Raw genomic sequence first — 55,486 nt, 5'->3', positions numbered from 1 at the left:
CATGTACGGCGAGGGGTTGATCGAGCGCAGGGCGCGGTAGACATCGAGCGAATCGCCCTCGTGGCCCACCTCGAATCGCTGGGACAGCACGGTCTGGATGATGTCGCCCGCCCGGATATACTCCTTCGCCTTTTCCACCGCCTGCTCGTACTGCTCCCGGGTCATATTCGACGACGGTTCCGGCGGATCGACCGGCTCGTGTCCGTCCACCAGCATCCGTTCGACGGGACGGCGGAGCGCGTCGGCCAGGAAGTCGATCTCCCGGACCGCCGCATCGTAGGCGGATTCGGGATCGCCGTCGATGAACGCGTTGGCGACGATCTTCAGCCTGTGCTGCACCCGGTCGAACACGACGATCGCATCGGTGACGAGGAAGACCATATCAGGGGCGTGCAGCGGGTCCCGGTCGCAGACGGGCACGCGGGGCTCGAACTGGTGCACGCAGTCGTACCCGAGAAAGCCCACCGCGCCTCCGATGAACGGCGGCAGGTCGGCGTCCGCCTCGACCGGCCGGAAGCGCTCCATGTAGCTGCGCAGGGCCTCGAGCGGCTCCACGCCCTCCGCGACCTTCGTCTCCCCCCCGCGCTCCTCGATTTCGACCCGGTCGCCCCGGGCGCGGACGATCGCGCGCGGACGTCCGCCGATAAACGAATAGCGTCCGATCCGTTCGCCGCCCTCCACGCTCTCGAGCAGGAACGTGTGGGTGGCGCGGCCGGATTCGCGCAGCGCCGTCCGCACGCGGGCGTACGCGGAGACCGGGGTTTCGGGATCGGGGAGATACTCCCGCCAGACGGGGATCAGGTTCCCGTCCGCAGCCCGTTCCATAAAGCTCGCCTTGTCCGGCATGACCGTCATGGACCCTCCTCAGGGATCGAGGTTCTCGAGCGCGCCGGCCCCGAAGTCGATACGGCGGTAATAGCAGTTGCGGGGCTCGCCCTGCGCATTCTTCGTGTGGCAGATGCCGCCTTTACGCGGACGGACGAGGTACAGCAGCGAATTCTGCTCGCAGTTCACCCGCACCTCGAGCAGGTCGAACACCGCTCCGCTGGTCTCGCCCTTGACCCACAACTCCTGCCGGGAGGTGCTCCAGAACACCGCCACGCCGCGGCGCATGGATTCCCGCAGGGCCTGTTTATTCACGTAGGCGACGAGGATGACCTCCTTCGTATCGACGTTCTGCACCGCGCAGGGAATCACGCCGGGCGCCTGCGCCGCCACTTTTTCCAGTTTCGTCCAGTCGAGCTGCAGGTCCTGTCCCTCTTCAAGCTCTTTGCTCATACCCCGTTCCCTTCCTCTTTCGCTTCCGGTCTTCATGGTTAAAAAGGTTCATATCCTGACTTCAACCCCTTCCCCGCGCATATACTCCTTCACCTCTTTTATCGTGAACGTCCCGAAGTGGAAGATCGAGGCCGCGAGCACGGCATCGGCCGCGCCGTACGTGACGGCGTCGACCATATGCTGCAGGGTGCCCGCACCGCCGGATGCGATGACGGGAGCATCGACGGCTTCGGCCACGGCCCGGGTCAGGTCCAGGTCGTACCCGTCCTTCGTCCCGTCGGCGTCCATGCTGGTCAGCAGAATTTCCCCTGCGCCCCGCTCCACGCCTTCGCGGGCCCACGCCACGGCCTCGCGTTCCGCGGGGGTACGCCCGCCGTGGGTATAGACCGTCCACCCGCCCTCGCCGTCACGGCGGGCGTCGATGGCGAGCACGGTACACTGCGAGCCGAACCTCTCCGCCGCGCGGTCGATCAGCGCCGGCGATTCTACCGCCGCGGTGTTGAACGAGACCTTATCCGCTCCGGCGTGCAGCATCCGGCGCACATCGTCCTCCGAACGCATGCCGCCTCCGACGGTCAGCGGCATGAAGACCTCGCGCGCCACGCGGCGCACGACCTCCTCCATGATTTCGCGGTGATCGCTCGACGCCGTGATGTCCAGGAACGTCAGCTCGTCCGCGCCCTGCTGCTCGTAGGCACGCGCGCATTCCACCGGATCGCCCGCATCGCGGAGGTCCACGAACCGGACCCCTTTCACGACCCGCCCGCCCGTCACATCCAGACATGGTATGATACGCTTCGCCAGCACGACAACTTCTCCCCGGATTCAAAGCGTTCTTTGTACCCTTTACGGGCCCGCTCGTCCACCCCGCATCCTCTGCTCAGGAGTTCAGGGGGGTGGGTGGGGTGAACGGCTGGCGGGAAATCCCGCGCGAAATTCCGGGGGGCATGGCGAGGTCGAGTTCGGCGGCGATTTCTTATCCCGCAAACCCTTTGCCCCTCTTCCGGTTGGTTCCGGGATCCAGGCTTCTCATCCCTGCCGGTCTCCCACTCTCTCCGGTTCCCTTGGGCGGTCGCAAACGGTAGGATGGGATCGAATCAAAACGGGAGCGGGAATGTGAAGGCGGCGCCGGTTGAATTTAAAAGCGTACTCATTACCGGATGCTCGAGCGGGATCGGTCGCGCGGCGGCACGGATGCTGAAGACCCGCGGATGGGAGGTTCTGCCGACGGCACGGAAGGAAGAAGATCTCGCGTCGCTTCGCGAGGAGGGATTCTCACCGCGGAAGATTGAACTGGCGGACGAAGATTCCGTTTCGGGGCTTCTCAATCAGCTTCAGCACGACGGCAGGCTGCCGGGGGCGCTGGTCAACAACGCCGGCTACGGCCAGCCGGGCGCGATTGAGGACCTCAATCGCGAACTCCTCCGGCGACAGTTCGAGGTGAATGTCTTCGGCCTGCAGCAGCTCGCCAACGGGTTTGTTCCCTCGTTCCGCAAACGGGGCTGCGGGCGTATTGTACACGTAAGCTCTATGCTGGGACGCCTTTCGATGCCGCTCAACGGCGCGTATTCGGCGTCAAAATTCGCGCTCGAATCCCTCGCGGACGCACAACGTGTGGAACTCCACGACTCGGGCGTCGCAGTCTCGTTGATCGAGCCGGGTCCGATCTACACGGAATTTCACGCCTCCGCCCGCCGCCGCGGTTCCGCGACCCTGCGGACTCCGCACTCACCGTTTCTGCCTCTGTACGAGAAGTTCGAGCACGCCGACCGCGCGCCGCGCACCGCGGCCCGCTTCGCCCTCCCGCCGGAGGCCGTCGCGCGGAAGATCGTCCACGCCCTCGAATCACCGCACCCCCGCATCCGCTACCGGGTGACGATCCCCGCGCTCCTCGGCGAAGCCGCCCAGCGCCTGCTGCCGGCGTGCTGGATCGACGCCGCCTTCCGCGCCGGACTGCGCAGGTTCAGCGCGGCGCCTGCCACTTCTGACGAACCTGTCCAGAATTGATTTAAACCACCCCCGCCAGCCAGTAGCCAGTGTTACACTGGCCACTGGCCGGCGGGATCTGGTCATACCCGACAGCCAGTAGCCAACGCAACAGCAGGGGCTGGTCAACGCACAAGGCGTCTTCGTGTTGCTGATTGAGGAGGAGATTGCCGTGCTGGGAGGCGGAGGGCAAGCTGAACCGGAGCATAGGGGCACAGTTCCGCCGTGGGGCGCGGTTCTGCCCGGCCCCGTAGGGGTGCCCCGAAGGGGCAAGGGCAGAACCGCGCCCCACGGCGGAAGAGTTTTGATCAAGCCCCGCTCTTCACGGGGCGGAAGCAAGGAAGGCGGCCATCTTCTCCCTTGGCGTCATCCATCCCAGACACTTTCGAGGACGGTCGTTGAGGAATGTGTCGATGCGCTTCAGTGCCGCTGTACCGATTCCCCGGAAAGAGACCTTCTTGGGGTGCAGCCTGCGAATCAGGCCGTTGGTGTTCTCATTGGTTCCTCGTTCCCAGGAGTGATAGGGATGTGCGAAGAAGATGTCCATGCCGGTCTTCGTCGCCATGCGTTCATGCATCGGCATCCGCGTTCGTCGTGACCACTTTAAGCGGATCCAATCCCAGGTCCCATGCAAAGTAGTCAAATAATCCGTCGGCGTTGCTGTCCGCATTGGTGGGGCACGAACCCCACGCGTACTCCTGCCGGGCACTCATAAAATCAACGTCGCTATCTGATTCCCCTGTGACGCTCGCTACGCCCCCGTAGTACACCCGCTCCCAGTAATCGGGCAAATCATCAAAATCGGTGTCGGCGAGAAAGAGTGCGAGCACGGGGCTTGATAGGATATCGGCCTCCGAGTCGGCGCAGAGAAGCCCTCCCGAGTTCGCGCCCCAGGCCCACAGCGTCCCGTCGTTTTGAAGCGCCAGGGCGTGGCGCGTTCCCGCGGCCACGGAAACGATATTGGTCAGCCCGGGAATCAGGGTCGCCGACGAGCGGTCACTGACATTGGTCCCGAGTCCCAGTCGGCCCTCGTCCCCCCGGCCCCACGCATACACCGTCCCGTTCGATCTAACCGCAAAACTCTGATCGCGGCAGGCCGCGATCGCGATCACGTCCGTCAGATTGCTGACCGCCACCGGGGTGTTGGTCGCGGAAATGAGGGGCTGAACATCAGCATGGATGGAAAAGGGCGCTGGGTGGACAACGCGTTCATCGAGCGGCTGTGGTGGAGCCTGAAGTATGAGGATATTTATCTGAAAAGCTATGAAACGCCCCGGGAAACCGGGCGCGGCGTGGGGGCGTGGCTGGAGCGCTACAATGCCGAACGTCCGCACTCATCGATCGGGGATCGAACGCCCGATGAGGCGTACTTCGGGATGGAGACGGAGTCAAAATGCAGAGCGGCATGAAGAGGCGAGTTGCCCACAGCCATGCGACCGTCTCCGACGAGTTCAATGACCCATTCTCGACGGTCGCAGACTATGGACTACTCGCCGGAGTTGTGGCAGAACACTCGCAGGAAGCGGGAGCCCTGATGCTGACTTAAAGTTCGAAAACACTGGCTCCGCTATCGGGACCACCGCTTATTGTTTCATTGCTGTGCTCGTAGTCCATCCCGAAGCTTTTCCGCGATCCGAGCCCGCAGGCTCTTCGGGGCGAGCACTTTCACGTCGGGCATCCAGGACAGGACCCAGCGTACCAGTTCCTTGCGTCCTGTCGTCTCCAGCCGCATCTCGACACGGCCGTCCCGGCGCGTTCGGAACTCCTGGGTGGGGTGCCACTGCCGTTCGGTGATGTACACGGCCAGTTTCGGCTCGAAAAGCAGCCGGACCTTGATCGGCTTCTCGCCGCCCACGATGCCGAACGCCTGCCGGGCGTATGTCTCGGGGCTGAACTCGGCCGCTCGCGTGTAACCCTGTCCCGTCGCCGCGATCCGCCGGAACCGCGACAGGGCGAACGTCGCCACACGCCCCTTCTCCGCGTTCCACGCCATCAGGTACCAGTTCCCATGGTAGGCGAGCAGGTGGTAGGGGTGCAGTTCGTACTCGGATACGCGCCCGTCGAAGGTCTGGTACGTCGCCCGGACCGCCTCGCAGCGTTCCACGCATCCAGCCAACTTCGCCCATACATCGGGATCGATCCGCACCCGGTCCTCGGGCAGGACGCCGACGTGCTCACTGAGCCAGTCGGGTTCGATGGTCACATCGCCCTCCAGCGACTCGGCAATTTTATCCAGCACCGAGCGCATGTCCAGGTGGAGTGGTGTGTCCTCGTAATGGGCCAGGAGCTTGCGGGCAAGCGCGAAGCTGAACGCCTCCCGGCGGCTGATCCGCACCGGTGGCAACATGTAGGTTTCGTCCGTGAGCCGGAAACCATGCCGGGCCTCGTCGTAGGCCAGCGGGGCGTTCTCCTCGTCGCGCAGGAAGTCCAGATCCCGCGCCACGGTCCGGCGCGACACCTCGAACTCCTTCATGAAGTCGCTGCTGTTCGGCAGATAGCCGGTCTCTGCGCCCTCGCGCACCATCTGGACCATGCGCCGGATGCGGTAATACTGGGGTCTGGAGCCTGCCTTCATTTTTCTCAAACTTTCTTCAGGGGTATGCCGTTAGATGACACACCCTCTTTTATACATTGGGCGGCATGGTGGATCAAGTCTATCGTCCGCGCCGGCCCAAGGCATCGCCCCTGTGGCAATGCCTTTCCGGGCATTTCGACGCGTTTCTGGAGCTATACGAGGAACAATACCAGCCCCGGTACGGCTTCCTGCGCCCCATCATCCCGGAGGTCGTCAACAAGTTCCTCGACTGCGGCGACCTGGAGCGCGGCTTCGCCCGCGTGCGCTGCGACGACTGCAAGCATGAATACCTGCTCGCCTTCTCCTGCAAAGGGCGCTGGTTCTGCCCCTCGTGCCACCTGCCTGCGCCGAAGCGGCTTCGGCAGGCAGGCCAGAAGAAAGTCCAGCTCTTCGGCGCGCTTGTCACCGAGACCATCCTGTTCCCAGTACCCCACCGGCACTTCACCTTCGCCCTGCCCAAGATGTTGCGCATCTACTTCCGCCACGACCGCGATCTGCTCAAAGACCTGTGCCGGATCGCCCACGAGTGCCTGCTCGAATACCTGCGCACCACGCTCAATCTAACCGAGGGCCTGCCCGGCATCGTCATGGCGATCCACACCTTCGGCGAATACCTGGACTTCCACCCGCACCTGCACGCACTCGTTGCCGACGGCCTGTTCGTGCGCTCGGGCCTGTTCTATGTCCTGCCCGATGTCAGCCTCAAGCCGCTGGAGGAATTGTTCCGGGCTCGGGTCATCACGTTTCTGGTGGACAAGGGGCTTCTGCCGCCCGAGCGGGCGAACATGCTGCGCGGCTGGGTACATTCCGGGTTCAACGTGCATCGCAGCCGACGCGTGCAGCCGGACGAGCGAGAGGATCTGGAGCGCCTCGCCCAGTACATCATCCGCAACCCTTTCGCCGTCGAAAAGATGCAGGTTGCCGAGCCCAACCCATCCAACCCAGACCTGTCTGCGTGCGGACACGCACAGGCAGACGGCTCGATCATCTACCGCTCCGGGCTCAACCCGAAGATACAGCGCAACTTCGAGGTCTTCAGCCCGTGCGACTTCATAGCGGCCATCACACAACACATCCCCGACAAGAGTTTCCAGCTTGTCCGCTACTACGGCTGGTACAGCAACAAGATGCGCGGCCAACGCAACAAACAGGCCGCCGAAGAGGCAAAGGCGCCAGGCCAGGCCGTGCAGATCATCGATGTATCCGACCACAAGCCGCGACGCATCCCGTCACCGAAATGGCGCGAACTCATCAAGAAAGTCTGGGAAGCCGATCCGCTGCTGTGTCCGAAATGCCAGAAAGAGATGCGTATCGTTTCTCTGATCGACGACCGGGCGGTGATCGAGCGCATCCTCCGCCACCTGGGCCTCTGGGAACAGGGTGTGCGCGTCCTACCGGCGAGGGCGCCGCCTGAAGTTGCCGACCGGGTCATCGAGCCCTGTTTCGATGACCCATTCCCGGATTACGACACCGAACCGGTGATGATGTACGCGAACGGCTGAGTCATCGCGACAGGTGCGGTGCGTCCCCGAACACCGCCGTATGCGTTTCATCGGGCCGTTTTGCCGTCACGAGGCTGTTCCATCCACGGCTTGATCGCGTTCGCAGCCCGTTTTTGCACCGACTGCACCGACTTGACCGATCCTGGCTCGGTTTGCTATCTTTCCCGACACGAAAACGCTCCTTCAGACCGGTTCCAGCGGGCGGGTGACCGCGCCGCCTGAAAAGCGATTTCTTATCAATTCTTATCAGTAATGCATTGCACCGCACTTCCCGCGTCCCGGGGCCCGCCGTGACTTTCGACCCCCGTCCGTCCCGTGCCCGAAAGAGGGTCTTTCCGTAACACGGGCACCCTGTTTATCGGCCGGGAACCCCGCCGCATTGAAAGGCTCCCCGCTCGGCAAAACCTGATCGAAAAGCCTTGGACCTCCGGTTTTTTTATTGTAAAAAATCGGCTCACATTCGCGGGGCAATATGACCGAATTTCGCTTCAAACAGGGCATGCGGCTACCCATCGAAGGGGTGCCCGCCTCCGGCATTACGGAATGGGCGGCCTCCTCTTTCGCGCTCTGCCCGCTGGGTCTGAAGCCCTTCAAGGGCAAACCCGCCGTCCGCGAGGGCGATACGGTCGCCCGCGGCGCGCCTCTGCTCTACAATAAGCGAATGGAGAGCCTCGTCCTGCGCGCCCCCGTCGGCGGTCGGATCACGTCCATTGCGTACGGAGAGCGGCGCGCGATCCGCCGGATCGAGATCCGGCCGGAGGAGGCCGGCGACCCGGTCACGTTCAAGTCATGGGATCCGGGGTCCATCGCGTCGCTGGATCGCGACACGCTCGCCTCGCACCTGCTGGACGCGGGCCTGTGGGCCCTGATCCGCCAGCGCCCTTTCGCGCGCATCGCCGATCCGGCGTCTGCCCCGAAAGCGGTTTTCGTGAACGCCTGTGCCACCGCGCCGTTCCGGCCCGACCCGTCGGTCGTGGTCGAGGACGGCGAGGACGCCTTTCGCGCGGGGTTGACCGCGATGGCCGCGCTCACGGACGGGGCGGTGCACGTCTGCTCAGGCCCGAATTTCGTGCCACCCCTCCCCGAAGAAGCCGGGGGACGCATCCGCCATGACGTCTTTCGCGGCCCTCATCCGTCGGGAAACACCAGTGTACACATCCACCACCTGGCCCCGATCCGGGCCGGTGAAACGGTGTATACGATCGAGGCGGGCGACGTAGTCCAGATCGGCCGGCTGCTGCTCGGCGGCGAACTCCCGAAGTCGAAGGTCATCGCCCTCGGTGGACCGGCGGCGGGCGACCGGAACCGCACCCACTACCGCATCGCCCCCGGTGCGGTGCTCGACGAACTGGTTCGGGACGCGGTCGGGAATACGGAGACCCGGGCGATCAGCGGCGATATCTTCTCGGGCCTGGCGATGGAGGACTCCGTCGTCGACCGCCCCGGCATTCACGCCCTCAGTCTGCTACCCGAGGACCGCAGCCGCACCTTCCTCGGCTGGACCGCACCGGGCTGGAACGCGTTCAGCGTCCATCGCCTCTACCCTTCGGCGCTGCGGAAAGGCCATCGCTGGCGGCTCGGCACCAGCACGCACGGCCGCCCGCGCGCGATGGTCCTCACGGGGTGGTACGACCGCTACCTGCCGATGAAGATCAACATCGATTACCTCGTCCGAGCGGTCATCGCCCACGATGTGGAAGAGGCGATCGAACTGGGCATTCTGGAAACCGACCCGGAGGATTTCGCGCCGGCGGCGTTCGCCTGCCCGTCGAAAATGGAACTCAGCGAAATCATCCGCCGCGGCCTTGAGGAGATCGAAGAAGAAGGGCTATGAAGTTTGATCCCGCATCGATGATGGAACGCATGCGGCCGCTCTTTGAAAAGGGCGGCACCCTGCACAGGATTCATCCGCTTTTTGAAGCGGGCGACACCTTCATGCGCACGCCGCCCGACGTGACCTCGAAGCCGCCGCATGTGCGCGACGCGGTCGATCTGAAGCGCGTGATGATCTTCGTGCTCTACGCGCTGATGCCCTGCTTCCTGTTCGGCGCGTTCAACGCCGGCTACCAGGCCAACGCGGCGAGCGGCGCCGAGGCCGGCTTCGTCGGCCACCTCGTGCGCGGACTGATCATCGTACTCCCGATTGTGATCACCTCCTACGCCGTGGGAGGGCTGTGGGAAGTGCTCTTCGCCTGCGTGCGGCGACACGAGATCAACGAGGGCTTCCTCGTCACGGGCATGCTGTTCCCGCTGACGCTGCCGCCGACGATTCCGCTCTGGCAGGTGGCCGCGGGCATCTCGTTCGGGGTGGTGATCGGCAAAGAGATCTTCGGCGGCACGGGGTACAACATACTCAATCCCGCGCTCACCGCGCGCGCGTTCCTGTTCTTCGCCTACCCGGTCGAGATCACCGGCGACCGGGTCTGGGTGGCGGCGGACGCGGTGACCAGACCGACGCCGCTCTCTGTCGCCGAATCCGCGTCCTCGGCCCCCGCACAGGCGCTGCAGGAGGCGGGGTACGATTTCATGACGATGTTCGGCGGCCTCGAGCCCGGAAGCATCGGATCGACCTCCGTGATCGCCGTTCTGCTGGGGCTGGGGCTGCTGCTGCTGGTCGGCGTGGCGTCGTGGCGGATCATCCTCTCCGGCGTGATCGGACTCTCGCTGACCTCGCTGCTGTTCAACTTCGTGCCGGCCGGGGAGTTCGGAACCTATGCGCAGCTTCCGTTCTACTACCACCTGATTATGGGCGGATTCGCGTTCGGGATCGTCTTCATGGCGACGGACCCCGTCTCGGCGGCGACGACGACGGCGGGCAAATGGATCTACGGTTTCATGATCGGGTTCCTCACGGCGGTCATCCGCGTGTTCAATCCCGCGTTCCCCGAAGGCGTGATGCTGGCGATCCTGTTCATGAACGTGATGGCGCCGCTGATCGATCACGGGGTGCTGCGCGCCCACATACGCGATCGACAGCGCTATCTCGGGAGGATGAATCATGCGTGACGACGTACGCACGATCCTCTTCGCGCTGGCGGTCTGCCTGGTCTGCAGTCTCGTGCTCTCCGGCACGGCGGCGGCGCTGCGCGAGCGGCAGCGCACCAATATCCTTCTCGACCGTCAGAAAAACATCCTCAAGGCGCTCGGGGTCCCGTTGAAGCGGGAGGACGGCGCGAAGCTGGGTGCCGGGGACGTACAGCGGCTGTTCGCGGAACACATGAAAACGGTCTGGCTGGATGCCGACACCGCCGAGCCCGTCGGACCCGAACGCCGCCCGGCGCCGGAAGAGGACGGCATCCCGCCGGGGCTGCGGCCGGTGTACATCTGGGAACGCGCTGCGGCGCCCCGTTACGTGGTTCCGATCCGGGGGCGCGGTCTGTGGGGGATGATGTACGGGTATCTGGCGCTCGATTCCGGTCTCTCGACGATCGGGGGCCTCACGTTTTATAAACACAATGAAACGCCGGGCCTCGGCGCGGAGATCGAGAAGAGCTGGTTCCAGGAGCAGTTCGAGGGCAAGCGCCTCTACCGCGACGGAGACCCGGTCGATTTCGAGGTCGTGAAGGGCGGGGTCGAGCGGAAGTTCCCCGACGGTAGTCCGCGCGCGGTCGACGCGATCAGCGGGGCGACCAAGACGAGTGTCGGGGTCGAGGAAACGCTGCGGAGCGCGGCGAAGAACTACGACGCGTATTTTGACCGGTTGAGAGACCGGGGTTGAACAGGGAAGTGTTATGGCCGCAAGACTGGTAACCGATCCGCTGTCGGAGAATAATCCGATCACCGTCCAGGTGCTCGGGATCTGCTCCGCGCTGGCGGTGACCGTGAAGGTGGAAACCGCCTTCGTCATGTGCCTGGCGCTGACGTTTGTGATCACCTGCTCGAATCTGATCGTCTCGCTGCTGCGCAGGATGATCCCCGGCCGCATCCGGATGATCGTGGAGATGTCGGTGATCGCCTCGCTGGTGGTGGTGACCGACGAAGTGTTGCGCGCGTATCTCTTCGATATCAGCCGCCAGCTCAGCGTGTTCGTCGGGCTGATCATCACCAACTGCATCGTCATGGGCCGCGCGGAGGCGTTCGCGATCCAGAATCCGCCCGGCTCCTCGCTGCTGGACGGACTGGGCAACGGGCTCGGCTACTCGCTGATCCTGATGCTCGTGGCCATCGGGCGCGAAGTGATCGGCTCGGGAACGTTCTGGTCGATCCCGATCTTCCCCGAAGGCTATCCGACCAACGGCCTGGCGATCCTCGCGCCGGGGGCGTTCATCATCCTCGGGCTGCTGATCTGGATCCAGCGCACGCTCATCGGCAAGACGGAGGAGGCCTGATCTGATGGATCTGCTTCGACTCGGCATCCAGTCGGTTTTCGTGGAGAACATCCTCCTCGCGTATTTCCTGGGGATGTGCTCGTTCCTCGCCTGTTCGAAAAAGATCGAGACGGCGACGGGACTGGGGTTCGCGGTCATTTTCGTGCTTACGCTCACGGTCCCCGCCAACTGGCTGATTTTCAAGTTCCTGCTCGCGCCGGGTGCGCTGAGCTGGACCGGCAGCGAGGTCCTCGGTCAGATGGACCTCTCGTTTCTGAAGTTCATCTGCTTTATCGCGGTGATCGCCAGCATGGTGCAGCTCGTGGAGATGGTGCTCGACCGTTTCTTCCCGCCGCTCTACCACTCACTCGGGATTTTCCTGCCGCTGATCACGGTCAACTGCGCGATCCTGGGGGGATCGCTGTTCATGGTCGAACGCGAGTACACCTTCGTCGAATCGGCCGTCTTCGGGTTCTCCGCCGGTGCGGGGTGGGCGCTGGCGATCGCGGCGATGGCGGCGATCCGCAAGGAGCTGCGCTACTCGAACATCCCGCCCGGGCTGCGCGGGCTGGGCATCACGATGATCATCACCGGACTGATGGCGATGGCGTTTATGTGTTTCTCGGGGATTAATCTGTAATTATGGACCATCCGTTTATCTACGTACTGACGAGCATCACGGTCTTCACCGGCGTCATCCTGCTGCTGGTGCTCGGGCTGCTGATCGCGTCGCGCAAACTCACGCCGCAGGGGGCGGTGACCATCGACATCAACGGCGGCGACCAGCAGATCGAGGCGAAACCGGGCACGTCGCTGCTCGGCACCCTGGCCGCGCGGGAGATCTATCTGCCTTCGGCCTGCGGCGGCGGCGGAACCTGTGCGATGTGCAAGTGCAGGGTGGTCGAGGGCGGCGGCGAGGTGCTGCCCACCGAGACCGGACAGCTCACGCGGCAGGAGCGGCGCGAAGGGGTGCGGCTCTCCTGCCAGCTCAAAGTCAAAAACGATCTCCGGATCGAGATCCCGCCCGAGGTGCTCGACATCCGCAAATACACCTGCCGGGTCAGGTCCAACCGCGACGTCGCCACCTTCATCCGCGAACTGACGCTGGAACTGCCCGAAGACGCCGAATTCGACTTCGAACCCGGCGGCTACGTCCAGATCGATGTTCCCGAATACGAGATCGCATTCCGCGACTTCGGGATCGATGAGCGCTTCCGCGACACCTGGAATCAGCTCGGGCTGCTCGAGCTGGAGGCGAAGAACGACGAACCCTGCTTCCGGGCCTACTCGATGGCGAACCACCCGGCCGAAAAGGGGCTGATCATTCTCAACGTACGCATCGCCCTGCCTCCGAAGGGCACCTCCTACCCGCCCGGCATTGCGTCCAGCTACATCTACGCGCTCCAACCCGGCGACGAGGTGACGCTGAGCGGTCCGTACGGCGATTTCTTCATCAAGGACACCGACCGCGAAATGGTTTACATCGGCGGCGGTGCCGGCATGGCCCCGCTGCGCAGCCACATCATGCACCTCTTACAGACGCTGCGCAGCGGGCGCACCCTCTCGTACTGGTACGGGGGGCGGTCGATGCGCGAGCTGTTCTACGTGGACGACTTCCGTGCGCTGGAAAAGGAATTCGACAACTTCACCTTCCACATCGCGCTGAGCGAACCGCTGCCCGAGGATGAGTGGGACGGGCCTACGGGCTTCATCCACCAGGTCGTTCACGACCATTACCTGGGCGATCATCCCGACCCCGACGAGCTCGAATACTATCTCTGCGGGCCGCCGATGATGCTCGACGCCTCGATGAACATGCTACACGAGCTGGGGGTCGAGGACGACCGGATCGCCTTCGACGACTTCGGATGAGGACCTCGCGCCGCAACTGGATCACCGCGCTCGCGCTGGTCCTCATGCTCGGGTTGGGCTGGTGGTACCGCTCCACGCGCCCCGCGCCGCGGGCCTGGACCGGCGGTGTCATGGGGACCCGCTACTCCGTACAGGTGGCCGACCCCCTGCCCGAACGCCGCGCGGACGCGCTGCGCCGGAAGGTCCACGGCAGGCTGCGGGAGATCGACGGGCTCATGTCCACCTGGAACCCGGAGAGTCCCCTTTCGCACTTCAACGACCACACCGCGACCAACCCGGTATCCATTCCGCGGGAACTGCACCGGGTGGTCGCCGCCGCGCTGGAGACAGCCCGGGCTTCCGGAGGTGCGTTTGATCCGACGGTCTCGCCGCTGCTCGCCGCGTGGGGATTCGGGCCGAAGGCCGAAGACCGCGACCCCGGTGCCGCGGAGCTGGACGCGCTGCGCGCCCGGACCGGCTTTGAGCGTCTCCGGCTCCTCCCCTCTGCGAGACTGCGCAAGACCCATCCCGGGCTCCAGCTGGACCTGGGGGGCATCGCCAAAGGCTACGGGGCCGATGCCGCGGCGGCGGTGCTGCGCGAAGGCGGCGTGTCCGATTATCTCGTGGAAGTCGGCGGCGAAGTGCGCGTGCGCGGACGTCATTCCAGCGGTGAACCCTGGCGCATCGGCGTAGAGCGCCCCGGGTCGGACGCCTCCGGCGCCGCGCGGCTGCAGGGCGTGATGCAGCTCACCAGCGGGGCCGTGGCCACCTCGGGTGATTACCGTAATTACCGGCTCGATAAAGGAGGACGGCGTCTGCCCCACCTGCTCGACCCCCGCGCCGGACGTCCCGTGCGCTCCGACGTCGCCGGGGTGACGGTGCTGGCCGACGACGCCATGACCGCCGATGCGCTCGCCACCGCCCTCTTCGTAATGGGGCCGGATGCAGGGCTGCGCTGGATCGAGCCCCGGCCCGAAGAGGCCCTTTTTCTGGTGCGCAGCAACGGCGTCATTCGCGAAATACCGAGCTCGGGATTCGAAACGCGGGCGGCATACCGGTCCCCGGAGGATTGAGTGCGCGCGCATACTTCCCTGCGAAGCCTCAAACGAACGTTGACCCTCCCCCGTTATCGCGGGTCAAAAAAAGATTCGCCTGTTTCAAACTTACCCTTGCATCCGACGCCCGATTGAATACTATGACCAATCCTCTGACGCCGTTAGCCCGGCGTCGATGCACAGTTTCAGTTGCGGGGTGGAGCAGTCTGGTAGCTCGTCAGGCTCATAACCTGAAGGTCCTGGGTTCAAATCCCAGCCCCGCTACCAGCCTTCGCAGAACATCAACCGGCTTTTCCGGTTGATGTTCTGCGAAGGCTGCCCGCCATAGCTCAGAGCGAAGCGGCGAGCGACGGCGGGCTTATGACACCGGAGATAACTTTCCCGGAAAAGCCGGTTGATGTTTCAGCTTCGGCTGGCACGCCCGTGTCAGGCGAAGCGGGACAGTTTCATCCGCACTTCCGTCTGCATGTTCCATGTTTATATCATCCGCAGCATTCCGCACCCCAACCGAATCTACATCGGTTTCTCCTCAGTCGATCTGCCCACACGCCTTGAGCGCCACAATGCCGGCTCGACACCGGCGACCGCTCGCCATCGGCCCTGGGATCTGGCCTGGCACTGCACGTTTCCGGACGAGCGGAAAGCCATGGCATTCGAGGCGTATTTGAAGAGCGGGTCCGGACGCGCTTTTCTGCACAAAAGGCTGATCTGATCAAACTCCATAATGGAGACGAACAGAGAGATCGCATATCATTCGCTCTCCACAGGGGGGGGGCTGATGGCTGGAAGGAAGATATCCAGGCGCACGGCCGGGCGCGGGCGAAGTGATAAATTATGATTCTGGTTTGGCGATCAGGCTTCGCCCAGCGCCTCGAGATCGGCCGGAGGCGCGTTTGTTGGCAAGGAAATTCAGGTCTGGGGGTCTGACCCTTTCTAACTCTTCATTGTGAAGGACTTACATCCCACAGCAATCGGTTTCCTGCGCTTAGGGCCTCAATTTTATAGCCGGAAAAGATGCTGTAAGCTCCTCGCGCCTCAGGAAGCGTCGCACATTCCTCGACCGTACCTCCGTCGGTCTCTCGCGAAACAAAACAGAAATTCGCGCTTAAAACTCCATTTTTGGGGCCATAACTGACCCCCTAAGACAAAACAAGCGATTTTAACACACGCTTACTCTTTCTCTTTGAACCGCTTACGGGGGGTCAGACCCCGCTTCTCTCAAATCCCAGCCCCGCTACCACTTTTTAAGGCCCTTTTCCCTGCGAAAAGGGCCTTTTTTCTTAGGAAATTCGCTTATTTCGGCTTTATGGATATCTCGCGTCCTTCCGCCGTCGTCTCTCTCTGTCCCCTGGAGTCCGCGACAAATAAGGTGACAATAAGGTGACACCTCCCAGGACAAGGTGACAGCTCGCTAAAGATTTCCTTCCGCTCGAACGAATCGAATGCGTGCGTCAACATCCTCCTGAGTTCCACATGGGGGACACCCGGAGGAATATCGCACTCGTACTCGTACTCGAATTCCTTGAATCGGGGGATGGGATCGCGCCCTACCCGAGACGCGGGTCGAGCCAGCGCGTAAAGGCAGGGATTCTGCTGGACAGCAGAAGGCCGTCCGCCGTTTTCGCACTCGTACGCGTAATCGGTCCCTGCCTCTTCTACTCCTGAGAAGGAACATCATCGGAGCAAGGCCCGCCATCCACTAAGAATCCTGTTCGTAGTAGCGCCGCACGCCTGCGAAGCAGGGCCAGGGCCGTGATCTTCACGCGCTTGGCCTGCTGGGGGCAGGCTTGCGGCGCTACTACAAACGTTCGGAAAAAATCCCTGGCGACCTTGGCGGCTTGGCGAGAGAAAAAAGGTTCGAACAAGTCACTTCAGCCGAACTACTGGAATCGTAGCGGCTGGATTAGAAATCCGCTCGCATCCCCTGAGTTCACCGTTGGGACACCCGTGGGAATATCGCACTCGTACTCAGCGAAGCGGCACTCGTACTCGATTTCCTTGAACAGGGGGAGTGGGTTCGCGCCTTCGGCGCTCCGAGTACGAGTACGAATTATGTTCACCCCCCTCACCCCACCTTCATGCTCTTCATGTCCTTCATGGTAAATCCTGATCCCCAAAGGAATCTTTGCGCAGGTACCACGCTCCCCATGAACTCCAGCCCCTTTTTTATATTTTTACTATTGACCAACTGACCATATTACATCCAACATCCCCTCCATGAAAAATGCGGGTGAAAAAGCGATGGCGGCCCGGGCGGAGATTTTCAAGGCGCTGGGGCATCCGGCGCGGCTGACGATGGTGGCGGCGATGGGCGAAGGGGAGCGTTGCGTCTGCGAACTACGGGAACGCGTCGGGCTGGATATGTCCACGGTCTCGAAGCATCTGAGCGTATTGCATGCGGCAGGGCTGGTGGAGCGCGACCGGCGCGGGAAGCAGATTTTCTACTCGCTGCGCCTGCCCTGCACGCTCGGCTTCCTGGAGTGCGTGGATCGGGCGTTGAAGGAACGCGAACGATGACCCCTCTTTTTTTTAGTGATTATTTGGCGTATTGACCAACCGTAGCAAAAGGTGACGACATGATCGAGTGGAAAAAGGAATGGCGCAAGCTGGCGCTGATGATCGGGATCTTTCTGGCCTGTTTTTATCTGCCGGTCGGCGGGGAGCGATTCAATGCAGCGGTGCTGGAGGCGCTGAGGCTCGTCCGCTGGTATGCGCGCGAGCACGTCCTGTTCTGCCTGATCCCCGCTTTCTTTATCGCCGGCGCGGTCTCGGTCTTCATCAGCCGCGCGTCGGTAGTCAAATATCTCGGCGCGGGCGCCCATAAAGTCCTCGCCTACGGGGTCGCCTCGATCTCGGGCACCATCCTCGCCGTATGCTCCTGCACTGTACTCCCTCTTTTCGCCGGCATCTATCGCATGGGCGCGGGACTGGGGCCGGCGACCGCATTCCTCTACTCGGGGCCGGCGATCAACGTGCTGGCGATCGCGCTGACAACGCGGGTGCTGGGGCCGAAGCTCGGCGTCGCCCGCGCGATCGGGGCGATCCTGTTCAGTATCGTGATCGGGCTGCTGATGCACCTCATATTCCGCCGTGAAAACCGCGAACAAGAGGACGGCCGCATCACGCTCTCCGACCCCGAGACCGCGCGCCCGCTGTGGCAGAACGCGATCTACTTCGCCATCATGATCGCCATCCTCATCTTCGCCAACTGGGGCGCCCCGATGGAGCCGACAGGGCTCTGGCACGCGATCTACACGGCCAAATGGCCGCTGACGGCGCTGTTTTCCGCCGTGCTGGCGGTGCTGGTGGTGCTCTGGTTCGGAGTCAAGCCGTGGAAAATGCTGTTCGCCGCCGCACCCGCCGCCGGCCTCGCCTTCGCCTTCCCGCAGCACCCCGCCCTCCCCTTCGCGGCCGGGGTCGTCGGACTCTCCGCGCTCGCGTCCACCTCCCGCGGCGAGACCGGCGAGTGGTTCGCCGCCTCGTGGGGCTTTGCCAAACAGATCCTTCCGCTGCTTCTGGCCGGGGTCGTCGCGGCCGGGCTGCTGCTCGGCAGCCCGGAACACGCGCAGGGCGGCCTGATCCCCGCCGACTGGGTGGCGCAGCTGGTGGGCGGGAATTCGCCCGGCGCGAACCTCTTCGCCTCGGTGGCCGGCGCATTCATGTACTTTGCCACGCTGACCGAAGTGCCGATCCTGCAGGGTCTCATCCGTAATGGCATGGGGGACGGCCCGGCGCTGGCTCTGCTGCTGGCAGGCCCGGCGCTTAGCCTACCCAACATGCTGGTGATTCACAGCGTGATGGGAACAAGGAAAACCATCACTTTCGTGCTGCTGGTGGTCGTTATGGCGACGATCAGCGGGATGCTGTTCGGAGCCCTCACATAAGGAGGATGCAGCCATGAAGAAGATCGAAATCCTGCGCGGCCTCTATATGCTCTACGCAGCCTGATGCGCTCCGAATCGCCTGGAGGAAGTATGTCGCACCATGACGCGAACAAACTGAAGGTGCTTTTCCTGTGCACCGGGAATTCCTGCCGCAGCCAGATGGCCGAAGGCTGGACGCGCACGCTGAAAGGCGACGTGATCGACGCCCGCTCCGCCGGCATCGAAACACACGGGTTGAACCCGTCCGCCGTCCGCGTGATGGCGGAAGCCGGCGTCGACATCTCCGGACAACGGTCTAAGAAAGTCGACGACCTGGACGATCCGGACTTCGACTATGTCATAACCGTCTGCGGCCATGCGCACGAGACCTGCCCCGTGTTCCCCGGCGGCGCGAGAGTTGTCCACGTCGGCTTCGACGATCCGCCGAAGCTGGCGGAGCAGGCCGCGGACGAAGAAGAAGCCCTCGAACCGTACCGCCGCGTCCGCGACGAGATCCGGAGATTCGTGGAAAGACTGCCGGCGGCCTTAACCGGAATAAAAAGGAGTCCATAGGCCTATGGAATCGAACAGCCGTTCATTTCGAGGTCGCCATCGCGACGGCAACCATGCTGTTCGGACTGTCTTCGGGCGCAGCGCTGGCGACCGTGGTCGGGGTGCTCATCGAAGTGCCCGTCATGCTGATGCTCGTGCGCATCTGCAGAAGGACCGTGACGTGGTTTGACGAATAGCCTATCCTCGCACCCCACATGAAACCCGGCACACGCATATCCCTGGTCATCCTTGCCCTCCTGACTACGCTCGCGCCTTCCGGCGCCGAACCGCTCGGGCGCGAGGACGTCCTCACCTGGCGTGGCGACGGGTTTTACCTTGAGGGCCAACGGTTCGCGGGGATCGGCTGGAATAAGTTCGATCTCTACTGGGCGCTCTGGCACGAGGCGCTGGACGGCGGCGCGCTGACAGAAACCAATGCGGCGGTACGAAAACAGGACGCCACCCTGCGCGAGCTGCGCTCGATGGGTTTCCGCACGATCCGTTTCTTCGCTTCGCCCTACGGACGCGGACGCACCTTTTTTGAAGATCCGGAACTGCGTTCCGTGCATTTCGAGGCGCTCGACAAGGCCATCGCGCTCTGCGCCCGCAACGACATCCGGGCCGTGGTCAGTCTCGGGTGCGGGTCGTTCTCGGACCGCCGCCACCGCTTCAATGAGCAGGGGGGCATCCGCGGCCGGATCCTCGGCGAGGAGCACCCGCGCGAGTTGATCGCCGACCCGGAATCCGAAAGCCGCGCGGCACTCTACGACTATCTGGAAACCGCCATCCCCCGATACCGCAACAGCCGCGCCGTACTCATGTGGGAAATCGGCAACGAACTGACCAACATGGCCGATCTCCAGCCCGGCTCGAAGGTCTATCATGGTGCCCGCATGCCGACCCACGCCGAACTGGCGACGTTCTATGACGACGTCGCGCGAAAGATCAAAGCGCTCGACCGGCTGCGAATGGTCGTCAACGGCGGATCGAAACTGCGCCCCTCGGCCTGGAACCAGTACACGAATGACTCCTGGAAGAAGGACACTTACGAGGAGCACGTCCGCGCGTGGGAACTCGTCTGCGGCGAGCCGGCGATCGACGTGATCGACGTCCATTACTATGCGATCCCGCACGGCGGCGTGGAACTGGCCGATCGGATCCTGACCCTGAACGACTACGTCCGGATCATGGAAGACGAACTGTGGAAACCCGTCGTGATCGGGGAATACGGCCCGCTGCCCGTCAGCCGCGAGAAAAAACCGGACGTGCACGAAGCCGTTGACTGGTTTGAGAGCTACCGCGAAAAAGAAATCGCCGCGCAGTGGTTCCGCAGGGCCGCCGACGACCTCGTCGACTCCGGCGTGCAGCTCGCCTGGTGGTGGGCCTACGGCTCGGACCGCGCCATGGACAAAGGGGATCCCGGACGCTTCGACGTCTCGCTCGAGCGGGACCCTGAACTGGTGCGGATCGTCGCCGAAGCCAACCGGCGGATGAGGGAGATGTATGAGCGATGAGGGCAGGAACGGACCTCATGCGTAAATGCGGCGCGCGCGCTGCCGTAAGCTAGTCCCCGATCTTCTCCGCAAGCCGGGTGTAGGGGAAGAAGCGGTGGACATCCGCCAGACCGGCCAGCGCGGTCGCGCGCACGCGCACGCCGGACTCCTCGAAGACCGCCACGGGGTTGAGACCGCCGATGATCACCGCACCTACACGGTCGGGGCCGACGGGGATATCGAGGATCGACTGCCCCGGCCCTCCCAGCACCATCAGGCTCCCCAGTCCCGCCTCCTCCAGCTCGGAGGCCACCGAGCGGACCGCCTCCTCGCTTTCGGCCGGAAACTCACGGAAACTCGCGCCGATACGGCCGCTGCCTCCTCGCACCGCGCCCGTGTAATCCGTCATTCCGCTCCTGATGAAAATCTCCAGCGGGTCGATGCTCGTGCCCTCATAGTTGATAATCTCCACGAAACGCGTCGGTTTGCCGTCCCGCACATCGAGAAGACCTCCAAACCGTGAATAGGTCGGGATTCCGCGCCGAAGCAGTACGCCGTTCAACGTGATCGAACAAACCGTGCCCAGGCCGATCTCATCCGGCCCGATTTCCTGATCGCGGCCGTACCGCTCGCCCGGCATATAGAGCGTGATGAGACGCCCCATCGCGTACCCCGACGCGAAAACCTCGGACACCAGTTCCAGTCGCTCCGGCGTAACCGCGCTCCGCGGGAGCGTCGTCGTGTTCACCACTACCGTGCCCTCGCGCGTCGCAAGGTCGAGCTGCATCCGGTAGGCCATCTGATCAATCCGCGCCGACAGAAAGCCCACCCGCTCCAGCGCCCGCGAATCCTCCGCTTCCGACCGCCCCCGATCCGTGATCGTCCGCCCACGACGACCATGATGCTCCGTCAATCCCTCCCGATCCAGCTCGCGCAGATAAAGTCGCACGGTCCGCTCACTGATCTCCATCCCCCGGCCCGCCAGCTCCGCCGCCACCCGGCCGCCACTCATCGGCTCCCGCGCTCCCTTGAGCACATCCAGTATCGCCCACCGCTTGCGCGCGCGCTTATCCATCTAACCCCGCCTCCCTCGTGTTTGAGTGAGAAACCTGAGACCTGAAACCTGAGTGAATCCCGTGTTTGAGTGAGAAACCTGAAACCTGAGTGGAAGATTTATGAACGCGAAACCCGTAGCCTGAGGGGAAGACCTGCCCGACATATCTTGCCCAAGTTTCAGAGTTCAGGTTTTTTCACCCATATTACACCTCGCCCGATACGGCAATATTGCCGATGTGCTTCTCTCTTGCAATTCCATTAAGATTTATTTTGCCATTCCTCGGTGCCCGTTCTAGTGTTTCGGTTCTTTTGCGGCAAGATCATGCCGTTATTACGGTAATGAATTGCCATCATGGGATCGAGAGTCCGAGACAACCAAGGAGAGCAGGTCATGTCGGTAATCAATGATGTCATTGCGAAGGTGAAGGAAAAGGATCCGGCGCAGTCCGAGTTTCATCAGGCGGTGGAGGAGGTGCTTCATTCCCTGGAGGCGACGGTGGAGCGCCATCCCGAGTTTGTCCGCGAAAATATTTACGAGAGGATCGTGGAGCCTGACCGCCAGATCATCTTTCGCGTTCCGTGGGAGGACGACGAGGGCAGGGTTCACGTGAACCGCGGGATGCGGATGGAGTTCAACAATGCGATCGGCCCATACAAGGGCGGCCTCCGCTTCCACCCCTCGGTAAACCCGGGCATCATCAAGTTCCTCGGGTTCGAACAGATTTTCAAGAACTCGCTGACCACGCTCCCGATGGGCGGCGGCAAGGGCGGGTCGGACTTCGATCCGAAGGGCAAGTCGGACCGCGAGATCATGCGTTTCTGCCAGGCGTTCATGCGCGAGTTGTTCCGTCATATCGGCCCTGACACCGATGTGCCGGCGGGTGACATCGGCGTGGGCGGCCGGGAAATCGGTTACATGTTCGGCATGTACAAGAAGCTGGTCAACGAGCACACCGGCGTGCTGACCGGCAAAGGGCTCGATTTCGGCGGCAGCCTGATCCGTCCCGAGGCCACGGGGTACGGCGCGGTTTATTTCGCGATGGAAATGATCGCGACGCGCAATGAATCGATGGAGGGCAAGACCGCGGTGGTCAGCGGTTCGGGCAACGTGGCCCAGTATTCGATCGAAAAGGTCAACGAGCTCGGCGGCAAGGCGATCACGATCTCCGACTCGAGCGGTACGGTGGTCGACATGGACGGCATCGCCGGAGAACGCTGGGACTTCCTGATGGAGCTGAAGAACATCCGCAAGGGCCGCGTCAAGGAGTACGCCGAGAAGTTCGGCGCGGATTATTATGAGGGCAGGAGCGCCTGGGACGTGGTCAGCGAGAACGACCTCAAAGTCGACATCGCCCTGCCCTCGGCGACGCAGAACGAGATCAGCGGCGAGCACGCGCAGGCGCTGGTGGACCGCGGCTGCCAGGTGGTCTCGGAAGGCGCGAACATGCCTTCCACCCCGGAAGCGGTGAAGATCTTCCAGGACAGCGGACTGCTGTACGGTCCCGGCAAGGCCGCGAACGCCGGCGGCGTGGCGGTCTCGGGTCTCGAAATGAGCCAGAACAGCATGAAGCTGTCCTGGAGTCGCGAGGAGGTCGACCGCAAGCTCCAGGGGATCATGAAGGACATCCACGCTTCGTGCCTGCAGGCCGCGGAGGCGTACGGCAAGCCCGAGGACTACGTCGCGGGCGCCAACATCGCCGGATTCCTCAAGGTCGCGCGGGCGATGACGTCCTGCGGGATCGTGTAAGGGTCAGAAAAGGGAAAGGCCCGCCCCTGCTGCGGCAGCGGCGGGCCTCTTTATATCCTTTCGGACAGGATTCAGGGCACAATGCACGCTCTGAGTCCCGCGGAAAATCTTACGTGTACGCTTCATCCCGCTACCGGATCGCGACTTTGCGCAGCCGCAGCGCGTTGCTGACCACCGAGACGGAGCTGCAGCTCATGGCCGCGGCGGCAATGATCGGGTTGAGCAGCACCTTGAATACGGGGTAGAGAATTCCGGCCGCGACCGGTACGCCGGCAGCGTTATAGACCAGCGCGAAAAAGAGGTTCTGGCGGATATTGCGCATGACCTTGCGGCTGAGCCTGAACGCGCGCTCGATTCCGCGCAGATCGCCCTTCACGAGAGTCACGCCCGCACTTTCGATCGCCACGTCCGTACCGCCGCCCATGGCGATGCCCACGTCCGCGGCCGCGAGCGCCGGCGCGTCGTTGATCCCGTCGCCGGCCATCGCCACACGCCGCCCGGCCTCCTTGAGGCGCTTGATCTGATCATGCTTGTCTTCGGGCGCCACGCCCGCCACGACGTCGTCGATGCCGAGTTCTGCGGCCACCGCCTTTGCCGTGCGCTCCTGGTCTCCAGTGACCATGATCAGCCGGATGCCCAGCCGGTGAAGCGCCTCCACCGCCTGCGGCGTGGTCTCCTTGAGGCGATCGGCGACCGCAAGCCAGCCTGCGGCTTTTCCGTCCAGGGCCAGGTACACCGCCGTCGCACCCTGCGATTCGGCCTCGCCGGCCTGTCCGGTAAGCGCGTCCACCCCGGACGCGCCGCGGTCTTTCAGAAACGACGCCCGCCCCACGAGCACCTCGCGCCCATCCACCGTTCCGCGCACGCCGCCACCCGAAACGGCTTCGAACGAATCCGCCGCGGCGAGTTCGAGCCCTTTCTCCCGTGCGGCTTCGACGAGTGCGGCGGCGAGCGGATGTTCGCTGCCCTGTTCGAGCGAGGCGGCGAGACGCAGGATTTCGTCTTCATCCCCCTCCCCCGCGGGCACACAGCGCTGAAGTCCGGGGCGGCCTTCGGTGAGCGTACCGGTCTTGTCGACGATCAGCGTATCGACGCGCTCCAGCGCTTCGAGCTGTTCGGCATCCCTGAAGAGCACCCCTTCGCTCGCGCCGCGCCCGACGCCGACCATGATCGACATCGGGGTCGCAAGTCCCAGCGCGCAGGGGCAGGCGATAATGAGCACGGAGACCGCCGCCGCGAGGGCATGGGCGAGTCGCGGCTCCGGCCCGGCGAGCGACCAGACGATAAAGGCGATCACCGCGACCGCCACCACCGCCGGAACAAACCATGACGCCACCGAATCGGCGACGCGCTGGATCGGGGCGCGGCTGCGCTGTGCCGCGCTCACCATATCGACGATCTGGGAGAGGACGGTTTCGGATCCCACCTTCTCGGCGGTCATGATGAACGACCCCCTGCTGTTCAGCGTCCCGCCGGTCACCCGGTCGCCGGGCTCCTTGCCCGCAGGCATCGGCTCACCCGTGATCATCGACTCGTCGACCGAACTCGTGCCCTCCGCGACCGTGCCGTCCACGGGGACCTTCTCGCCGGGACGCACGCGAAGCCGGTCGCCTTTTTCGACCTGATCGAGCGGGACCTCCTGCTCTTCGCCGTCGCGGATGACCCGGGCGCGTTCAGGGGCCAGTTCGAGTAATTCACGCACCGCCGCCCCGGTGCGCTTGCGGGCGCGCAGCTCCATCACCTGTCCGATCAGTACGAGTACGGTGATCATCGCCGCCGCCTCGAAATACACGACGACATGTCCTTCTTCCCGGAAAGAGGGCGGGAAGAGCTGCGGCGCGATAACCGCGGCCACGCTGTACAGGTAAGCCGCTCCGGTTCCCAGTGAGATCAGCGTGAACATGTTCAGCGAACCGTGCCTCAGGGCCTTCCATGCCCGCACGAAAAAGATGCTTCCGCATCCGGCCACCACGGGCGTGGCGAGCACGAGTTGGATCCAGCGCGACCAGGTTTCGGGAACCCAGCGCCCGATCGGCACGCCGGGCATCATCGACCCCATCGCCAGGATGAAAACCGGAAGTCCGAATACCAGCGAGACCCGAAAACGGCGGTTCATCTCCTTCAGTTCGGGATCTTCCCCTTCCCGGCCTGTGCCCGCGCCCGGGCTCTCCGGCTCGAGCGCCATGCCGCAGTGCGGGCACTGGCCGGGTCCTTCCTGTCGTACCCCCTCACACATCGGACAGATATAGATTCGTCTGTCTTCGCTCATGGTCTGCCTCCTCGCTGCAGTGCGGACTTCATATAGGTGAGCACTTCGCCGGTGTCGGAGAGGTCGGCGAAAACGCGGTCGGCGCCGGCGGCGCGCAGCGAGTCGGGATCGACCCGCCCGGTCCCCACGGCGACGGCGATCAGACCGTGCGCCCGGGCCGCGGCGATATCGCTCGGAGTGTCGCCGACGAGACAACCGGCTCGAAACGTTCCCATCCTGCGCAGGCCCCGGCGGGCGATCTCGATGCGGTCGGCGTGATCGCAGCCGAACCCTCCCCGTTCGAAATATCGTCCGAGACCGGCGCAACGGAGCTTGATGCGCGCCGCCGGCTCGACGTTCCCCGTGACCAGGCCCAGCACGAAGCGGGCATCCGTATGGAGGGCCTCGAGCAGTTTGTGCACGCCGGGAAACACCCGCGGCGGATGCGATTGAAGTTCGATCTCGAGCAGCTCGGGCAGCAGGCGGAAAAAGCGGTCCTCTTCGGAATCCCCGGACTCGAGCCCGTGCAGTTCGAGCAGGTGTTCGAGCATGGCGCGGTCGGTGGCGCCGGAAAAGCTCACGCCTTCGAGATGGCCCGGCATCCCGTAGACCTCGCGCATGGCGCGGGCATAGGCGCGTCTGCCCGCACCCCCGGAATCGAGCAGCGTTCCGTCGATATCGAACAGGATCGCATATTCGGGTTTCGTCACGGCCGCACCTCGCTCGGAGCTACTCCATAAACCTTTTTGAACACGCGCGAAAAATAGTAGGGATCCGAAAATCCCACGGCGTAGGCCGCCTCCTTCACCGAACCCTCCTCCCGCTGCAGGACGTCGAACGCACGCGCAATGCGCTCGCGGTGCACCAGTTCGGTCGGGGTCATGCCGAGGTGACGCCGGAAGAGCTGGTTGACGTACTGCGGCGTCACATGGAACCGCGCGGCCAGGTCGTCCCGGCCGATGCGTTCCGTGCAGTGTTCACGCACGTACTGCATCATGCCATGCATCCGTTCCGGGAATACGCCGCACGATCCCCGCTCCCACCGCACCGCGAGACGTATCATCAACTCGCGGGCGATCGTTTCGCACAGCAGCATCCGGCGAGGTTCCGTTCCGGTGAAGGTGCGCGTGCAGCGATGAAAGAGTCCGGGAAGTTCCGCATCGACCGCGGTGTACCGCTCCGGCCAAGGCTGCGGCCGGTATCCCCCGGAAGACCAGGTGAGATCGCGTACGAACTCGGCGTGAACACAATCCAGACGCCCCCCCTCCGAATCCATCACCAGCCGGTGCATCTCCTGCGGATACAGGGTCACCACGCCGCCGGGTTCCGCCACGAAGTCGCCTTCGGGGACATCCACCCGCAGCCTCCCCTCGGCCACGTGGATGAATTCGAAATCGGGAATCCTCCGCGGCCCCCAGGACGTCCCCGCCGCCGGCCGGATCGACCACGCGATACGCACCCGCGGCCGGTAGTCCTCCGGAGATACTGTAATCTGACTTGCGTCCATCAATGTCTCATTAGGCTCCATGTACCGCCTGAAACCGCATAGTACCATCTTACTCCTCAATATGCGAACCGGAGAGACGACCGCAAACCGGACAGGGAGGACTGCATGAATCATCGCCGGAACATACAGGACGTGCTGCACTACAGGGACGCCGAATCGCTGCCGCTGCTTCATTTCGGATACTGGACGCCGGAGACCCTGCAGAAATGGGCGGACGAGGGGCACATTACACAGGCGGAAGCGGACGGGTGGTACGACGGAGGGCCCGCGGATCTTTCGATCGCATCCAAACTGGGGTTCGACGCCAACTGGTTTTCGGTCTTCAATTACAACGCGACACTGACGGATCCCTTCCCCAGGGAGGTGATCGAGGATCTGCCGGACGGATCGAGGAAGGTGCGCAATCCGGCGGGGGTTATCGAACTGGAGAAAGCCGGAACCGGCGGGATCCCCATGGAGTTCGATCATCTGCTCAAGAACCGCCGCTCGTGGGAGGAGCACTACAAGCCGCGGCTGCAGTTCGCCGGGGATCAGATCCAGCACGCGCCGGTCAATGTCCACGGCGAGGTGCGCCCTTTCGGCGAGGGCGGTCTGGATTATCTGCGCGACGACGGCCGGGATCAGCACTACGGCCTGTTCTGCGGCAGTCTGCTCGGGGACATTCGCAACTGGATCGGCATGCAGAACCTGGCCTATATGCAGGTGGACGACGAAGCCCTGCTGCGGGAGATCATCGACACCGTCGCGGAGCGGCACTACCGCGCGACCGAATATATCCTCCGTCAGGGCGCCGTCTTCGACTTCGGCCACTTCTGGGAGGACATCTGTTTCAAAAACGGCCCGCTGGTCTCGCCGGCGATGTTCGAGGAATTCGTCGGCCCCCACTACAAGAGGATCACCGGACTGTTGAACGCGCACGGCATCGACATCGTCTCCGTGGATTGCGACGGCTGCATCGATGCGCTCATTGCGACCTGGCTCGAAAACGGCGTCAACACGATGTTTCCGATCGAAGTCGGTACATGGAACGCGAGCATTGGGCCCTGGCGGGAACAGTACGGAAGGGAACTCCGCGGGGTGGGCGGCATGAACAAGACCGTGTTCGCCCGCGACCGCGCCGCGGTCGACGACGAGATCGAGCGGCTGAAACCGCTCGTCGGACTCGGCGGCTACCTTCCGTGTCCCGATCACCGGCTGGCGCCCGACGCGGAGTGGGACCTGGTCCGGTATTACTGCGACCGCATGCGGACGACGTTCGGCTGACCTGACTTCAACATGCCCCGAAAACGGCGGACGGCCTTCTGCGGTCCAGCAGAATCCCTACCCTCACGCATGGGTTCGGCCTGCGTCTCCTGGGTAGGGCGTGATCTCCGAGCGCGCCGGGTGTGCGGACGGCCCGGAGGTCCGTCCCTACCTTCACGCACGCAGCAGTTCTCATTATGGCCGCATTCCGACCGCGGACGGCGTGGCAGCCGTCCCTCCCGAGTCGATATCCGACGCATTTTCGGGCACTGGGAGGGTCGGGTGCCACCCCGACCGAAAAGGGTGAAGCCATAATGAGAATCGCTGTCACGCACGGGTTCGGCCTGCACCTCTTGGTAGGGCGTGATCTCTCCGCCTTCGGCCCTTTATGCCTTCGGCGGACAGGCTAAGCGCGCCGGGTGTGCGGACGGCCCGGAGGTCCGTCGCTACCCTCACGCACGGGTTCAGTACGAGTACGATAGTCCCCCGGGTGTCCCCGAGTGGAACTCAGGAGCGGGACCTGGTCCGGTATTACTGCGACCGCATGCGGGCGACGTTCGGCTGAGGTTTTCCGCCGGGGCTCAGGTCCGCAGGCGCGGGTCGAGCGCGTCGCGCAGGGCGTCGCCCAGCAGGTTGAACGCGAGCACCAGCAGGAAGATCGCCAGCGTGACGAAGGTCATCTCCCACCACACCCCCTGCCAGAGGCGCAGGCGGGCGCTGCTGATCATGATGCCCCACGAGGGCTCGCTCTCCGCGCCGATTCCGAGAAAGCTCATGAAGACCTCGGTACCCACCGCCGCCGGGAACCGCAGCGTGAACGTCACGATCACCACGTGCAGCACGTTGGGCAGGATATGGCGGAAGACGATTCTGAGCGGATGCATTCCGAGGGCCTGCGCCGCCGTGACGTAGGGCTGGGCCTTATGCTTGATCACCTCCCCGCGGATCAGGCGGCAGAGGCTGACCCAGGTGGTCAGCCCGATCCCCAGGTAGACCCCCAGCAGGCCTTTGCCGACCACCATCGCGATGGCGAGAATAAAAAGGAGCCCGGGAATCGCCGCGAACGTCGAGTACAGCCAGACCACGAAGTCGTCCACTCGGCCCCCGAAATACCCGGCGATGCAGCCGAGCACGACGCCGATGGGGATGGCGATCAGCGAGGTGATGATTCCGACGTGGTAGGCGATGCGCGTGCCCTGCACCAGCCGCTGCAGGACATCGCGCCCGAGGCCGTCGGTACCCATCCAGTGTTCCGGCCCCGGCGGCTGGTACGTCCGGTCCATGTGCGCCGTGCGGTAGGCGGGCGTCGTATCGGTCCATTCGTAATACTGGTAGACCGCCTCCCCGTAGAGCGCCAGCAGCGTGTAGACCGCCACCACGGCCAGGCAGACCATGGCGATGCGGTTGCGCCGGAGCCTCCGCCACGCCTCCGCCCAGAGCGAAGTGCCTCCGGAGGTCTCCGGGCCGTTCCCGCCGTGTGGTGAAGTGTGCTCCACGTGCATCCGTCCTTATCGAAGTTTCACGCGCGGATCGACCCACGCGTAGCAGATATCCGTCAACAGGTTCGCCACGACGAACATGATCGCACCCAGCAGGACGAGGGCGCGCATCACGTCGACGTCCGAGGAATTGATCGCGTTGACCCCGAGATACCCCAGTCCCGGGATGCCGAAAAAACTCTCCAGCAGCAGGCTTCCGGTGTAGAGGAACGGGATCGCGATGACCACGTTGGTAATGATCGGCACCATCGCGTTCTTGAGCACGTGGGTGAAGAGGATGCGCGTTCTGGACACGCCCTTCGCGCGGGCCGTGCGGACGTAATCGCGGTACATCTCGTCCAGCACCACCGTCCGGTAGAAGCGCAGGTTCATCCCCAGGCTGCTGATGACGCCGATCAGTACGGGAAGGAGGAGGTAACGCCACGACTCAAACCCCCAGACCGGAAACCATCCGAGCCGGTAGGCAAAAACGTACTGGCCGGCGACGATCCAGACCAGGTAGTTCACGCTCATCAGGGCGACGGCGAGGACGACGAAAAATCGATCGACCCACGTGTCGCGGAAAAACGCGCACAGGAGGGCGAGTACGACGGAGACGACCAGTCCGGCGAGAAAGATCGGCACGGTCAGCATCAGCGAGGGACCGATACCGTTGAGCAGTAATGTGGAGACCTTCTCCTTCATGCTGAGCGAGGTACCGAAATCGAGGCGGAGAATCTGGCCCAGGTAGTAGACAAACTGCGAGTCGAACGGGTGAGGCATCATCCGACGCAGACGGATCGACCGGAACTCCAGCGCGCGGCCGGCCGTACGCACGATCTGCGGGTCGCTCCCGGCGCAGCGGATGCGCGCGCGCTCCCATTCTCCGGAGCGCAGTTCCCGGCCGCAGAAATGCGCGGGATGGCCGGTCCCCTCCTCCAGGCGGTATTCCACGCGCCACTCGTACTCCGTGTCCGGGCGCAGTTCGAACGCGAGGGGAAGCTCGTAGCTGCCGCTCTGTTCGAGCCGGATCACGCCGCCCTCCCCGCCGCGGTACGAGACGTCGTCGACCTCCCGCCAGGGCCCGGCGCGGGTCTCGAACCGCGTGTCCTCGTACGCCCGGGTCCCGGTGCGCCATCCGAAAATCAGCGGCTTGTTGAATCCGCGCTGCTCATCGAACTCCTCCAGCATTTTCCCGGAGACGTTCTTGCCGAGCGTCATCGCCGCGGGACTCCCGCCGACCACGTTGAACAGGATGAACGTGATCAGGATGACCCCGAACACCGTCGGGATCATCTGCAGGACTCTTCTGACAATGTATTTCAACACCTCTTACTCTCAGGTCTAAGGCTTCCCTCTCCCTCTTACTCTGACTCTGACTCTGACTCTGACTCTGATTCTGACTCTGAGGTTTCCCACTCTTACTCAGGTCTCAGGTTTCAGGTTTCTCACTCAGGCTTCCCTCTCCCTCTTACTCTGACTCTGATTCTGACTCTGAGGTTTCCCACTCTTACTCAGGTCTCAGGTTTCAGGTTTCTCACTCAGGTTTCCCCCCTCCCCCTCCCTCTTACTCAGGTCTCAGGTTTCAGGTTTCTCACTCAGGTTTCCCCCTCCCTCTTACTCTGATTCTGATTCTGATTCTGACTCTGATCCTGCTTCCCCTTCTTCCCCGGCTCCCGTCTCCACGCTCAGTCCCATTCTCTCTTCGCCGTACGTTCGTCTCCACCGGCTGAACTGCGACATATCGATCCGGCGGTACTTGCCCATGCCGTACGGGAAGTCGTGCGGTTTATAGTTCCGCACCCAGGAATGGACGAGCGCGTAGCTCATCGGCTGATGCATGAAAATCCAGGGGGAATCCTCGATCACGATTGCGGCCATCCGCCTGCAGATCTCCGTGCGTTCGTCCGAGGGCATCATGGTCCGGATGCGCTCATAGAGGCGGTCGAACTGGGGGTTGCGGTAATTGGCATGATTGGGTCCGGGCGAGCGGTTGGGGCCGTAGAAGAGCTGGAAAAAGTTCTCGGCGTCGGGATAGTCGGCGACCCATCCGAGCCGGAAGAGCTGGGCCTGGCCGCGGTTGAGTTTATCCATGAAGGTGGGCCAGTTGTTATAGCTCGGGGAGATCCGGATCCCGATGCGGTCCATGAAGTGCGCGAACAACTCGACGGACTGGCGGGTATCGCCCGCCGCGGCCGCGCCGACCTCGAGGTTCAGCTCCAGTCTGCGGCCGGTCTCGGGATCGACGCCCTCCGGATAGCCCGCTTCGGCGATCAGCCGCCTGGCTTTCTCGAGGTTGAACGCGTAGGGGCCGGGTTTCGCGCGGCTTCCCGCCAGGGGCTCGGGGATGGGGCCGTAGGCGGGGGCGATACGGTTGTTGTAAAAGCGCGTCCATTCCTCGTGGTCGAAGGCGCAGGCCATGGCCTGACGCAGTTTACGGCGGCGCGCATCGATGCGCGGGTCCGGGTGGGAGCCGACGACGGGGTCGTCCATGTTGAATCCGATATAGAAGAGATCGAGCGTGGGGCTGGAGACCATGTCGACGCCGCGTTCGCGGAGCACTCCGCCAAGTTCTTTTTCGGGCGTGACCACGGCATCCCAGTTATCGCGCGAGATGCCGCTCAGGCTGAACTGGCCGGCGAGAAACATCATCCACTGCGTGGTGGAATCCTCGACGACGAACTGCACGATACGGTCGAGGAAGGGAAGACGCTCACCCGCGTCTGCGAGCAGCCCGGCGCGGCGGTCGGCGGGCGACCCTTCGGAGGGATAGCGTTCCACGCGCCCGTCTCCGGTCCACGCCGGGTTACGCACGAACTCGACACGATAGTTGCGCTTCCAGCTGTCGAGCACGAACGGGCCGGTGCCAACGGGATGGTTCAGGAATTCGTCCCCGTAATACTCCACCGCCTCGCGCGGCACGGCGAAGGCGTAGTGCATGGCGAGAATCCAGAGCAGCTGCGGATAGGGTTCGAGCAGTTCGAAGCGCAGCGTGTAGCGTCCGGGGGCGGTCAATCCCTCCACCTCGCGGTCGTAATCCGTAGGCTGCTCGCCCTTCGAGGCCTCGCGGAAAGCGTCGAGCCCCCGGATCCGGCCCTGGAATGCCCAGTATCCGGGGGAAGCGTTCTTGACGTCCGCCACGCGCTTGATCGAGTAGACGAAGTCCTGCGCGGTCAGCTCGCGCCCCTTTCCGTCCGTCTCCGCAAAACACGGATCGTCCTGGAAGCGGATCCCCTCGCGGACCCTGAACGTGTAGGTCAGGCCGTCCTCCGAGACCTCGGGCATCGAGCGCGCCAGCAGCGGCCTGACGCGGTAGGGACGGTCGAGATAGGCGTACTGGAGCAGGCCCTCGTAGATGCGAGCGATCGCCATCGACGACGCCACGTCGCCGGAGCGCACGGGGTCGAAGCCCTGGATGCGCACGGTGGGGCCGTACAGGACCTGCTCGCCGGTATCTTCGGGCACCAGCGGATCCGAACCGCAGCCCGTCAGCAGGAGAGCCAGCACCGCCGCCAGCACGGGGACCGCCTGCAGCGGAGTGAAACCGGAACGGCGGTACGCGGGCTCATGCTCCATGAGCGACAGTCCTCCGGGATTGAACTCACTCGGCGGGAACGGCGGCGTCTTCGGGCAGCTCGAGGTCCTCCGGACTGGCCTTCTCCACCTCGCGCACCTCGCCGCGGGTCTCTTCGGCCGGTCCCATCACCGAGGAACTGCCGCCCCCGGTGAAAAGCAGGCCGAGCACGACCGTATTCACGAGGAAGAAGATCGCAAGGTAGACGGTCCACTTCGTGAGGACGTTGCCCGCGCGCGCGCCGAAGAACGATTCTCCGGCCGTGCCGCCGAACGCCACCCCGAGCCCCTGTCCTTTCGACTTCTGAAGCAGGATCAGCGTGATCAGCATCACGCTGCAGAGGGCTTCGAGCACGATCAGCAAAATGCGCAGCATCTGCATAGCAGTTTAACCTCCGGGCCGCCTCACATGGCGGCTTTGACGATGTCCGTAAACGAGCGCGCGTCGAGCGCGGCCCCTCCGATGAGGCCGCCGTCGATATCCTCGCACGCGAAGAGTTCCGCGGCATTATTCGGCTTCACGCTACCGCCGTACTGGATGCGCACGGACTGGGCGACGGTGTCGTTCGACTTCTCCACGAGCAGCGTGCGGATCAGGGCGTGCACTTCCTGGGCCTGCTCCGCGGACGCCGTCCGTCCCGTCCCGATGGCCCAGACCGGTTCGTAGGCGATCACGACCCGCCGCAGGTCGTCGGGATCCACGTCCGCGAGCCCCTGCCGCACCTGGCGCGTCACGACGTCCGCGGTCTCGTCCGCATCACGCTGCTCCAGGGTTTCGCCGACGCACATGATCGGCCGCAGGTTGTTCTCGAGGGCCGCCTTGAGCTTGCGGTTGACGCTTTCGTCGGTCTCGCCGAAGTACGCGCGCCGTTCGCTGTGGCCGAGAATCACGTAGCGGCAGTAGAATTCCTTCAGCATCGCGGGCGAGACCTCGCCCGTGTAGGCCCCTTCACGCTCCCAGTACATATTCTGCGCGCCCAGCGCGATCTGGGTTTCCGAGATCCGGTCGCTGACCGGCTTGAGCGCGGTAAACGGCGGGCAGACCACCACTTCCACTTCCTGGCACTCCGCCAGGTCGATCTTGAGGGCATCGACCAGGTCCGCGGCCTCGGCCACGGTTTTATTCATCTTCCAGTTCCCCGCCACAATCATCTTCCGCATGGCAAACTCCTTCGTCCTGTTACGACGCGCGATGCCGTCATGCATGGTTCCGCATCGCGCTTTCCCGGCACGTCTCCGGCGCTCACTTGTTCGAGAGGGCCGCGATGCCGGGCAGTTCCTTACCTTCCATGAATTCGAGCGAAGCGCCGCCGCCGGTGCTGACATGGCTCATCCGGTCGGCCATGCCGCTCTTCCGGACCGCGCTTACGCTGTCGCCGCCGCCGATAATGCTCGTGCAGTCGGCCCCGGCCACCGCGCGGCAGATCGCATACGTGCCTTCGGCGAAGGGCTCCATCTCGAAACAGCCCATCGGGCCGTTCCAGACGACGGTCTTCGCGCCGCCGATTTCTTCCGCGTACTGGCGGACCGTGTCCGGGCCGATATCCAGGGCCATCCAGCCCTCCTCGATCGAATCGCCGACCGTCTTCGTGTTCGCCCCGGCGTCGAACTTGTCGGCGACCACGTTATCGACCGGCAGCATGAGCTTGACGCCCCCGCTTTCCGCCCGCTTCAGGATCTCTTTCGCCAGTTCGAGTTTCTCCTCTTCAACGAGCGAATTTCCGATCGGTTTGCCCATCGCCTTGTAGAAGGTATAGGCCATACCGCCGCCGATCAGTACGGCGTCCACGCGGTCGAGCAGGTTGGTGATCACATCGATTTTGCCGCTGATCTTGGCCCCGCCGATCACGGCGACGAACGGCTTTTCGGGATTCGCCAGCGCGCCCCCGAGGTACTCGATCTCCTTTTCCATCAGGAAGCCCGCCGCGGCGCGGTCGAAGAATTCGTTCACGACCGCGGTCGAGGCGTGTCTGCGGTGGGCGGTGCCGAAGGCGTCGTTCACGTAGACCTCGCCCCAGGCGGCCAGCTTGCGCGCGAATTCGCGCTGCTCTTCGGGGGTGGACTTCTTGCCCTCTTCTTCGGGGTAGAAGCGGACATTCTCGAGCACGAGAACCCGGCCCGGCTCGAGCCCGTCGACCAGGGCCTTGACCTCGTCCCCTATGCAGTCGGGCGCGAACTGCACCTCGGCGTCGAGCAGCTCGCCGAGCCGGTCGGCGGCCGGTTTGAGCGTGAACTCGGGATTCCGTTCCCCCTTGGGACGGCCGAGATGGCTCATCAGCACAACCGACGCTCCCTGTTCGAGGGCGTGCGTGATACTCGGGAGCGCCGCCTGAATGCGGGTATCGTCCCCGACCTTCCCGTCCTTGACGGGCACGTTGAAATCGACGCGCATCAGCACGCGCTTGCCCTTCAGGTCCAGGTCTCTGATCGAAAGTTTGTTCATCGTCTCCTCCTCTGCGCTGATTCGTATCCCTCTCCTGGAAAAACCGGTCGGCCACTCTACCCGCTTCCGGCGCGGAGAGTCAACCGCGAGGGGCGGTTCACCAGCAATTCTCATTAGGGCTTCACCCTTTTCGGTCGGGGTGGCACCCGACCCTCCCAATGCCCGAAAAGGCGTCGGATCTCGACTCGGGAGGGACGGCTGCCACGCCGTCCGCGGTCGGAATGCGGCCATAATGAGAACTGCCGGCGGTTCACTCCGGATCCGCCTTGAACCCGATGCCGCGCAGTTTACCGGCGAGGCCGGGGGGGTCGTCGCGCAGCCGGACCCGGGTGTTAAAGAACTCGCGCCGGCGGTCGTATTCGCGGCGCAGGCGGTCGAAACAGGACCCCCGCTGGGCGTCGTCCGGCAGGGCATACTCGCGCAGGGTCGCGTCGTCGCGTGCGATGTCGTAGACGCTCCGCACCGCTTCGGCGAGCACGTCCTCCCGATCCCGGCCCCGGGTCTCCAGCTCCAGCCTCGGCTGCGGGGGATCGGGCACGAATTCGACCACCGGCCAGCAGGCGGAGCGCTCGAAGAAGCGGCAGGCGGCGTGGTAACAGGCGACCGTTCCGTTGAGGGCGCCCTCCCAGGAGTATCCCGCGATGTGCGGCGTGCCCAGCTCCGCGCGTTCGAGCAGACCGAGCGGGATCTCCGGTTCGGGATCCCAGACGTCCAGTACCGCGTATTCGACGATCCCGTTGTCCAGGGCGCAGGTCAGCGCCTCGGGATCGACCACCTCGCCGCGGCAGGTATTGATGAAGATCGAGCCGGGTCTCATGTTTTCAAAGAACGGACAGCGGGCGAGCCCCCGGGTCGGCCAGGGTTTCTCGTCCGTGAGCGGGACATGGAGCGTGACGATCTCCGACCGGGCCAGCACCTCGTCGAGCGGACGGAATCCGCCGTACCGCTGCGGATCCACCCGGGCCGAGAAGTCGGGCGTCCGCGCCATGGCCTCCAGCGGCGGGTCGTTGATCAGGACCCTCATGCCCAGCGCCTCGGCCTTTTCCGCGACCCGGCTGCCCACTTCACCGACCCCTACGATTCCGATCGACCGTCCTTCGAGCACGATCCCGTGCCGGTGATGGAGTTCGAGCAGCGCGGCCACGAGGTACTCGGCCACGCTGTTCGCGTTGCAGCCCGGCGCGGCGCACCAGGCGATCTCGCTGCGGTCGAGGTAGCGGGTGTCGAGATGATCAAATCCCGCCGTCGCCGTGCCTACGAAACGCACCGGGGACTCGGCGAGCAGCCGTTCATGGACCCGCGTTTTGGAGCGGATAATGAGCGCGTCCGCATCCTTGAGATGATACGGGGCGATTTCGCGGTCGGGCACGACCTGAACCTCACCCAGGGTGCTGAAGGCCTCCTCGCCCAGCAGGACGGTTTCTGCGACCACGATATTCATGGCCACATAGTAGGGACGTGGTGTACAACGGGCAAGAATGGACCTGAGGAATCAGAGTGGATCCATCCTGGCCCTGCGCACGCGGCGCGAGCACGCCGGGGCGCTGGCGGAAACGCTGCGCGCGCGCTTTGAGCTGGAACCGGTGGAGGTTGGAGTTCCGGAGTCGCCCTGCGTCTTTCTGGAGCTGTATCTACCCGACGGAGCCGCCGCCGAACGGATCGCGGCGGCGGCCGCGGATCTTCCCGGAATCCTAAAATCCTCCGTGCGACATTACGAAGCCCGCGACTGGGCGGAGAGCTGGAAGCACCACTTCCGGGCCGCCGACATCGGCCGCCGGCTGAGGGTCGCGCCGCCGTGGGAGGCCGGAAGCGGCCCGGCGGAGCGTATCGAGGTGATCGTCAACCCCGGCCTCAGTTTCGGCACGGGACTCCATTTCACTACGAGGTTCTGCCTCGAATCGCTCGAGGACGCCGCCGCGCGCTTCCCGGGCTGCGGCTTTGCCGATCTGGGAACCGGGAGCGGCGTGCTGGCCGTGGCGGCCGCCAGACTCGGTTTCCGGCCCGTGCTGGGAACCGACTACGATCCGCAATGCATCGAATCGGCCCGCGACAACGCGGCCCGCAACGGCGTCGAACGCGCCCTCGCCCTGCAGGTCCACGAACTGGGCCGGGACGGGCCGCTGCCCCGGCACGAGGTGGTGTGCGCCAATATTCTCTCGTCCGTACTCCTCCGCTGCGCGCCGCAGCTCAAGGCCCTGACCGGCAGCCTGCTCATCCTGAGCGGCATACGGGAAGAGGAAATCGACCGCGTATCCGCCGCCTTCTACGCCCTCGGCGCGCAGGAGGAAGTGCGCGACGGCGACGGCCGGTGGGCGGGGCTGATCATGCGCTTCTGACCGCCGCCGATTCGGGGGGAAAGGTGCCGCTGACTTCCCTCTTGTCGGTCGCCCCGGTTTGCGATACAAACACACGCCGACGTGCGGGAGTAATTCAGTGGTAGAATGTCAGCTTCCCAAGCTGAACGTCGCCGGTTCGATCCCGGTCTCCCGCTCCACTGCTCTCATACTCGCCCATAGACGAAGACCGTGTCCTCCGTCATATGTTTGTAGTGCATGAGACGACGGCGAGTCCGGCCGTTCTCGCCAAACCCTGCCGCATCAAGCGTCTCGGCGAGTTTGTCTATATCCACTTTGCCGGGATGCGAATCGATTGAAGGATTCACGAGCAGTAGGCCGTGCGGGACAAGCACGCGCGATACCGCACTCAAAAAACCGGCCCAGTCTCCAAGGTGCTGGAGCACATCAAACACGAGAACCACATCGCAGGAATCCGATTCAAAGCGGTCAAGATGCTCTTCGCCACCCGTTTTGACGAATTCCATCCGGTCTTCGAGGTTGGCGCGGCGGGCCCGCGAGCGAACGGAGCGCAGGTGGATCCCGCTCCTGTCGACCGCCAGCACACGTCCCTTTTCACCCGTTACGCGAGCAGCCGGAATCGCATAGCTACCGATGCCGCACCCAAAATCCAGTACGGTGTCTCCCTCTTTAACCCCCAACTCTCTGAGAAAGGCCGGCCCCGAATGATCGAGCCAGTCCCGAATCTCGCGATTCCTTTTCAACGTGCACCCCATGATCATGGTTCCATTTCTGCCCAGGAGAGTTCCGTTCACACTCCGCAGTGAAGCGGGAACGTGAGCCGCATTGTGGAGCGCGCGGCCGTGATGATCAAGCGCAGCCGCCCGGGGGCGCATCCGGGTCCCGCCGGCCGCTGAAGGGACGTAGACGCGTGAAAATAACGGCCCTGGCCCGCTGCGCGGACCTGCGGGCCTACTGCGAACGCAAGAGAAACCGCCGGCGTCTTTACCGCTTGAACACAGCACTCGCATTCTGTTAATAACGCACTCTCATGATGAACACCATCCGCATGACGGTGGTCGTCGACAACACCACGGCGCGTGAGGATCTTAAGACCGAACACGGTCTGTCGGTGTGGTTTGAAGGCGGCGATCATCCCGTATTGTTCGATACGGGACAGGGGGATGCGCTCAAAGGCAACGCCGCTGCGCTCAATATCGACCTCGCTGCAGCGCAGTCGGTCGTGCTCAGCCACGGTCATGCCGATCATACCGGAGGGCTCTCGCATGCGCTGAAGCGGGCGCGCGGGGCACAGGTCTACATGCATCCGGACGCGCTGGCGCCGAAGTTCTCCCTGCGCGGCGGGACACCGCACAATATAGGGCTGCCGGAGTCCGCGCGCCGGGCGCTGATGGATAACGGGGCAAACTGGATATCGACCATGCGGCCGCGGAAGGTCGCTCCGGGCATCTACGCAACCGGGCAGATCCCGCGTGAGACCGGTTTCGAGGCTTCGGACGGGGTATTCTTTCACGATGCGGCCGGCCAGCGCATGGACCGCGTACTCGATGATCAGGCGCTGTTTGCGGTCACCCCGGAAGGTCTGATCGTACTCATGGGCTGTGCGCACGCCGGGGTGATCAATACGCTGCGTTATGTCCGGAGAATCACCGGGAACAAACCGGTGCTCGGGGCGTTCGGCGGCATTCATCTCCGGCATGCGAAAGAGGATCAGATCGATCGCACCATGGAGGCCCTGGGCGAGTTCGAGCCCCGCTATCTCGGGTTCAATCACTGCACGGGCGACCGCGCCGCGGAAAAGATCCGCGACGCCTTTCCCGATGCATGGATCGAATTCAATGCCGGCAGCCGGGTGGAGATCGAGGTTCCGGCGGGCGTGATCGGGGCGGGAGCCTGAACGGCGGGGAAGCGGGCTCAGCCTGCGGTATTCAGGTAGCGGTCCACCAGCGGACGGATCGTGGCGTCCACATATCCCGACCAGGCCGCCGAGATTTCACGCCACTTATGCAGGGGGGCGGCGGAGGCGTCGAGAAGGTCCGAAATAAACGCCGCCGGATCATCGGGAGCGCCTTCGACGGTCACGGCCGTAACCTTGCCGCGAGAGCGGTCGCTGCCCAGGCTCTTGTCCGCCTCTTCACGGTCTCCGTGTTCGTCCAGCACATCGTCCGCGACCTGGTAGGCGGTGCCCAGCCGGTATCCGCTCTCGCGCAGCGCCCCGGACAGCTCGCGGTTGCATCCCCCGCATGCCTCGGCGGCGAAGGCGAAGAGTGCGCCGGTCTTGCGGCGCGCGAAATCCAGGCTCCGCTCCCAGCGGCCGGTCCCGCCGCGGAATACCAGTTCCTGCGCCGCCTCCGCCTCGCAGACCTCCGTGCCGAATCCGATCATCAGACCGGCCAGGCGCCCGTTCGAGACCGGACGCAACAGGCTGAGGGCGCGGAAGACGAGCCAGTCGCCGAGGAGCACGGCCCCGTTCACGCCGTACCCGGTCCAGAACGAGGGGGCGCCTCGTCGAATCCGGCCGCCGTCGATCACATCGTCGTGCAGCAGACTCGCGGCGTGGACGAGTTCGACCGCCGCCGCGGCGCGCCGCTGCACCTCGGGTTCCACCCCGGTGGCGGGGCCGAGTGCGAGCACGAGTTTCGCGCGAAGTCTCTTGCCTCCGGAGACCAGCCCGCCGGCTTCGCGAATCAGGGCATCCAGCTCGCCGCCCTCCAGCGCCTCCGCGATCGCGGCATCCACTTCCTTGAGATCTGGCATGACTGACCTTGTACCCTGAATGCGGCTCGTATTAAAGCACCGTTATGCCGCCTCGCCCGCTTCTTTGCGTCTGCGCCAGAGAAGCTGAACGATCATCAGCAGGTTGCTGGTCGTCCAGTACAGCACGAGGCCGGACGGCATCGGGTAGAGGATGAACAGCAGCATGACCGGCATGAACATCATCATCTTCTGCTGCTGCGGGTCGCCGGCCGTGGGGGTGAGCTTCTGCTGCAGGAACATGGTGCCCGCCATGACGAGCGGGAGAATGTTCAACGCGATCGGCAGCGCGTCGGCGAAAAGGTTCTCCGGCTCGCTGAGGTCGGCGACCCAGAGGAAGGATGCGAAGCGGAGTTCGATCGCGCTGCGCAGCACCCAGAACAGTGCGATGAACACCGGAATCTGGATCAGCATGGGAAGGCAGCCGCCCATCGGATTGACCTTGTGCTCCTTGTACAGGGCCATCAGCTCCTGCTGCATCTTCTGGGGGTTGTCCTTGTGCTTCTCGCGGATCTCCTTCATGAGCGGCTGGATCTTCTGCATCCGCTTCATGCTCTCCGTACTCTTGTGGGTCACCGGCCAGAAGATGATGCGCACCAGCATGGTCAGCAGGATGATGGCGACCCCGTAGTTCGGAAGCACGGCGTGGATGCCGTTGAGCACCTTGAGCAGCGGGCGGCCGATGAACCGGAACCAGCCGAGTTCCATGACCCGGTCCTGATGCGCGCCCAGATCCTGCAGAATCTTCAGTTTTTTCGGACCCACGTAATAGCGGTGTTCCAGCTCCAGCGGCTCGCCGGCGCTGAGGACCACGGGATCGAACCGGGCGGCCACGGCCAGGCGGTCTACCGTGTCGTCGGCGGACTCGGGGTCGCGCCGCGCCTCGATGCGCATGCCGCGCGTCGTGTCCGCTTCGGGATTGAGGATCTGAACAAAGAACTTGTTCTTCGCAGCCACCCAGTCGACCGGCCCCGCCCAGTCCTCCGGCTGCCGGACCAGTTCGAGGGGATGCCCCTCCTTCTTGAACCACTTCGAGATCTTGCGGTCCCACCGCTTCACGCCGTTCGCCGAGGAGTAGGCGTCGACCGAGAGATACACCATGCCGCGCATACTGGACACGTGCGGCGGGTTGCTCATCCCGCCGGTGCGGAGCGCGCGTTCGGGGAGTTCGATCGCCTCGTCGCCCCGATTGACGAACCGGTCGATCACGCTCAGCTGGTAATCGCCGACGATCTCGACCGTGCGCTCGAAGACGAGTCCCGAGTCCCACCGATGCGCAAACTTCACGGCGTCCCCCGACGCGTCGACTATCTCCAGGCTGCCGTCTTCCCCGAGGCCCGAGAGTCCCTCGTAGACCAGAGCGGGATGGTCGGCGAAATTCAGGCGTACGGGCCCGCTGCCCTCTTCGGGCGTACTGCGGTACTCGGGCAGTACCGCTTCGCGGATGCCGCCGCCCCGGCTGGTCAGCACGAGACCGAATTTCTCGCCCGAGATCTCCACCGTGCGTTCCGGCGCGGCGCTCCGCCCGTCCGGTTCGGGAACCGGCTGCGGGGCGCTTTCGAGTTCGGGCGCGGAGGACCCCGCCGCGGGTTCCGCGGGTTCCGCCGGGATTCCGCCCGGTTCATCCCCTTCCCGCGGCGCGGCACGGTCGGCGGCGACCTCCCGCGCCGGTTCCGTATCCTCCGGGAACATCGGGGCCAGGACCGTGCGGTCGATCATCTGCCACGAGATGAGCAGCAGGAAGAGCACGCCCAGTATGATCCAGTCCTTACGATCGAGATTCATGGGGCCTCGCTTGGTTGTCCGGCGGGAGAGCGCCGCGGGGGCGGCGGCCAATCGACCCCTCCCGGGTGAAATGGATGACATTTGAGCAGACGGAGTGCGGTGAGTGCGAGGCCGCGTCCCGCGCCATGTATGCGCACGGCCTGTTCACAGTATTCGGAGCAGGACGGGTGGAACCGGCAGCTCGGCGCGAACCAGCCGGAAATTCCTTTCCGGTACAGGCGCACGAGGCAGAGAACCGTTGCGCGGAACGCTGTGCTCAGTCGCTTCATGTCACTATTCCGTAATCGCCCGTCGCGCCTCTTCGCATCGTTGCGCATCGAGCAGCCCGCTGCGCCGGGCGAGTTTGAGCAGTTCGCCGACCACTTCCGGCCAGGGGGCGTCCACGACCCGGCGCCGGGCCACGATCAGCACATCGTCCGGGCGGATAAAATACGCGCGGCTCCGGCGAAACGCCTCGCGTATCCTGCGCTTCGCCCGGTTTCTGCGCACCGCGTCTCCGACCTTGCGGCTGGCAATCACGCCGAGACGCGAACGCGCGTCCGGCGCCCTCCGAACCCAGAGCACCATCAGCCGCCCCACCTGGCAGCGATCCTGATCAAACGTCTCCCTGAAAAGGGCGGACGACCGCATGCGCATGGATACCGGCAGCGACTGCGCGGGAGGGGAGGGTTCCGCCTTCCGGCTCTCGGAGCGCTTGCCGTCATCCGGTTCGGCCATGGAATGCTCCGGTCGGCGCGGATCAGACCGTCAGGCGCTTGCGCCCCTTGCGGCGACGGCGCTGAAGCACCTTGCGGCCGTCCTCCGTGGACATCCGCTTGCGAAACCCGTGCTTGCGGGCCCGCTTGATGCGCGAAGGCTGATACGTACGTTTCATCGCTCTCTTCCCTGTTCGAAATCCGGCTCGTTATTCTGAAAAGACCGCACAGACTAGCACCCTGAGGTGTGCTGTCAAATGAAATGAAATCGTACAAAATCCCTGCAGGGGGACGACCACGGATGCGGGTTTATAACCCGGATCGAAATCGATGCTTCACCACGGAGCCAGTAGAGAACATAATCCGACCCTTACGGGAGCGGCGGACACCATGAAACGGATCATCAAAGCTGGAGCGGGCATCCCCGGAGTGCTGCTCGTCCTGTTCGGCGCTCCGTTACTGGGGGCGATGCTGGCAGGCCATCCGCCCGCACGTTACCTGGAATTTCCGCCGCTGACCCGGTACGTGGAGCATCCGGGATTCCGGCCCGCCGTCTTCTTTCCGCTTTCCGCCGTCGCCCTCCTGCTGGTCGGCTGCGCGGGGGCGATCCCCTTCCGCCACCGGAAAAGCACTGCCTTCTTTGCCCCTCCGCGGGGACGCTGGCCCGTCTGGGGCTGGTCGGGACTCATCCTGGTCGCGGTCTTCTGGTGGCTGGGATGGACCCGCTTCGCGTGGTTTGAGCCGCTGCGGCCCTACGCCTTCCCTCTGCTCTGGGCCGGGTACATCCTGACCGCGAACGCACTGGTCGAGCGCCGGGCGGGTCACTGTCCGCTGACGGAGCACACGGGGCGCTATCTCCTGCTTTTTCCGGCGAGCGCGGTCTTCTGGTGGTATTTCGAATACCTGAACCGTTTTGTCCAGAACTGGCATTACGTGGGGGTCGAGCGCTTCGGCGCCGTTGAATACACGTTATTCGCGACGCTGTCGTTTTCGACGGTGTTGCCGGCCGTGACGGCGACGGCGGCGCTTCTGAAGACCGTACCGGGGCTGACGGCGGGCTACGAACGGCTGCCGCCCCTCCCCGTCCCCCCGAAACGTGTCACGGCGTGGGGCTGCGGAATCATCGGGGTCGCCGGGCTGGCGGGGGTCGGCGCCCTGCCCGTGGTCTTCTTCCCGCTGCTCTGGCTCGCCCCGCTGTTTTTCCTGATCGCCGCCGCCGCGGCGCGCGGGCGTCCCACCCCGTTTCACGGACTGGAGCGCGGCGACGGCCGTTTCGCGGTCCGCTGGGCGCTCGCCGCGTTATGCTGCGGGTTTTTCTGGGAGCTGTGGAATTACGGGAGCGATCCGAAGTGGATCTATCTCATTCCCTGGGTAGACGCCGTGCCCGTCTTCGAAATGCCGATCCTCGGTTATCTCGGCTATCTGCCCTTCGGACTCGAATGCGCCGCGGTCGTTACGGCCTGCGGACTCAGAACGGAGCGGCCGAACCGATGCGGGTATTGATGGCGGCCTCGGCGATCGAGCGGCCGTCGCGCAGTTTCGGAATGCGCCGTTCGCGCCAGACGCGCCGCTTGGTGGTCGCCAGCAGCCGGTAGCGGGGCAGAAAGAACAGCGCCCTGTCGAGAAGGTCGGCGAGCATGAACAGCGGCATGCCGAGCAGCGATACCAGCCGCACCTTCTGGTAGCGGTAGAACTGGGACTGATCGTCCTCCTGAGGACGGAAGCAGTCCGCCGCACCCCCGAGCCGGAGCAGCCCCGTCGCGAGCGCACCAAGCAGCTCGACAAAAAACCCCGAATAGCGGTCGATGCCCGGAACGTCGAATCCGTCCTTCAGGAGGTCGAAGAGATGGTGGGCCGTGTATCCCGCGCGCCCCCCGCCCTCGCCTCCGCGGCGTTCGCCCAGCAGCACCCGCCAGCAGTGCATCAGCGAAAAACGCCGCGCGTGGCGCACGTCGAGAATGAGCCGCCCGTCGGTCTGCAGCACCCGGTGGCATTCCCGGATAAAGGCCGACTCGTCCTCCACCCATTCGAGCGCGCCGTCGACGACCACCAGCTCGAAACTTCCGTCATCGAAAGGAAGCCCTCCGCCGGGCGACCACTCTCCGGCCGGACCGCCCGTCACGCAGTCGAGGGACCTCAACGCGTCCGGGCCGATGCCCACGTGATGCCAGTCGCCGCCGGTCTGGCGCAACCGGACGGCGAGGCCCGCGTCGCCCATCCCGATTTCGAGCGCCGAGCGGTTGGTCGCCGTGCCCACGGCCTCGCAGAGACGCCCGGCCCGGATCCTCCGCCGCACGGAGGTCCGCAGCAGCTTCTCCTGCCACTGAACCATCTGGCGGCGATTCTGATCGTCGAACTCTTTCATAGGCACACGGAATCGGTCCACAACACCTTAACGCGACGACATTAAACCGCTTTCCCGCGAAAAGCAAAAACAGAGTGAGCCTGCCGGTGCGGCTATTTGAGCCCGCGGATCCAGAGCCGCCGCATGGTATCTCCGGCGGGGAACATGGCGACGACGGGCGTTTCGTGATTGCGGTCGACGCGCACCCGTTTCTGCTCAAACACCCCGTTTTTGAGCAGCGTGGCGGTCTCCCAGCGATCATCCCCCAGCTCGCGGCTTTCAAACACCAGGTCGATGCGCTGCACGCCGTCGTCGTCCGCGGAAATCTCGACGATACGATCCGCGAATTCCAGCCTGAGCGGTTCTCCGCCCTCCCATTCCGCATGCAGCTGGAACCGGCGGTAATCTCCCGTCGTCGTAAAGGCTGCCGTGCCCTTATTCTTCGCGGGCAGTCTTCTCCAGCCCTCGCCCGGGGCAGCCCGCGCGTCCGACGGCGGAGCCCCGTCTTTTGGGGGTGTCACCACGGGCGGTGCGGGCTGCCGGGGGCTGTTAATCGCGTACTCGCGCCGTTCGGGGGCCGCGCGCATGCGGCGGAGGTCGATCGCCGTCATGGCCGCGTTCGTGTCGGGTTCATGCCCGATCACCCAGATATCACGGAACCGCACCGGGTTGTTATGGTTCTGAAGCAGGATCCGCCCCTCGCGGGGATGGGGACGATACTCGACGAACTTGATTTTCTTCTCGCCCTCCTTGCGCACCCGGATCTTTCCGTAGAGCACGGCGTCGTGGTGGATCACGATCCCGTTGTGCAGGGCCGTGATGCGCGCGGGCCTCGCTACAGCCCCGTCCGCGTCGAACGCCGGCGCGTCGAAAAGAATGTCGTAGGCCTGCCAGCGGTCCTGCGGGAGGCAGGCATTCACCTGCGGGGCGTACTGGCCGTAGATCGCGCCCGCCTGCCCGTCCGGATAGGTCTGGTTCTCGTAGCTGTTGAGCACCTGAATCTCGTAGCCGCCGGGGAGAAACACGCCGCTGTTGCCGCGCTTCTGCCCGCGCACATCGGGCGGGTCCTGCGGCGGCCTCCACTCCACATGAAACTGACAGTCGGCGAATGGGTCTTTCGTGGTCAGCGGCTTGCGCTTCTCCTTGTCCTCCGGGACATGAACTTCCATGGCTTCGCCGACCCGTTTCCAGCCGCCGGGATTGTTCCACTTCGCGAAGCCGGTGCCGTCGAACAGCACTTCGGCCTGTTCCGGCGCGGACCATGATGCGGGAGCGGCCAGTGCGGCGAGAAGCAACCCCTGGAGCAGCATTGAACCTTTCACAGAATCCTCCTTCAACTGGCGATACAACCTATACGATGCCGGATTTGAAAACCACCTCTTCTTATTTCGATTTCCGGGCACGACAGACCTCGGGTTCCGGTGAGCGCGACGGCTCAGGGGGTATTCAGGGCGCGAAGTTCAGGCGGAATCGGGCGCAGTTTGCGCGCGCGGTAATCGAACACGGCCATGACGGTCCGGGCGCGGGCGACCTCGCGTCCGCCGGCGGCGGAGACGCGGTACACGAAGTCGAATCGTGCCCGGCGGAGATGATCCACGGCGATACTTACGGTGAGGCGATCGTCGAGGAAGACCTCGCCGCTGTAGCGCACGTGGGCCTCGGTCATGATCAGGCCGGCTCCGCCGCCGACGTCGGCCTCCGCAAGCCCGTGCTCCCGCAGAAAACGCTCGCGGGCCTCCTGCAGGTAGGCCAGAAAGACCACATTTCCGACGTGTCCGCCGTAATTGAGATCGGTCACTCTCACCTCGACCTCCATACTCCAGGCCCACTCCTCCGGAATATCCCACCGGTCTCCGCTCATCAGACCGTCCTTCATCTTTCTTCACCTAAAGATTGATTCCCGTCCCGGCCGCCGATACGGTATCGCCTCCGTATCGCAGACCATTTGAAGAAGGAGCTATCATGAAGGTCAGAAGGAAGATGCGCAAGAAGCCGATGCGCCGGCCGATCAAGTCGGCTCGCGAACGTCGGCGCCGTCTCAAGGACCAGCGCAGACGCCTGGTGGAACTAGGGATGAGCGAAGAGGACGTCGCCCGTCTCAACAACGCGGAAATCCGCGAACGGCTGCGCCGTCCTGCCGAAGTGGAAAAACAGGCCGGCTCCTGACGCCATGCCGACGACCCTTTCCGGTGAAGATCGGAACCTCGTGCTGGTCGGGTTCATGGGAACCGGCAAGAGCACGGTCGGGCGCATCCTCGCCGCGCGGCTGGATCGGCCGCTGATGGACATGGACGAGATGATCGAGCACCGCGCGGGCAAACCAATCACCGCGATCTTCGCCGAGGACGGAGAACCGGCATTCCGCGCCATGGAACGCGAGCTGGTACGCGAGCTCTCCCGGCGCGGGGGACAGCTTATCTCCGCCGGCGGCGGCGTGGTGCTGGACGAGGAAAACATGCGCGATTTCTCCGCAAGCGGACTCGTGGTGTGTCTGCAGGCCGATGCCGACGAAATTCTGAGGCGCGTGCAGGCGGAGGAACACCGTCCGCTTCTTTCCGGCGATAAGCGCAGGCAGATTGAGACCCGGCTCAGGGAACGCGCGCCCTTCTACGACGCCGTACCGTTCCGGATCGATACCACGAACCGGTCGCCGGAAGAAGTGGCCGGACGGATACTCGAGCGCTACCGGGACGCGTCCCGGGGCGCGAACGCATGACGGGAGAAGACGATGAGCAAGCACCGCCCCACGCCCGAGGAAGATCAGCAGAGGCAGCACCACCAGGAAGTCAACGCCCAGCACGAACTCGAGCAGCACGAAGTGCAGGAAGTGCTCAACTTCCTGAAACGCTACGGGCGCACCATCACCGCGGTGGCCGCCGCGCTGGCCATCGCCTTCATGGCTTTTCAGTTCTTCCGCGTTCGCGCCCGGAAGATGGAACGCGCAGCCCAAACGACGCTGGTGAACGGGACCGGGATTCAGGACTGGCAGCGCGTGGCGGAGGATTACCCCGACACGGGCGCGGCGCCGCTCGCCGGACTGGCCATCGCACGCGAGCACTACAATAACGGGTCCGTCGATCAGGCCCGCGAGTGGTACAACCGCTTCCTGGAGAAGCATCCCGACCACGAACTCGCGCCGGTCGGCGAGATGGGGCTGGCGCACTGCATGGAGGCCGACGGGGACTACGAGGCGGCGGCCGAACGCTACGGGCAGCTCGCGGACCGCTTCCCCGAACACTATATCGCGCCGCTCTGTCTGCTGGGCCGCGGCCGGTGTTTCGAGGAACTCGGGCGGCTCGATCAGGCCCGCGACGCCTACCGGAAACTCAGGGACCACCCGGACTTCGAGGCCGACTGGGGCGCCCGCGCCGAAGCGGAACTGATGCGGCTGGACGATTAGCGGAGCCAACCGATCCCCGCCTACTCCCCGTCGACCGGCTCATCCCCGCGTCCGGTTTCCTGCAGCACCGCGAAGCGGGCCTTCTTGTAGGCCCCGGGGAACAGGCGGCGCAGCTCGGTGTCGTCCTGCTCAAAACGCTCGCGCTCTTCGTCGTACGCCGACCGCGAATACCGGACGAGTTCCTCAAACTGCGACGACTCGAGGTCGCGGACCACGAAGAGCAGCTCTTCTTCGGTAGAGTCATGGACATCAAAGAGCAGTTCTTTACGGTCGGGGGGCATGCGCGAGATGTTCTTCGTGTAGATCAGGTACTTGAGGTACTCCACAACGCGTTCGTCGTAGCCCTCCTCCAGCAGGAACACCCGCTCGATCAGCTCGTTGCGCGAAAGGACGAGCTGCGGGCGCGGCGGGCGTTCGTGAGGCTGCGCGGCCTGATCCGATTTCTCCAGCGACTGCTCGTACTGCCGCTCCAGTTCGTTGAGATCCTGCCCGTGCAGGGGGATCCAGTGGACCACGATCGCGCGGGGGCGATCGAGGTAGAGCACCGGGCGGTCGATGCGGAAACCGTAGCTGCACGAGGGGCATTCGGCGAAGTTGAACCGGTTGGCGAGGATCTGCTCGCGGACATCGGGGTCCCGATCCGCTTCGGCGAGATCCCGGACTTCGGTCTGCCATTCGTGACCGCATTCCGGACATTGTATCGTGTATTGCTCTTCAGACATCCATTCACCACCCGTTGCGAACGACGCGGTCGGCGTCGAAGCGGTTCTCCGGTTCCGGACGCTCCGCGGGGTAGCCCAGCGGGAAGAGCGCGAACGGCTCCAGCGTCCCGGGCACGTTCAGCACGCGGCGGCAGCCTTCGACGCGCGGGGGTATCGCGATGAGCGCGATCCAGACCGTGCCGAGCCCCTGATCGTGCGCTGCGAGCTGAAGATTCTGGGCCGCACAGGCGCAGTCCTGCGGCCAGAACCCCGGGATCTGCTCCCGGCTCTCGTCGCCGCAGATCAGTATCGCCGCCTGCGCCTCGCGAAAGAGGTCGTTCCCCTCGTCCACCGCATCCGCGAGCGCATCGAGCTTCGCGCGGTCGTCGATAACGGAGAACTGCCAGGGCCTGGCATCGGCCGCCGACGGCGCGTTCATCGCCGCGGACAGGAGTTTCGTGAGTAGTTCGTCCGGCACGGCCCGCGGTTCAAACCGCCGGACGCTGCGGCGGGTCATGACTGCTTCAAGCGTCTCCATCATCGCCTCCCCTTCATACGTGAATACGCAAATCGCATGTTCGCCATTGTGCACGTCGCGGGCATATCCGGCGATAGTTTAGTCCTTCAGGCCCCGCGCCGGTCGTCGACGCGTCTCGCCTTGCCCGCGCTGCGTTCGAGCGTATGCGGCTCGGCGAGACGCAGGTCGACCCGCAGACCGACGGTTTCTTCGACGGCGTGCGCGAGCCGCTGGCGGAGTTCCTCCATCTCGCGGACCCGGTCGCTGAAAACCGATTCCGTGACCTCCACCTGCACCTGCATGCGGTCGAGTCCCTCTTCGCGGGTGAGCACGATGCGGTAGTGCGGCAGCGTCTCTTCGACCTTAAGCAGGGCGGCCTCGATCTGTGAGGGGAAGACGTTCACGCCGCGGACGATGATCATGTCGTCGCTCCGCCTCGCGATCCGCTCGATCCGGCGCAGCGTGCGTCCGCACGGACACGGCTCGGCGATAATGCGCGTGATGTCGTGTGTGCGGTAGCGGATTACGGGCATCGCCTGTTTGCTCAACGTGGTGAGCACCAGCTCGCCCTCTTCGCCGTCCGGCATCGGTTCTCCGGTCTCCGGATCGACGATCTCCACCAGAAAATGGTCCTCAAATATATGGAGGCCCGCCTGGGCCTCGCACTCCGTACCCACGCCGGGCCCGATAATCTCGGACAGGCCGTAGATATCATACGCGCGGATCCCCGTCCGCGCCTCGATCCGCGCACGCATACCTTCCGTCCAGGGTTCGGCGCCGAAGATCCCCGCGCGCAGAGGCAGTTCCGACCAGTCCAGCCCCATCGCCTCGGCGCGCTCGATCAGGTGCAGGAAATAGCTCGGCGTGCAGCATATCGCCGTCACCCCGAAATCGCGCAGGACCATCACCTGTCGCTCGGTGTTGCCTCCGGAAATGGGAATCACCGCCGCGCCCAGCGCCTCCGCGCCGTAATGGGCGCCGAGTCCGCCGGTGAAGAGCCCGTAGCCGTAGGCGTTCTGGATGATATCGCCGCGGTGCAGCCCCGCCGCGGCGAACGTGCGCACCATTACGTTGCGCCAGACCTCGAGGTCCTGATCGGTATAGGCCACCACGATCGGCTTGCCGGTGGTCCCGCTGGAAGCGTGCAGGCGTACGATGTCGTGGAGACCGCTGGCGAACATACCGTAGGGATAGGTGTCGCGCAGGTCGGTCTTCTCCGTGAACGGCAGGCACCCGGCGTCCTCGAGCGAACCGATATCACGGGGCCGGACCCCGGCGTCCGCACATCGCCCGCGGTAGAGTTCCACCTTTTCGCAGGCCCGCTCGACGGTCGCCCGGAGCCGCTGAAGCTGGAGGGCGCGCAGACGGGATGGCGGGAGGTAATCCGGCGCGGACGCCGGATGAAAGGCGCCGTTCATGTCGTTCCAGAGCTCCGGCGTATGCATGGTCTCTTCTCTCCTGTTTGCAGGCTGCCGCAAAAGATACAGAGTCACGTTCTACAAAATTATACGCGGCGGAACCAAACAGGAATCCGGCGCCGTTGCTTCCCCGAGCGGCTGACGGCGGTCCGCTCCACTCCTACCCTTTCGCCGAGCGGCCCAGGCTGAAGGCTTGTTCATTGGCTTCGACGAGCCGTGAGGGCAGCCGTTCCCGGAGCACCCGCAGCCAGAACTCGCATTCGAACGGAAGATGGGTGCTGAGCACGCCGAGCATCGCCACGTTGAAACTCCTCCGGTCGGCCAGCCGCCCGACGTCCACGGCATCCGGTCCGATCAGAACCCCCTCGTCGCGCAGACGCTTTTTCATGTATTCCACGCGCCCCGGATCGAATACGAGGCCGTAATCCACGGTGCCTTCGGGGATCATCGGGCTGAGCACGGCCGGCCCGAACCGCACGTCGCTCTCGATCGATCCCCCGCGCTGGCTCATGCCGTGGACCTCCGCCTTCTTCACGTCCCGTCCGGCGCGGAAGGCCACCTCCCCGATCAGGTCCGTGGCCGTCAGCACGCCCTGCCCTCCGAGGCCGGCGACTTTGATATTCGTGATCGCTGCTGCTGTCATTCGTCTAACCGCTTTCCTTCTTCCGGTCCCGTTTCATCGCCAGGACGCACGGCTGGCGGGTGATGATCACCGTCAGCTCGTTCGACGCCAGTGCCCGCGTGAGTTCATCGCGGAGCCGGTCGGTCTCTTTCGAGGGGTTGAGGATCACGACGCGGTCGACGCCCATCGCCTCGACGACCCGTTCGAGTTCGAGTTTCGGCGCGGGGGTGCCGTCGAGCGCCCGGCCGGTACCGGGATGCTCCTGCAGACCCGTCATCGCCGTGGTGGCGTTGTCGAGAATCAGCACGACGTGACCGGTGCGCGGGCGGTTGTAGACCATGTCCACGATACCGGTGAGACCGCTGTGGACGAAGGTGCTGTCGCCGATGACGCTGACCACGCGGCGCGCGTCCTCGTCCGGAAGCGCCCGGCGCATGCCGAGTCCCATCCCGATACTCGCGCCCATGCAGGCGCAGGTGTCCATCGCCTCGTACGGGGGAAGCACCCCCAGCGAATAGCATCCGATATCGCCGGTCACGAAACACGCTTTCTCGCTCAACACCTGGAACACGGCCCGGTGCGGGCATCCCGGGCAGAGCTGCGGCGGTTTTCCGCCGGTTTCCGCGGGCGGCTCCTGCGTCTCGCCGTCGATGATCCGCCGCACCCGGTCCACGTTCAGTTCTCCGAAGCGGAACACATCCGGCCGGCCGCGGACCGGCCGGCCCGCCGCGCGCAGGGCTTCGAACAGAACCGGGTCGCCCTCCTCGATCACTACGCACTCCTCCACCCCGTCGAGGAACGCCATGATCCGCCGCATCGGCAGCGGATGCGTCATTCCGATCTGCAGGATCGACGCCTCGGGCGCCGCCTCGCGCACGTGCATCGTCGCCACGCCCGAAGTGATCACGCCGAGGGAACCGGTGCCTTTCCAGTACCGGTGCATGCCGTGAAGATTGTTCCATTCGGCCACGGACTGGAGTTTGGACCGCAACCGCTTGTGCGCCGGCCTCGCGTAGGCGGGGACCATGACCCGTTCATTGATCTGGCGCTCGTATCCCAGCAGCGGCGCGCGTTCCGGCTCGTCCCGTTCGACGAGGGTCCGCGAGTGGCAGATCCGCGTGGTGAGGCGGATGATGAAGGGCAGCCGCCACTTCTCGGAGAGGGCGAAGGCGGCGCGGGTCATCGCGTACGCCTCCTGCGAATCCGAGGGCTCGAAGACGGGCGCGCCGGCGGCGACGGCGTAGCGGCGCGTGTCCTGCTCGTTCTGCGAGGAAGCCATGCCCGGATCGTCGGCCACGGCCAGGACGAGCCCGCCGGTCGCGCCGATGTGCGTGGCCGAAAACAGCGGATCGGCGGCCACGTTCAGCCCCACGTGCTTCATGGTGGCCAGTCCCCGCGCCCCGCCGGTCGAGACGCCCAGTGCGACTTCCAGGGCGACCTTTTCGTTCGGGGCCCACTGCGCGGTTCCGCCGAACTCCGCGAGTGCTTCGAGGATTTCACTCGACGGCGTGCCGGGATACCCCGTCCCCAGCGTCACCCCCGCATCCAGCGCACCGGCCGCCACCGCCTCGTTCCCGCTCAACCACGCCCGTGTTTCCATATCCGCCCCCTCTTGGCCCTCAATCCCTGAGGCATCCTTCAAAAGACGAAAGAGTCTGCGCAAGGAGCGCGGGGGCGTCAATCGGAAACAGCAGGGTGGAGACGGCCGGGAGCATCGCCCGCCCCCTTTAATATTGAAGGGCGTCGAATTTTCCCGAGAATGACCCTCCCAATGAAAGAGTGAAGGAGTACGCCCATGAAAAAGTTCTGGATGACTACCTTGCTGATCGGCATGACCACCCTCCTCGGCCGTGCGGCCGGCCGGGAACGCCCGAACATCCTGCTTATCCTCGCCGACGATCTCGGCTACGGAAACGTCGACTGTTATAACCCCGGCCCATCGATTCCGACCCCGCATCTGGATCGCCTGTCGCGGGAGGGACGACGATTCATGCAGGCCTACGCCCCGGCCGCCGTATGTACCCCCACCCGCTACGGCATCCTGACCGGACAGTATCCCTGGCGCGGACCGCTGAAGGATGGTGTGGTTATGGAATACGAACACCCGATCGTCGCCCCGGAACTGATCACCCTGCCCGAACGGCTGAAGACGGCCGGATACGCGACGGCATGCATCGGGAAGTGGCACCTCGGCATGACGTGGCCGACCGTCGACGGCGAACCGCTGCGGACGGATTTCAGCAAAAGGCCGTCCTACGACGCATTCGTCGAACTGGCGAAACGCATCGACTACAAGGGCGAAGTGCGCAGCGGTCCGGTCGATCACGGATTCGACTACTACTACGGCGAAGGTGTGATCAATTTCCCGCCGTATATGTTCATCGAGAACGACCGCTTCGCGGAAAAGCCCGCCGGACTCCGGCTGAAGGGTTTGTCCGGGGCTCCGGGCATGATGAGCGCGGACTATACAGACGAATCGGTGCTCGCACGCCAGAGCGACGCTGTGCTCGAGTACCTCGACCGGCGCGCGAAGGGCGGCCGCGAGACACCGTTCTTTCTCTACTGGGCGCCGAACGCGATCCACTATCCGATCTGCCCTTCCGCTGACTTCAGGGGAAAGACGGAACATGGCCCATACGGCGATTTTATGTACGAGCTGGATGCGGCGGTCGGGCGGGTGGTCGACCGGATCGATGAGCTGGATCTTCGGGAGAACACGCTGATCGTCTTCACTTCCGATAACGGGCCGCGCAGGCCGCGCCTGCCCACCGGCCACGACTGCACCGCGGGACTGCGCGGCCGCAAGGCCTCGGACTACGACGGCGGGGTCAAGGTCCCGTTCATCGCCTCCTGGCCGGGTACGATTCCGACCAACACCGCGTCCGATGCGGTCATCTCGCTGGTCGATCTCTATCCGACCTTTACGAAACTGGGCGGGGCCGAGTGCACGAACCAGTTCACGGACGGGATCGATGTTCGAGAAGCCCTGGTCGAAGGCACGCTCGCGAACAGCGATGAGCGGGCGATCGTGATGACCTCCGTCCGAGGCAAGTTCGCGCTGCGGCGCGGAAAATGGTCGCTGCTCAGCCACCCCGGCAACGGAATAAAGCGGTACGACGGCGACGAGGATACACCGACGCAACTCTACGATCTGCACGAGGACCGCGGGCAACGGAACA

General features: G+C 64.3%; 54 protein-coding genes, 2 tRNA genes and 2 pseudogenes (2 of these 58 running past the window's edge). 27 read left to right on the top strand and 31 right to left on the bottom strand.

Annotated elements, in window-relative coordinates; translation table 11 throughout:
• The 3 genes in view from trpE to hisF are tightly spaced (at most 48 nt apart) and all read right to left on the bottom strand, a layout consistent with a single transcriptional unit that may run on beyond the window.
• On the bottom strand, window positions 1-855 hold the 5' portion of the coding sequence (gene trpE, locus L21SP4_RS02915; RefSeq protein WP_052881253.1) for an anthranilate synthase component I. Its footprint begins 675 nt before the window's first position; the window shows 855 of its 1,530 coding nt (coding positions 1-855); the start codon lies at window positions 853-855; its stop codon lies off the left edge, out of view.
• Between the two features lie 9 nt (window positions 856-864).
• The gene (locus L21SP4_RS02910) at window positions 865-1,278 is read right to left on the bottom strand and encodes a phosphoribosyl-AMP cyclohydrolase (protein WP_052881252.1); all 414 of its coding nucleotides are present in this window, start codon (window positions 1,276-1,278) and stop codon (window positions 865-867) included.
• A 48-nt stretch (window positions 1,279-1,326) separates the two neighbouring features.
• Window positions 1,327-2,085, bottom strand: a complete 759-nt coding sequence (hisF, locus tag L21SP4_RS02905; protein ID WP_052881251.1) for an imidazole glycerol phosphate synthase subunit HisF — start codon at window positions 2,083-2,085, stop codon at window positions 1,327-1,329.
• A gap of 279 nt (window positions 2,086-2,364) precedes the next feature.
• On the opposite strand from hisF, the gene L21SP4_RS02900 reads away from it, so the two are divergent.
• A complete protein-coding gene (locus tag L21SP4_RS02900) occupies window positions 2,365-3,285 on the top strand; it encodes an SDR family NAD(P)-dependent oxidoreductase (RefSeq protein ID WP_082116479.1) in 921 nt (306 codons plus the stop codon).
• Window positions 3,286-3,586: 301 nt separating this feature from the next.
• Here L21SP4_RS02900 and L21SP4_RS02890 read toward each other — a convergent pair whose 3' ends face one another.
• Together L21SP4_RS02890 and L21SP4_RS02885 are read right to left on the bottom strand one after the other, a co-directional pair.
• The gene (locus L21SP4_RS02890; protein ID WP_160300649.1) at window positions 3,587-3,829 is read right to left on the bottom strand and encodes an IS30 family transposase; all 243 of its coding nucleotides are present in this window, start codon (window positions 3,827-3,829) and stop codon (window positions 3,587-3,589) included.
• A 4-nt stretch (window positions 3,830-3,833) separates the two neighbouring features.
• Window positions 3,834-4,400 carry an RCC1 domain-containing protein gene (locus L21SP4_RS02885; RefSeq protein WP_074041368.1) on the bottom strand — a complete coding sequence of 189 codons (567 nt, stop codon included), beginning with the start codon at window positions 4,398-4,400 and terminating at the stop codon, window positions 3,834-3,836.
• Between the two features lie 27 nt (window positions 4,401-4,427).
• On the opposite strand from L21SP4_RS02885, the pseudogene L21SP4_RS02880 reads away from it, so the two are divergent.
• A pseudogene (locus L21SP4_RS02880) lies at window positions 4,428-4,673 on the top strand (integrase core domain-containing protein); the annotation flags it as partial.
• Window positions 4,674-4,855: 182 nt separating this feature from the next.
• Here the strand turns inward: L21SP4_RS02880 and L21SP4_RS02875 are convergent.
• Window positions 4,856-5,839 carry a helix-turn-helix transcriptional regulator gene (locus L21SP4_RS02875; RefSeq protein WP_082116477.1) on the bottom strand — a complete coding sequence of 328 codons (984 nt, stop codon included), beginning with the start codon at window positions 5,837-5,839 and terminating at the stop codon, window positions 4,856-4,858.
• Between the two features lie 65 nt (window positions 5,840-5,904).
• On the opposite strand from L21SP4_RS02875, the gene L21SP4_RS02870 reads away from it, so the two are divergent.
• From L21SP4_RS02870 to L21SP4_RS02800, 15 genes and pseudogenes are all read left to right on the top strand, one after another.
• On the top strand, window positions 5,905-7,341 hold the full coding sequence (locus L21SP4_RS02870; protein ID WP_144413729.1) for an IS91 family transposase: 1,437 nt from the start codon (window positions 5,905-5,907) through the stop codon (window positions 7,339-7,341).
• 472 nt (window positions 7,342-7,813) lie between these two features.
• Complete coding sequence (nqrA, locus tag L21SP4_RS02865; RefSeq protein ID WP_052881244.1) at window positions 7,814-9,175, top strand: NADH:ubiquinone reductase (Na(+)-transporting) subunit A; 1,362 nt, start codon at window positions 7,814-7,816, stop codon at window positions 9,173-9,175.
• Window positions 9,172-10,347, top strand: a complete 1,176-nt coding sequence (locus L21SP4_RS02860) for an NADH:ubiquinone reductase (Na(+)-transporting) subunit B (protein ID WP_052881243.1) — start codon at window positions 9,172-9,174, stop codon at window positions 10,345-10,347. Before nqrA ends, L21SP4_RS02860 begins: the two co-directional genes overlap by 4 nt.
• On the top strand, window positions 10,340-11,059 hold the full coding sequence (locus L21SP4_RS02855) for a Na+-translocating NADH-quinone reductase subunit C (protein WP_052881242.1): 720 nt from the start codon (window positions 10,340-10,342) through the stop codon (window positions 11,057-11,059). Before L21SP4_RS02860 ends, L21SP4_RS02855 begins: the two co-directional genes overlap by 8 nt.
• Window positions 11,060-11,072: 13 nt before the next feature.
• Window positions 11,073-11,669: an NADH:ubiquinone reductase (Na(+)-transporting) subunit D gene (locus L21SP4_RS02850; RefSeq protein ID WP_052881241.1), complete on the top strand. Its 597-nt coding sequence runs from the start codon at window positions 11,073-11,075 to the stop codon at window positions 11,667-11,669.
• Window positions 11,670-11,673: 4 nt separating this feature from the next.
• Window positions 11,674-12,288 (top strand): NADH:ubiquinone reductase (Na(+)-transporting) subunit E, encoded by a 615-nt coding sequence (gene nqrE / locus L21SP4_RS02845; protein ID WP_052881240.1) that lies wholly within the window; start codon window positions 11,674-11,676, stop codon window positions 12,286-12,288.
• A gap of 2 nt (window positions 12,289-12,290) precedes the next feature.
• Window positions 12,291-13,520, top strand: a complete 1,230-nt coding sequence (gene nqrF, locus L21SP4_RS02840) for an NADH:ubiquinone reductase (Na(+)-transporting) subunit F (RefSeq protein ID WP_052881239.1) — start codon at window positions 12,291-12,293, stop codon at window positions 13,518-13,520.
• Window positions 13,517-14,572, top strand: coding sequence for an FAD:protein FMN transferase (locus L21SP4_RS02835; RefSeq protein WP_052881238.1), 1,056 nt, complete (start codon window positions 13,517-13,519; stop codon window positions 14,570-14,572). The genes nqrF and L21SP4_RS02835 overlap by 4 nt, the downstream gene beginning before the upstream one ends.
• 172 nt (window positions 14,573-14,744) lie before the next feature.
• Window positions 14,745-14,821: transfer RNA gene (locus tag L21SP4_RS02830), tRNA-Met, on the top strand.
• A gap of 130 nt (window positions 14,822-14,951) precedes the next feature.
• The gene (locus L21SP4_RS02825) at window positions 14,952-15,266 is read left to right on the top strand and encodes a GIY-YIG nuclease family protein (RefSeq protein ID WP_236682502.1); all 315 of its coding nucleotides are present in this window, start codon (window positions 14,952-14,954) and stop codon (window positions 15,264-15,266) included.
• Window positions 15,267-16,795: 1,529 nt separating this feature from the next.
• Window positions 16,796-17,071, top strand: a complete 276-nt coding sequence (locus L21SP4_RS02815) for an ArsR/SmtB family transcription factor (RefSeq protein WP_052881236.1) — start codon at window positions 16,796-16,798, stop codon at window positions 17,069-17,071.
• A 62-nt stretch (window positions 17,072-17,133) separates the two neighbouring features.
• A complete protein-coding gene (locus L21SP4_RS02810; protein WP_052882946.1) occupies window positions 17,134-18,438 on the top strand; it encodes a permease in 1,305 nt (434 codons plus the stop codon).
• A gap of 90 nt (window positions 18,439-18,528) precedes the next feature.
• On the top strand, window positions 18,529-18,990 hold the full coding sequence (locus L21SP4_RS02805) for an arsenate reductase ArsC (protein ID WP_052881235.1): 462 nt from the start codon (window positions 18,529-18,531) through the stop codon (window positions 18,988-18,990).
• A 23-nt stretch (window positions 18,991-19,013) separates the two neighbouring features.
• A pseudogene (locus L21SP4_RS12805) lies at window positions 19,014-19,166 on the top strand (ACR3 family arsenite efflux transporter); the annotation flags it as partial.
• A gap of 18 nt (window positions 19,167-19,184) precedes the next feature.
• Entirely contained in the window at window positions 19,185-20,483 is a 1,299-nt protein-coding gene (locus L21SP4_RS02800) for a cellulase family glycosylhydrolase (RefSeq protein WP_052881234.1), read from the top strand.
• Between the two features lie 49 nt (window positions 20,484-20,532).
• On the opposite strand, the gene L21SP4_RS02795 is transcribed toward L21SP4_RS02800, so the two are convergent.
• Window positions 20,533-21,537 carry a DUF128 domain-containing protein gene (locus tag L21SP4_RS02795; protein ID WP_052881233.1) on the bottom strand — a complete coding sequence of 335 codons (1,005 nt, stop codon included), beginning with the start codon at window positions 21,535-21,537 and terminating at the stop codon, window positions 20,533-20,535.
• A gap of 372 nt (window positions 21,538-21,909) precedes the next feature.
• Here L21SP4_RS02795 and gdhA point away from each other — a divergent pair, with 372 nt between their 5' ends.
• A complete protein-coding gene (gene gdhA, locus L21SP4_RS02790) occupies window positions 21,910-23,265 on the top strand; it encodes an NADP-specific glutamate dehydrogenase (protein WP_052881232.1) in 1,356 nt (451 codons plus the stop codon).
• 130 nt (window positions 23,266-23,395) lie between these two features.
• Here gdhA and L21SP4_RS02785 read toward each other — a convergent pair whose 3' ends face one another.
• Genes L21SP4_RS02785 through L21SP4_RS02775 form a run of 3 tightly spaced genes read right to left on the bottom strand, consistent with a single transcriptional unit; the run spans window position 23,396 to window position 27,020 of the window.
• Complete coding sequence (locus tag L21SP4_RS02785) at window positions 23,396-25,534, bottom strand: copper-transporting P-type ATPase (RefSeq protein WP_096335052.1); 2,139 nt, start codon at window positions 25,532-25,534, stop codon at window positions 23,396-23,398.
• Window positions 25,531-26,223 (bottom strand): HAD family hydrolase, encoded by a 693-nt coding sequence (locus L21SP4_RS02780; RefSeq protein WP_052881231.1) that lies wholly within the window; start codon window positions 26,221-26,223, stop codon window positions 25,531-25,533. The genes L21SP4_RS02785 and L21SP4_RS02780 overlap by 4 nt, the downstream gene beginning before the upstream one ends.
• Window positions 26,220-27,020, bottom strand: coding sequence for a helix-turn-helix transcriptional regulator (locus L21SP4_RS02775; protein WP_052881230.1), 801 nt, complete (start codon window positions 27,018-27,020; stop codon window positions 26,220-26,222). Before L21SP4_RS02775 ends, L21SP4_RS02780 begins: the two co-directional genes overlap by 4 nt.
• Window positions 27,021-27,125: 105 nt before the next feature.
• Here L21SP4_RS02775 and L21SP4_RS02770 point away from each other — a divergent pair, with 105 nt between their 5' ends.
• Window positions 27,126-28,283, top strand: coding sequence for a uroporphyrinogen decarboxylase/cobalamine-independent methonine synthase family protein (locus L21SP4_RS02770; RefSeq protein WP_052881229.1), 1,158 nt, complete (start codon window positions 27,126-27,128; stop codon window positions 28,281-28,283).
• Between the two features lie 560 nt (window positions 28,284-28,843).
• On the opposite strand, the gene L21SP4_RS02765 is transcribed toward L21SP4_RS02770, so the two are convergent.
• From L21SP4_RS02765 to L21SP4_RS02735, 7 genes are all read right to left on the bottom strand, one after another.
• On the bottom strand, window positions 28,844-29,764 hold the full coding sequence (locus L21SP4_RS02765; protein ID WP_052881228.1) for an ABC transporter permease: 921 nt from the start codon (window positions 29,762-29,764) through the stop codon (window positions 28,844-28,846).
• 6 nt (window positions 29,765-29,770) lie between these two features.
• Window positions 29,771-31,036, bottom strand: a complete 1,266-nt coding sequence (locus L21SP4_RS02760; RefSeq protein WP_052881227.1) for an ABC transporter permease — start codon at window positions 31,034-31,036, stop codon at window positions 29,771-29,773.
• Between the two features lie 321 nt (window positions 31,037-31,357).
• On the bottom strand, window positions 31,358-33,316 hold the full coding sequence (locus L21SP4_RS02755; RefSeq protein WP_052881226.1) for an ABC transporter substrate-binding protein: 1,959 nt from the start codon (window positions 33,314-33,316) through the stop codon (window positions 31,358-31,360).
• A gap of 25 nt (window positions 33,317-33,341) precedes the next feature.
• Window positions 33,342-33,695 (bottom strand): preprotein translocase subunit SecG, encoded by a 354-nt coding sequence (gene secG, locus L21SP4_RS02750; RefSeq protein WP_052881225.1) that lies wholly within the window; start codon window positions 33,693-33,695, stop codon window positions 33,342-33,344.
• A gap of 23 nt (window positions 33,696-33,718) precedes the next feature.
• Window positions 33,719-34,474, bottom strand: coding sequence for a triose-phosphate isomerase (gene tpiA, locus L21SP4_RS02745; protein ID WP_052881224.1), 756 nt, complete (start codon window positions 34,472-34,474; stop codon window positions 33,719-33,721).
• Window positions 34,475-34,556: 82 nt separating this feature from the next.
• Complete coding sequence (locus L21SP4_RS02740) at window positions 34,557-35,756, bottom strand: phosphoglycerate kinase (protein WP_052881223.1); 1,200 nt, start codon at window positions 35,754-35,756, stop codon at window positions 34,557-34,559.
• A 250-nt stretch (window positions 35,757-36,006) separates the two neighbouring features.
• Window positions 36,007-37,197: a 4-phosphoerythronate dehydrogenase gene (locus tag L21SP4_RS02735; protein ID WP_074041520.1), complete on the bottom strand. Its 1,191-nt coding sequence runs from the start codon at window positions 37,195-37,197 to the stop codon at window positions 36,007-36,009.
• A gap of 37 nt (window positions 37,198-37,234) precedes the next feature.
• Here L21SP4_RS02735 and L21SP4_RS02730 point away from each other — a divergent pair, with 37 nt between their 5' ends.
• Both L21SP4_RS02730 and L21SP4_RS02725 read left to right on the top strand, forming a co-directional pair.
• Window positions 37,235-38,092 (top strand): 50S ribosomal protein L11 methyltransferase, encoded by an 858-nt coding sequence (locus tag L21SP4_RS02730; RefSeq protein WP_052881221.1) that lies wholly within the window; start codon window positions 37,235-37,237, stop codon window positions 38,090-38,092.
• 83 nt (window positions 38,093-38,175) lie between these two features.
• A tRNA-Gly gene (locus tag L21SP4_RS02725) sits at window positions 38,176-38,250 on the top strand.
• Between the two features lie 6 nt (window positions 38,251-38,256).
• On the opposite strand, the gene L21SP4_RS02720 is transcribed toward L21SP4_RS02725, so the two are convergent.
• Window positions 38,257-38,814, bottom strand: coding sequence for a class I SAM-dependent methyltransferase (locus L21SP4_RS02720; RefSeq protein ID WP_160300646.1), 558 nt, complete (start codon window positions 38,812-38,814; stop codon window positions 38,257-38,259).
• A 287-nt stretch (window positions 38,815-39,101) separates the two neighbouring features.
• On the opposite strand from L21SP4_RS02720, the gene L21SP4_RS02715 reads away from it, so the two are divergent.
• Window positions 39,102-39,968: an MBL fold metallo-hydrolase gene (locus L21SP4_RS02715; RefSeq protein WP_052881219.1), complete on the top strand. Its 867-nt coding sequence runs from the start codon at window positions 39,102-39,104 to the stop codon at window positions 39,966-39,968.
• A 17-nt stretch (window positions 39,969-39,985) separates the two neighbouring features.
• Here L21SP4_RS02715 and L21SP4_RS02710 read toward each other — a convergent pair whose 3' ends face one another.
• From L21SP4_RS02710 to rpmH, 5 genes are read right to left on the bottom strand one after another with little or no spacing between them, the layout of a single operon-like run.
• Complete coding sequence (locus tag L21SP4_RS02710) at window positions 39,986-40,828, bottom strand: polyprenyl synthetase family protein (RefSeq protein WP_082116471.1); 843 nt, start codon at window positions 40,826-40,828, stop codon at window positions 39,986-39,988.
• A 42-nt stretch (window positions 40,829-40,870) separates the two neighbouring features.
• Entirely contained in the window at window positions 40,871-42,610 is a 1,740-nt protein-coding gene (gene yidC / locus L21SP4_RS02705) for a membrane protein insertase YidC (RefSeq protein ID WP_052881217.1), read from the bottom strand.
• Complete coding sequence (gene yidD / locus L21SP4_RS13375; protein ID WP_074041366.1) at window positions 42,607-42,879, bottom strand: membrane protein insertion efficiency factor YidD; 273 nt, start codon at window positions 42,877-42,879, stop codon at window positions 42,607-42,609. The genes yidC and yidD overlap by 4 nt, the downstream gene beginning before the upstream one ends.
• Window positions 42,880-42,883: 4 nt before the next feature.
• Window positions 42,884-43,327: a ribonuclease P protein component gene (gene rnpA, locus L21SP4_RS02700; RefSeq protein ID WP_052881216.1), complete on the bottom strand. Its 444-nt coding sequence runs from the start codon at window positions 43,325-43,327 to the stop codon at window positions 42,884-42,886.
• A gap of 22 nt (window positions 43,328-43,349) precedes the next feature.
• Window positions 43,350-43,484, bottom strand: coding sequence for a 50S ribosomal protein L34 (gene rpmH / locus L21SP4_RS02695; protein WP_052881215.1), 135 nt, complete (start codon window positions 43,482-43,484; stop codon window positions 43,350-43,352).
• A 211-nt stretch (window positions 43,485-43,695) separates the two neighbouring features.
• Here rpmH and L21SP4_RS02690 point away from each other — a divergent pair, with 211 nt between their 5' ends.
• Window positions 43,696-44,808 (top strand): hypothetical protein, encoded by a 1,113-nt coding sequence (locus L21SP4_RS02690; protein ID WP_052881214.1) that lies wholly within the window; start codon window positions 43,696-43,698, stop codon window positions 44,806-44,808.
• Here L21SP4_RS02690 and L21SP4_RS02685 read toward each other — a convergent pair.
• The 3 genes from L21SP4_RS02685 to L21SP4_RS02675 form a co-directional block, all read right to left on the bottom strand.
• Entirely contained in the window at window positions 44,774-45,670 is an 897-nt protein-coding gene (locus tag L21SP4_RS02685) for a class I SAM-dependent methyltransferase (RefSeq protein WP_052881213.1), read from the bottom strand. The genes L21SP4_RS02690 and L21SP4_RS02685 overlap by 35 nt on opposite strands.
• Before the next feature lie 92 nt (window positions 45,671-45,762).
• Complete coding sequence (locus L21SP4_RS02680) at window positions 45,763-46,971, bottom strand: 3-keto-disaccharide hydrolase (protein ID WP_144413728.1); 1,209 nt, start codon at window positions 46,969-46,971, stop codon at window positions 45,763-45,765.
• A gap of 113 nt (window positions 46,972-47,084) precedes the next feature.
• Window positions 47,085-47,525: an acyl-CoA thioesterase gene (locus tag L21SP4_RS02675; protein WP_201774672.1), complete on the bottom strand. Its 441-nt coding sequence runs from the start codon at window positions 47,523-47,525 to the stop codon at window positions 47,085-47,087.
• Window positions 47,526-47,611: 86 nt separating this feature from the next.
• On the opposite strand from L21SP4_RS02675, the gene L21SP4_RS02670 reads away from it, so the two are divergent.
• Genes L21SP4_RS02670 through L21SP4_RS02660 form a run of 3 tightly spaced genes read left to right on the top strand, consistent with a single transcriptional unit; the run spans window position 47,612 to window position 49,049 of the window.
• The gene (locus L21SP4_RS02670) at window positions 47,612-47,815 is read left to right on the top strand and encodes a hypothetical protein (protein ID WP_052881211.1); all 204 of its coding nucleotides are present in this window, start codon (window positions 47,612-47,614) and stop codon (window positions 47,813-47,815) included.
• Between the two features lie 4 nt (window positions 47,816-47,819).
• Window positions 47,820-48,365, top strand: a complete 546-nt coding sequence (locus tag L21SP4_RS02665) for a shikimate kinase (protein WP_052881210.1) — start codon at window positions 47,820-47,822, stop codon at window positions 48,363-48,365.
• A 12-nt stretch (window positions 48,366-48,377) separates the two neighbouring features.
• Window positions 48,378-49,049: a tetratricopeptide repeat protein gene (locus tag L21SP4_RS02660; protein WP_052881209.1), complete on the top strand. Its 672-nt coding sequence runs from the start codon at window positions 48,378-48,380 to the stop codon at window positions 49,047-49,049.
• 20 nt (window positions 49,050-49,069) lie between these two features.
• Here the strand turns inward: L21SP4_RS02660 and L21SP4_RS02655 are convergent, their stop codons facing one another.
• The 5 genes from L21SP4_RS02655 to L21SP4_RS02635 form a co-directional block, all read right to left on the bottom strand.
• A complete protein-coding gene (locus L21SP4_RS02655) occupies window positions 49,070-49,771 on the bottom strand; it encodes a CpXC domain-containing protein (protein ID WP_052881208.1) in 702 nt (233 codons plus the stop codon).
• Window positions 49,772-49,775: 4 nt separating this feature from the next.
• Window positions 49,776-50,291 (bottom strand): nitroreductase family protein, encoded by a 516-nt coding sequence (locus L21SP4_RS02650; RefSeq protein ID WP_201774671.1) that lies wholly within the window; start codon window positions 50,289-50,291, stop codon window positions 49,776-49,778.
• Between the two features lie 83 nt (window positions 50,292-50,374).
• Entirely contained in the window at window positions 50,375-51,712 is a 1,338-nt protein-coding gene (locus L21SP4_RS02645) for a phenylacetate--CoA ligase family protein (RefSeq protein WP_052881207.1), read from the bottom strand.
• A gap of 133 nt (window positions 51,713-51,845) precedes the next feature.
• Window positions 51,846-52,328, bottom strand: coding sequence for a 2-oxoacid:acceptor oxidoreductase family protein (locus tag L21SP4_RS02640; protein ID WP_052881206.1), 483 nt, complete (start codon window positions 52,326-52,328; stop codon window positions 51,846-51,848).
• Window positions 52,329-52,332: 4 nt separating this feature from the next.
• Window positions 52,333-53,907, bottom strand: a complete 1,575-nt coding sequence (locus tag L21SP4_RS02635; protein ID WP_052881205.1) for a thiamine pyrophosphate-dependent enzyme — start codon at window positions 53,905-53,907, stop codon at window positions 52,333-52,335.
• A gap of 195 nt (window positions 53,908-54,102) precedes the next feature.
• Here L21SP4_RS02635 and L21SP4_RS02630 point away from each other — a divergent pair, with 195 nt between their 5' ends.
• Window positions 54,103-55,486, top strand: partial view of a sulfatase family protein gene (locus L21SP4_RS02630; RefSeq protein WP_052881204.1) — the 5' portion only. It continues 74 nt past the right edge of the window; only the first 1,384 of its 1,458 coding nucleotides appear in the window; the start codon lies at window positions 54,103-54,105; its stop codon lies beyond the right edge, outside the window.

It is taken from the genome of Kiritimatiella glycovorans (genome assembly GCF_001017655.1).
GTDB lineage: Bacteria > Verrucomicrobiota > Kiritimatiellia > Kiritimatiellales > Kiritimatiellaceae > Kiritimatiella > Kiritimatiella glycovorans.
Note: the sequence above shows the minus strand (reverse complement) of the source record. Positions and strands in the feature narration are given on the sequence as shown.

Coding starts and splice junctions, on each gene's coding strand:
- L21SP4_RS02670 (WP_052881211.1), top strand. CDS start 47,612: ATGAAGGTCAGAAGGAAGATGCGCAAGAAGCCGATGCGCCGGCCGATC.
- L21SP4_RS02825 (WP_236682502.1), top strand. CDS start 14,952: ATGTTTCAGCTTCGGCTGGCACGCCCGTGTCAGGCGAAGCGGGACAGT.
- L21SP4_RS02775 (WP_052881230.1), bottom strand. CDS start 27,020: ATGGACGCAAGTCAGATTACAGTATCTCCGGAGGACTACCGGCCGCGG.
- L21SP4_RS02855 (WP_052881242.1), top strand. CDS start 10,340: ATGCGTGACGACGTACGCACGATCCTCTTCGCGCTGGCGGTCTGCCTG.
- L21SP4_RS02900 (WP_082116479.1), top strand. CDS start 2,365: ATGGGATCGAATCAAAACGGGAGCGGGAATGTGAAGGCGGCGCCGGTT.
- tpiA (WP_052881224.1), bottom strand. CDS start 34,474: ATGCGGAAGATGATTGTGGCGGGGAACTGGAAGATGAATAAAACCGTG.
- L21SP4_RS02730 (WP_052881221.1), top strand. CDS start 37,235: ATGGACCTGAGGAATCAGAGTGGATCCATCCTGGCCCTGCGCACGCGG.
- L21SP4_RS02635 (WP_052881205.1), bottom strand. CDS start 53,907: ATGGAAACACGGGCGTGGTTGAGCGGGAACGAGGCGGTGGCGGCCGGT.
- L21SP4_RS02795 (WP_052881233.1), bottom strand. CDS start 21,537: ATGGATAAGCGCGCGCGCAAGCGGTGGGCGATACTGGATGTGCTCAAG.
- L21SP4_RS02640 (WP_052881206.1), bottom strand. CDS start 52,328: ATGACAGCAGCAGCGATCACGAATATCAAAGTCGCCGGCCTCGGAGGG.
- yidD (WP_074041366.1), bottom strand. CDS start 42,879: ATGAAGCGACTGAGCACAGCGTTCCGCGCAACGGTTCTCTGCCTCGTG.
- L21SP4_RS02835 (WP_052881238.1), top strand. CDS start 13,517: ATGAGGACCTCGCGCCGCAACTGGATCACCGCGCTCGCGCTGGTCCTC.
- L21SP4_RS02655 (WP_052881208.1), bottom strand. CDS start 49,771: ATGTCTGAAGAGCAATACACGATACAATGTCCGGAATGCGGTCACGAA.
- L21SP4_RS02805 (WP_052881235.1), top strand. CDS start 18,529: ATGTCGCACCATGACGCGAACAAACTGAAGGTGCTTTTCCTGTGCACC.
- L21SP4_RS02910 (WP_052881252.1), bottom strand. CDS start 1,278: ATGAGCAAAGAGCTTGAAGAGGGACAGGACCTGCAGCTCGACTGGACG.
- L21SP4_RS02760 (WP_052881227.1), bottom strand. CDS start 31,036: ATGATCCCGACGGTGTTCGGGGTCATCCTGATCACGTTCATCCTGTTC.
- L21SP4_RS02815 (WP_052881236.1), top strand. CDS start 16,796: ATGGCGGCCCGGGCGGAGATTTTCAAGGCGCTGGGGCATCCGGCGCGG.
- L21SP4_RS02660 (WP_052881209.1), top strand. CDS start 48,378: ATGAGCAAGCACCGCCCCACGCCCGAGGAAGATCAGCAGAGGCAGCAC.
- L21SP4_RS02785 (WP_096335052.1), bottom strand. CDS start 25,534: ATGAGCGAAGACAGACGAATCTATATCTGTCCGATGTGTGAGGGGGTA.
- rnpA (WP_052881216.1), bottom strand. CDS start 43,327: ATGGCCGAACCGGATGACGGCAAGCGCTCCGAGAGCCGGAAGGCGGAA.
- L21SP4_RS02710 (WP_082116471.1), bottom strand. CDS start 40,828: ATGCCAGATCTCAAGGAAGTGGATGCCGCGATCGCGGAGGCGCTGGAG.
- L21SP4_RS02675 (WP_201774672.1), bottom strand. CDS start 47,525: ATGAAGGACGGTCTGATGAGCGGAGACCGGTGGGATATTCCGGAGGAG.
- secG (WP_052881225.1), bottom strand. CDS start 33,695: ATGCAGATGCTGCGCATTTTGCTGATCGTGCTCGAAGCCCTCTGCAGC.
- L21SP4_RS02645 (WP_052881207.1), bottom strand. CDS start 51,712: ATGCATACGCCGGAGCTCTGGAACGACATGAACGGCGCCTTTCATCCG.
- rpmH (WP_052881215.1), bottom strand. CDS start 43,484: ATGAAACGTACGTATCAGCCTTCGCGCATCAAGCGGGCCCGCAAGCAC.
- gdhA (WP_052881232.1), top strand. CDS start 21,910: ATGTCGGTAATCAATGATGTCATTGCGAAGGTGAAGGAAAAGGATCCG.
- L21SP4_RS02800 (WP_052881234.1), top strand. CDS start 19,185: ATGAAACCCGGCACACGCATATCCCTGGTCATCCTTGCCCTCCTGACT.
- L21SP4_RS02690 (WP_052881214.1), top strand. CDS start 43,696: ATGAAACGGATCATCAAAGCTGGAGCGGGCATCCCCGGAGTGCTGCTC.
- L21SP4_RS02870 (WP_144413729.1), top strand. CDS start 5,905: ATGGTGGATCAAGTCTATCGTCCGCGCCGGCCCAAGGCATCGCCCCTG.
- nqrF (WP_052881239.1), top strand. CDS start 12,291: ATGGACCATCCGTTTATCTACGTACTGACGAGCATCACGGTCTTCACC.
- L21SP4_RS02860 (WP_052881243.1), top strand. CDS start 9,172: ATGAAGTTTGATCCCGCATCGATGATGGAACGCATGCGGCCGCTCTTT.
- L21SP4_RS02850 (WP_052881241.1), top strand. CDS start 11,073: ATGGCCGCAAGACTGGTAACCGATCCGCTGTCGGAGAATAATCCGATC.
- L21SP4_RS02650 (WP_201774671.1), bottom strand. CDS start 50,291: ATGATGGAGACGCTTGAAGCAGTCATGACCCGCCGCAGCGTCCGGCGG.
- nqrA (WP_052881244.1), top strand. CDS start 7,814: ATGACCGAATTTCGCTTCAAACAGGGCATGCGGCTACCCATCGAAGGG.
- L21SP4_RS02740 (WP_052881223.1), bottom strand. CDS start 35,756: ATGAACAAACTTTCGATCAGAGACCTGGACCTGAAGGGCAAGCGCGTG.
- nqrE (WP_052881240.1), top strand. CDS start 11,674: ATGGATCTGCTTCGACTCGGCATCCAGTCGGTTTTCGTGGAGAACATC.
- yidC (WP_052881217.1), bottom strand. CDS start 42,610: ATGAATCTCGATCGTAAGGACTGGATCATACTGGGCGTGCTCTTCCTG.
- L21SP4_RS02875 (WP_082116477.1), bottom strand. CDS start 5,839: ATGAAGGCAGGCTCCAGACCCCAGTATTACCGCATCCGGCGCATGGTC.
- L21SP4_RS02755 (WP_052881226.1), bottom strand. CDS start 33,316: ATGGAGCATGAGCCCGCGTACCGCCGTTCCGGTTTCACTCCGCTGCAG.
- L21SP4_RS02665 (WP_052881210.1), top strand. CDS start 47,820: ATGCCGACGACCCTTTCCGGTGAAGATCGGAACCTCGTGCTGGTCGGG.
- L21SP4_RS02890 (WP_160300649.1), bottom strand. CDS start 3,829: ATGGCGACGAAGACCGGCATGGACATCTTCTTCGCACATCCCTATCAC.
- L21SP4_RS02765 (WP_052881228.1), bottom strand. CDS start 29,764: ATGCACGTGGAGCACACTTCACCACACGGCGGGAACGGCCCGGAGACC.
- L21SP4_RS02770 (WP_052881229.1), top strand. CDS start 27,126: ATGAATCATCGCCGGAACATACAGGACGTGCTGCACTACAGGGACGCC.
- L21SP4_RS02685 (WP_052881213.1), bottom strand. CDS start 45,670: ATGAAAGAGTTCGACGATCAGAATCGCCGCCAGATGGTTCAGTGGCAG.
- L21SP4_RS02735 (WP_074041520.1), bottom strand. CDS start 37,197: ATGAATATCGTGGTCGCAGAAACCGTCCTGCTGGGCGAGGAGGCCTTC.
- L21SP4_RS02715 (WP_052881219.1), top strand. CDS start 39,102: ATGATGAACACCATCCGCATGACGGTGGTCGTCGACAACACCACGGCG.